The 57,671-nt window shown below is 66.4% G+C and carries 55 protein-coding genes (1 of these 55 running past the window's edge); 15 read left to right on the forward strand and 40 right to left on the reverse strand.

The window, feature by feature from the left end:
* The 3 genes from BJ984_RS00005 to BJ984_RS00015 form a co-directional block, all read right to left on the reverse strand.
* Nucleotides 1-1,077: alpha-amylase family protein (locus tag BJ984_RS00005; RefSeq protein ID WP_476729753.1), on the reverse strand; the 1,077-nt coding region annotated here is incomplete at its 3' end.
* 114 nt (nt 1,078-1,191) lie between these two features.
* Nucleotides 1,192-2,238 (reverse strand): zinc-binding dehydrogenase, encoded by a 1,047-nt coding sequence (locus BJ984_RS00010; RefSeq protein ID WP_179546281.1) that lies wholly within the window; start codon nt 2,236-2,238, stop codon nt 1,192-1,194.
* A gap of 85 nt (nt 2,239-2,323) precedes the next feature.
* A complete protein-coding gene (locus BJ984_RS00015; protein ID WP_179546282.1) occupies nt 2,324-2,890 on the reverse strand; it encodes a TetR/AcrR family transcriptional regulator in 567 nt (188 codons plus the stop codon).
* An 85-nt stretch (nt 2,891-2,975) separates the two neighbouring features.
* Between BJ984_RS00015 and BJ984_RS00020 the strand changes: the two genes are divergently transcribed.
* From BJ984_RS00020 to BJ984_RS00030, 3 genes are all read left to right on the forward strand, one after another.
* The gene (locus tag BJ984_RS00020; protein WP_179546283.1) at nt 2,976-4,379 is read left to right on the forward strand and encodes a sensor histidine kinase; all 1,404 of its coding nucleotides are present in this window, start codon (nt 2,976-2,978) and stop codon (nt 4,377-4,379) included.
* On the forward strand, nt 4,376-5,020 hold the full coding sequence (locus tag BJ984_RS00025) for a response regulator (protein ID WP_179546284.1): 645 nt from the start codon (nt 4,376-4,378) through the stop codon (nt 5,018-5,020). Before BJ984_RS00020 ends, BJ984_RS00025 begins: the two co-directional genes overlap by 4 nt.
* A gap of 96 nt (nt 5,021-5,116) precedes the next feature.
* The gene (locus BJ984_RS00030) at nt 5,117-5,992 is read left to right on the forward strand and encodes a hypothetical protein (RefSeq protein ID WP_179546285.1); all 876 of its coding nucleotides are present in this window, start codon (nt 5,117-5,119) and stop codon (nt 5,990-5,992) included.
* Nucleotides 5,993-6,056: 64 nt separating this feature from the next.
* Here BJ984_RS00030 and BJ984_RS00035 read toward each other — a convergent pair whose 3' ends face one another.
* The 8 genes from BJ984_RS00035 to BJ984_RS00070 all read right to left on the reverse strand — a co-directional run bounded on the left by BJ984_RS00035 (nt 6,057) and on the right by BJ984_RS00070 (nt 14,210).
* Nucleotides 6,057-6,572, reverse strand: coding sequence for a flavin reductase family protein (locus BJ984_RS00035; protein ID WP_271206324.1), 516 nt, complete (start codon nt 6,570-6,572; stop codon nt 6,057-6,059).
* A gap of 196 nt (nt 6,573-6,768) precedes the next feature.
* Nucleotides 6,769-7,590, reverse strand: coding sequence for a GntR family transcriptional regulator (locus tag BJ984_RS00040; RefSeq protein WP_179546287.1), 822 nt, complete (start codon nt 7,588-7,590; stop codon nt 6,769-6,771).
* Between the two features lie 28 nt (nt 7,591-7,618).
* A complete protein-coding gene (locus BJ984_RS00045; protein WP_179546288.1) occupies nt 7,619-9,058 on the reverse strand; it encodes an MFS transporter in 1,440 nt (479 codons plus the stop codon).
* Nucleotides 9,055-10,389, reverse strand: a complete 1,335-nt coding sequence (locus BJ984_RS00050) for an NtaA/DmoA family FMN-dependent monooxygenase (RefSeq protein WP_179546289.1) — start codon at nt 10,387-10,389, stop codon at nt 9,055-9,057. The genes BJ984_RS00045 and BJ984_RS00050 overlap by 4 nt, the downstream gene beginning before the upstream one ends.
* 59 nt (nt 10,390-10,448) lie before the next feature.
* On the reverse strand, nt 10,449-11,297 hold the full coding sequence (locus BJ984_RS00055; RefSeq protein WP_179546290.1) for an ABC transporter permease: 849 nt from the start codon (nt 11,295-11,297) through the stop codon (nt 10,449-10,451).
* Between the two features lie 32 nt (nt 11,298-11,329).
* Entirely contained in the window at nt 11,330-12,130 is an 801-nt protein-coding gene (locus BJ984_RS00060) for an ABC transporter ATP-binding protein (RefSeq protein WP_218869942.1), read from the reverse strand.
* Nucleotides 12,127-13,254 carry an ABC transporter substrate-binding protein gene (locus BJ984_RS00065; RefSeq protein ID WP_179546291.1) on the reverse strand — a complete coding sequence of 376 codons (1,128 nt, stop codon included), beginning with the start codon at nt 13,252-13,254 and terminating at the stop codon, nt 12,127-12,129. Before BJ984_RS00065 ends, BJ984_RS00060 begins: the two co-directional genes overlap by 4 nt.
* Nucleotides 13,255-13,427: 173 nt before the next feature.
* Nucleotides 13,428-14,210: a Pr6Pr family membrane protein gene (locus tag BJ984_RS00070; protein WP_179546292.1), complete on the reverse strand. Its 783-nt coding sequence runs from the start codon at nt 14,208-14,210 to the stop codon at nt 13,428-13,430.
* Between the two features lie 93 nt (nt 14,211-14,303).
* Between BJ984_RS00070 and BJ984_RS00075 the strand changes: the two genes are divergently transcribed.
* The 3 genes from BJ984_RS00075 to BJ984_RS00085 are packed head-to-tail and all read left to right on the forward strand — an operon-like array spanning nt 14,304 to nt 15,383.
* Nucleotides 14,304-14,588 (forward strand): hypothetical protein, encoded by a 285-nt coding sequence (locus BJ984_RS00075; protein WP_179546275.1) that lies wholly within the window; start codon nt 14,304-14,306, stop codon nt 14,586-14,588.
* A 58-nt stretch (nt 14,589-14,646) separates the two neighbouring features.
* Entirely contained in the window at nt 14,647-15,078 is a 432-nt protein-coding gene (locus BJ984_RS00080) for a chemotaxis protein CheY (protein ID WP_179546293.1), read from the forward strand.
* Nucleotides 15,075-15,383 (forward strand): winged helix-turn-helix domain-containing protein, encoded by a 309-nt coding sequence (locus BJ984_RS00085; protein ID WP_179546294.1) that lies wholly within the window; start codon nt 15,075-15,077, stop codon nt 15,381-15,383. The genes BJ984_RS00080 and BJ984_RS00085 overlap by 4 nt, the downstream gene beginning before the upstream one ends.
* Here the strand turns inward: BJ984_RS00085 and BJ984_RS00090 are convergent.
* From BJ984_RS00090 to BJ984_RS00105, 4 genes are all read right to left on the reverse strand, one after another.
* The gene (locus tag BJ984_RS00090; RefSeq protein WP_179546295.1) at nt 15,380-15,640 is read right to left on the reverse strand and encodes a PLDc N-terminal domain-containing protein; all 261 of its coding nucleotides are present in this window, start codon (nt 15,638-15,640) and stop codon (nt 15,380-15,382) included. The two genes, BJ984_RS00085 and BJ984_RS00090, sit on opposite strands and share 4 nt — an antisense overlap.
* On the reverse strand, nt 15,637-16,332 hold the full coding sequence (locus BJ984_RS00095) for a hypothetical protein (protein WP_179546296.1): 696 nt from the start codon (nt 16,330-16,332) through the stop codon (nt 15,637-15,639). Before BJ984_RS00095 ends, BJ984_RS00090 begins: the two co-directional genes overlap by 4 nt.
* Before the next feature lie 255 nt (nt 16,333-16,587).
* A complete protein-coding gene (locus tag BJ984_RS00100) occupies nt 16,588-17,376 on the reverse strand; it encodes a hypothetical protein (protein WP_179546297.1) in 789 nt (262 codons plus the stop codon).
* Nucleotides 17,377-17,386: 10 nt separating this feature from the next.
* Nucleotides 17,387-17,614, reverse strand: coding sequence for a PLDc N-terminal domain-containing protein (locus tag BJ984_RS00105; protein ID WP_179546298.1), 228 nt, complete (start codon nt 17,612-17,614; stop codon nt 17,387-17,389).
* 108 nt (nt 17,615-17,722) lie between these two features.
* Between BJ984_RS00105 and BJ984_RS00110 the strand changes: the two genes are divergently transcribed.
* Complete coding sequence (locus BJ984_RS00110) at nt 17,723-20,395, forward strand: helix-turn-helix transcriptional regulator (RefSeq protein WP_179546299.1); 2,673 nt, start codon at nt 17,723-17,725, stop codon at nt 20,393-20,395.
* Here the strand turns inward: BJ984_RS00110 and BJ984_RS00115 are convergent.
* A complete protein-coding gene (locus tag BJ984_RS00115; RefSeq protein WP_179546300.1) occupies nt 20,346-21,644 on the reverse strand; it encodes an MFS transporter in 1,299 nt (432 codons plus the stop codon). The genes BJ984_RS00110 and BJ984_RS00115 overlap by 50 nt on opposite strands.
* A 196-nt stretch (nt 21,645-21,840) precedes the next feature.
* Complete coding sequence (locus BJ984_RS00120; RefSeq protein ID WP_179546301.1) at nt 21,841-21,987, reverse strand: hypothetical protein; 147 nt, start codon at nt 21,985-21,987, stop codon at nt 21,841-21,843.
* 334 nt (nt 21,988-22,321) lie between these two features.
* Between BJ984_RS00120 and BJ984_RS00125 the strand changes: the two genes are divergently transcribed.
* Nucleotides 22,322-22,894, forward strand: a complete 573-nt coding sequence (locus BJ984_RS00125) for a hypothetical protein (RefSeq protein ID WP_179546302.1) — start codon at nt 22,322-22,324, stop codon at nt 22,892-22,894.
* A complete protein-coding gene (locus BJ984_RS00130) occupies nt 22,891-23,094 on the forward strand; it encodes a hypothetical protein (RefSeq protein WP_179546303.1) in 204 nt (67 codons plus the stop codon). The genes BJ984_RS00125 and BJ984_RS00130 overlap by 4 nt, the downstream gene beginning before the upstream one ends.
* A 27-nt stretch (nt 23,095-23,121) precedes the next feature.
* Here BJ984_RS00130 and BJ984_RS00135 read toward each other — a convergent pair whose 3' ends face one another.
* A complete protein-coding gene (locus BJ984_RS00135; protein WP_179546304.1) occupies nt 23,122-23,355 on the reverse strand; it encodes a hypothetical protein in 234 nt (77 codons plus the stop codon).
* Between the two features lie 95 nt (nt 23,356-23,450).
* The gene (locus tag BJ984_RS00140) at nt 23,451-23,831 is read right to left on the reverse strand and encodes a hypothetical protein (RefSeq protein ID WP_179546305.1); all 381 of its coding nucleotides are present in this window, start codon (nt 23,829-23,831) and stop codon (nt 23,451-23,453) included.
* 60 nt (nt 23,832-23,891) lie between these two features.
* Between BJ984_RS00140 and BJ984_RS00145 the strand changes: the two genes are divergently transcribed.
* Both BJ984_RS00145 and BJ984_RS18990 read left to right on the forward strand, forming a co-directional pair.
* Nucleotides 23,892-25,214 (forward strand): hypothetical protein, encoded by a 1,323-nt coding sequence (locus tag BJ984_RS00145; RefSeq protein ID WP_179546306.1) that lies wholly within the window; start codon nt 23,892-23,894, stop codon nt 25,212-25,214.
* Nucleotides 25,215-25,676: 462 nt separating this feature from the next.
* A complete protein-coding gene (locus BJ984_RS18990; RefSeq protein WP_179546307.1) occupies nt 25,677-26,015 on the forward strand; it encodes a G5 domain-containing protein in 339 nt (112 codons plus the stop codon).
* Nucleotides 26,016-26,035: 20 nt separating this feature from the next.
* Here the strand turns inward: BJ984_RS18990 and BJ984_RS00155 are convergent, their stop codons facing one another.
* From BJ984_RS00155 to BJ984_RS00220, 14 genes are all read right to left on the reverse strand, one after another.
* Entirely contained in the window at nt 26,036-27,508 is a 1,473-nt protein-coding gene (locus tag BJ984_RS00155; RefSeq protein ID WP_179546308.1) for a hypothetical protein, read from the reverse strand.
* Between the two features lie 76 nt (nt 27,509-27,584).
* Nucleotides 27,585-29,744 carry an acyltransferase family protein gene (locus BJ984_RS00160; protein WP_179546309.1) on the reverse strand — a complete coding sequence of 720 codons (2,160 nt, stop codon included), beginning with the start codon at nt 29,742-29,744 and terminating at the stop codon, nt 27,585-27,587.
* A 238-nt stretch (nt 29,745-29,982) separates the two neighbouring features.
* Entirely contained in the window at nt 29,983-31,461 is a 1,479-nt protein-coding gene (locus BJ984_RS00165) for a malate:quinone oxidoreductase (protein WP_271206325.1), read from the reverse strand.
* Nucleotides 31,462-31,510: 49 nt separating this feature from the next.
* Nucleotides 31,511-31,987: a DUF732 domain-containing protein gene (locus tag BJ984_RS00170; RefSeq protein ID WP_179546310.1), complete on the reverse strand. Its 477-nt coding sequence runs from the start codon at nt 31,985-31,987 to the stop codon at nt 31,511-31,513.
* A gap of 24 nt (nt 31,988-32,011) precedes the next feature.
* Nucleotides 32,012-32,776: a glycosyltransferase gene (locus BJ984_RS00175; RefSeq protein ID WP_218869943.1), complete on the reverse strand. Its 765-nt coding sequence runs from the start codon at nt 32,774-32,776 to the stop codon at nt 32,012-32,014.
* A 378-nt stretch (nt 32,777-33,154) separates the two neighbouring features.
* On the reverse strand, nt 33,155-34,267 hold the full coding sequence (locus BJ984_RS00180; protein ID WP_179546312.1) for a glycosyltransferase: 1,113 nt from the start codon (nt 34,265-34,267) through the stop codon (nt 33,155-33,157).
* Nucleotides 34,268-34,429: 162 nt separating this feature from the next.
* The gene (locus BJ984_RS00185) at nt 34,430-36,493 is read right to left on the reverse strand and encodes a hypothetical protein (protein ID WP_179546313.1); all 2,064 of its coding nucleotides are present in this window, start codon (nt 36,491-36,493) and stop codon (nt 34,430-34,432) included.
* Between the two features lie 580 nt (nt 36,494-37,073).
* Nucleotides 37,074-38,621 (reverse strand): right-handed parallel beta-helix repeat-containing protein, encoded by a 1,548-nt coding sequence (locus BJ984_RS00190; protein WP_179546314.1) that lies wholly within the window; start codon nt 38,619-38,621, stop codon nt 37,074-37,076.
* A gap of 177 nt (nt 38,622-38,798) precedes the next feature.
* Nucleotides 38,799-40,100 (reverse strand): O-antigen ligase family protein, encoded by a 1,302-nt coding sequence (locus BJ984_RS18995; RefSeq protein WP_179546315.1) that lies wholly within the window; start codon nt 40,098-40,100, stop codon nt 38,799-38,801.
* A 78-nt stretch (nt 40,101-40,178) separates the two neighbouring features.
* Nucleotides 40,179-40,982 carry a polysaccharide pyruvyl transferase family protein gene (locus BJ984_RS00200; RefSeq protein WP_179546316.1) on the reverse strand — a complete coding sequence of 268 codons (804 nt, stop codon included), beginning with the start codon at nt 40,980-40,982 and terminating at the stop codon, nt 40,179-40,181.
* Nucleotides 40,973-41,890 carry a hypothetical protein gene (locus BJ984_RS00205; protein WP_179546317.1) on the reverse strand — a complete coding sequence of 306 codons (918 nt, stop codon included), beginning with the start codon at nt 41,888-41,890 and terminating at the stop codon, nt 40,973-40,975. The genes BJ984_RS00200 and BJ984_RS00205 overlap by 10 nt, the downstream gene beginning before the upstream one ends.
* A 12-nt stretch (nt 41,891-41,902) precedes the next feature.
* Nucleotides 41,903-43,396, reverse strand: a complete 1,494-nt coding sequence (locus BJ984_RS00210; protein WP_246306411.1) for a lipopolysaccharide biosynthesis protein — start codon at nt 43,394-43,396, stop codon at nt 41,903-41,905.
* Entirely contained in the window at nt 43,393-44,184 is a 792-nt protein-coding gene (locus BJ984_RS00215) for a polysaccharide pyruvyl transferase family protein (RefSeq protein WP_179546319.1), read from the reverse strand. The genes BJ984_RS00210 and BJ984_RS00215 overlap by 4 nt, the downstream gene beginning before the upstream one ends.
* Nucleotides 44,185-45,222 carry a glycosyltransferase gene (locus tag BJ984_RS00220; RefSeq protein ID WP_179546320.1) on the reverse strand — a complete coding sequence of 346 codons (1,038 nt, stop codon included), beginning with the start codon at nt 45,220-45,222 and terminating at the stop codon, nt 44,185-44,187.
* Nucleotides 45,223-45,522: 300 nt separating this feature from the next.
* Between BJ984_RS00220 and BJ984_RS00225 the strand changes: the two genes are divergently transcribed.
* On the forward strand, nt 45,523-46,581 hold the full coding sequence (locus BJ984_RS00225) for a polysaccharide pyruvyl transferase family protein (RefSeq protein WP_246306502.1): 1,059 nt from the start codon (nt 45,523-45,525) through the stop codon (nt 46,579-46,581).
* Between the two features lie 33 nt (nt 46,582-46,614).
* Here the strand turns inward: BJ984_RS00225 and BJ984_RS00230 are convergent, their stop codons facing one another.
* From BJ984_RS00230 to BJ984_RS00240, 3 genes are all read right to left on the reverse strand, one after another.
* Nucleotides 46,615-48,027 (reverse strand): tyrosine-protein kinase domain-containing protein, encoded by a 1,413-nt coding sequence (locus tag BJ984_RS00230; protein ID WP_179546322.1) that lies wholly within the window; start codon nt 48,025-48,027, stop codon nt 46,615-46,617.
* A 210-nt stretch (nt 48,028-48,237) separates the two neighbouring features.
* Nucleotides 48,238-48,843, reverse strand: a complete 606-nt coding sequence (locus BJ984_RS00235; protein ID WP_179546323.1) for an arsenate reductase/protein-tyrosine-phosphatase family protein — start codon at nt 48,841-48,843, stop codon at nt 48,238-48,240.
* Between the two features lie 11 nt (nt 48,844-48,854).
* Nucleotides 48,855-50,468, reverse strand: a complete 1,614-nt coding sequence (locus tag BJ984_RS00240; protein WP_179546324.1) for a tyrosine-protein kinase domain-containing protein — start codon at nt 50,466-50,468, stop codon at nt 48,855-48,857.
* A gap of 100 nt (nt 50,469-50,568) precedes the next feature.
* Here BJ984_RS00240 and BJ984_RS00245 point away from each other — a divergent pair, with 100 nt between their 5' ends.
* The gene (locus BJ984_RS00245) at nt 50,569-51,522 is read left to right on the forward strand and encodes a nucleotidyltransferase family protein (protein WP_179546325.1); all 954 of its coding nucleotides are present in this window, start codon (nt 50,569-50,571) and stop codon (nt 51,520-51,522) included.
* 21 nt (nt 51,523-51,543) lie between these two features.
* On the opposite strand, the gene BJ984_RS00250 is transcribed toward BJ984_RS00245, so the two are convergent.
* Both BJ984_RS00250 and BJ984_RS00255 read right to left on the reverse strand, forming a co-directional pair.
* Nucleotides 51,544-53,370, reverse strand: coding sequence for a DUF4012 domain-containing protein (locus BJ984_RS00250; protein WP_179546326.1), 1,827 nt, complete (start codon nt 53,368-53,370; stop codon nt 51,544-51,546).
* An 80-nt stretch (nt 53,371-53,450) separates the two neighbouring features.
* Nucleotides 53,451-54,767: a UDP-glucose dehydrogenase family protein gene (locus BJ984_RS00255; protein ID WP_179549231.1), complete on the reverse strand. Its 1,317-nt coding sequence runs from the start codon at nt 54,765-54,767 to the stop codon at nt 53,451-53,453.
* A 167-nt stretch (nt 54,768-54,934) separates the two neighbouring features.
* Between BJ984_RS00255 and BJ984_RS19000 the strand changes: the two genes are divergently transcribed.
* Entirely contained in the window at nt 54,935-55,936 is a 1,002-nt protein-coding gene (locus BJ984_RS19000) for a glycosyltransferase (protein ID WP_179546327.1), read from the forward strand.
* 15 nt (nt 55,937-55,951) lie between these two features.
* Here BJ984_RS19000 and BJ984_RS00265 read toward each other — a convergent pair whose 3' ends face one another.
* Both BJ984_RS00265 and BJ984_RS18840 read right to left on the reverse strand, forming a co-directional pair.
* Nucleotides 55,952-56,467: a YdcF family protein gene (locus BJ984_RS00265; protein ID WP_271206498.1), complete on the reverse strand. Its 516-nt coding sequence runs from the start codon at nt 56,465-56,467 to the stop codon at nt 55,952-55,954.
* A gap of 78 nt (nt 56,468-56,545) precedes the next feature.
* Complete coding sequence (locus BJ984_RS18840) at nt 56,546-56,668, reverse strand: hypothetical protein (protein ID WP_256430671.1); 123 nt, start codon at nt 56,666-56,668, stop codon at nt 56,546-56,548.
* Between the two features lie 114 nt (nt 56,669-56,782).
* Here BJ984_RS18840 and BJ984_RS00270 point away from each other — a divergent pair, with 114 nt between their 5' ends.
* Nucleotides 56,783-57,671, forward strand: the 5' portion of a protein-coding gene (locus tag BJ984_RS00270) for a phytoene desaturase family protein (protein ID WP_179546329.1). It continues 554 nt past the right edge of the window; only the first 889 of its 1,443 coding nucleotides appear in the window; it begins with the start codon at nt 56,783-56,785; its stop codon lies off the right edge, out of view.

Consider the following 57,671-nt stretch of genomic DNA (forward strand, 5'->3'; position numbering starts at 1 on the left):
GTGGCGCCACCAGTCGGCCATCCTCGGGAAGAGGCGGCTGATGGTGTCCCAGCTGACGAGGGCCTCGTGAGCGCAGTAGCACTCGACGTCCCAGTCGACACGCCAGCCGTCGGCCTTCTCCTTCCAGAGGTCGGCGTACTGGATGTCGAGCGCCCAGGAGAGCTCGAACCAGATGCCGCGCTCGTGCAGGGCCTTCGACCAGGCGTCGACGTCGTCGCGGGCGTCGACCGAGAGGTCGCTGATGCCCGAGCCCGGGGTGACGCTGTCGAACTTGATGAAGTCGACGCCCCAGCTCTTCAGCTGGTCGGCGATCGAGTCGATGTACGCCTGCGAGCAGGGGTTCGTGAAGTCGATTCGGTTGCCGATGCCCCAGTAGTCGGCCTGCTGGAGGGGCTGCTTGACCACGTCGGCGGTCGTGCATCCGGGAGCCCCCTCGATGGGGTAGGCCGCGTCGGAGACCTCGGCCGAGATGCCGGGGATGAAGTAGAGGCCGAACGTCTGGCCGTTGCCGTGCACGTGGTCGATCACGCTCTGCAGGCCGTCGGGGTAGAGGCTCGTGCTCGGCACGGGGCGGCCGTGCTCGTCGACGCCGCCGTTCCAGCCGGCGTCGACGTTGATGTGGTCGTAGCCGAAGGGCTGCAGCTTCTCGTGCATCGCGTCGGACTGGGCGATGATCTGGTCGGCGGTGATCCACTGGCCGTCGTCGGAGTAGACCTGCATGCTGTAGCTGCTCCAGCCGAGGTACGGCTTCGCGGCCAGGTCGCCCTCGGGGAGGGCGGGGGCCGGGGTGGGGGCGGTCTGCGGCGGCTTCGCGCCGCTCGGCTGCTCGGTGGGGGTGGGGGTCGGAGCCGGGGTCGCGGTGCCGGTCGGGCTCGCTGCCGGGGTGGGCGTGCTCGTCGCGCTGGGCGTGCTCGTCGCGCTGGGCGTGCTCGTCGCGCTGGGCGTGCTCGTCGGGGTGGGGGTGGGGCTCGGGGTCGGGGTGGCCGAGGCGGCGGTGCCGCCGAAGGCGAGTGCTCCTGCGACGGCGAGCGCCGCGGTGGCGAGCGCCGAGCGGGTGATCCGGGACTGCGATCTCATGCGTTCCTCTCCGCGACCGCAGGCGGGAACGCCCTGACGGACCGCGATGTCCGTAATTATTTGACAACGTTAATAAAACACGGATGCCCCGCCCCGCGCAAGAGGGCCAGCCGGTCAGGGCAGCAGCAGGACCTTGCCGTTCAGCGTGCGCGACTCGGCCAGCGCGAGCGCGGCCGCCGCCTCGGTCAGGGGGAAGCGCGCGGCGATGTTGGCGGTCAGCACACCGTTCTCGAGTAGCGCGAAGACCCGCCCCAGGTCCGCCTCCAGGCGCCGGCGGAAGCGAACCGGGCGCAGCCGGTGGCCGGCCCACAGGTCGTAGAACGTCGCGCGCTTCCCGTTCGGCTGGGCACTCCACAGGACTGCCTGCCCGATCGCCCGGCCGAACGCGCCCCAGAGTCCCAGCGATCCCCCCAGGGCGGCGTCGTCGAGCACCCCGACGATGGCGTACAACACCAGCACACCACCACGCGCGAGCAGCCGGAACGACATCCGCGCCGTCTCGTCGCCGACGTTGTCGAACACCGCGTCCACTCCCCCGGGCGCCAGCTCGCGCACCCGCGCCTCGAGCTCGGGGTCGGCGTAGTCGACCGGCTCCACCCCCGCCGCCCGCAGCGCCTCGTGATGCCGCGGCGACGCGGCCCCGATGACCCTGACGCCCTGGTGCAGCGCGAGCTGACTCAGGATGCCCCCGACCCCGCCGTTCGCCCCGAACAGCAGCACCGTCCCTCCGCGACGCACCCGCGCCGAGCGGTTGAGCATCTGCCAGGCCGTGACGCCGTTGACCACGACCGTCTCGGCGTCCTCCGCGGAGACGGCGGCCGGAACGGGCACCGTGTCACGCGCCTCGACGACCGCGCGGGTCGCCCACGCGCCCGTCTTGGTCATGCTCGCGACGCGGCGGCCGAGCATCCGCTCGTCACCGCCCGCGCCGACCTCGACGACGGTGCCGACGAGGTCGTAGCCCGGCGTGAACGGGAATGCGGGCTGACCGAAGTAGCGGCCCTTGCGCATGGACTGCTCGGCGAAGCTGATGCCGGTGGCCTCAACGGCGACGAGCAGCTGGCCCTTCGCGGGGCGGGGCAGCGGGCCGGTGACGACCTCGAGGCCCGCGGGCTCGACGAGGCCGGGGAGGACGATGCGGGTGATCTGGTCGGTGCTCATGGTGTCTTCTTCCTGGTTGTGTGTGACTGAACAGTCACAATTGCGGGCTAAGCTTGGGAGGGCCGGAGTCAGCCTGGTCGGGCCGTCAGTCGTGCCGGATGCCGTGGTCGACGACCCGCGCCCACGCCGTGTCGACGTCGGCGAGGCCGGCCTGCACCACGAGGTGGCAGAGCTGGCCGTAGGCGAGGAAGCGCTGCACCGAGTCGTCGTCGGCACCCGATGTGCCGGAGACCGCCCGCACGACCGCGGCCAGGCCCCGCCGCACGGCATCCCGGATCTCGGGCACGTCGCAGGCGCTCTGCGCGTGCACCTGCAGCGCGATCAGGCTGCGGTCGCGGATGAGCTCGATGTAGGACTGCGTCATCAGCTCCAGGCGCTCGGCCGGCGTCCCCGTGTCGTCGACTCCGGCCACCAGGGCCGACGCGACCTGCGCGTAGCAGTCGTCGACGGCGGCCACGAACAGCCCGAGCTTGCCCTCGAACAGCCGGAACACGTACGCCGGCGACACCTTGGCCGCCGTCGCCACGTCGGCGACCGGGGTCGCCTTGTAGCCCGACACGGCGAACACGTCGACCGCACGGGCGACGATGCGCACCCTCTGATCCTCGGCGGTCGAGCGGATGCCCGCCCCTCGTGATCTCGTCTCGCTCATGTGACTGATCAAACACTAACAACCCGCCCCCGTCAAGAGGCCGGGCCGGATGCCGATGGCGGCGGCACCCGCGCATACTGGGACGATGGGGGCGGAGCAGACGATGGCGCCGTGGCTGACGCTCACCGAGCCGGCTGCGGGGGGCCGGCCGCGCGGGGCCGCGCCGACCCGGCGCGCGCTGGTGGTGCGGCTCGTCGCAGCGGCCGCGCTGGTGGTGTTCGTCGTCGTCGCCGTCGGCGTGCTCGTCGCCCGGCGGCTCGCCGAGGACGAGGCGGTGAACGACGCCGCCCGCTCGGCCGAGCTGCTCGCCGACGTGGTGGTCGAGCCGGCACTCGGCGCGGGCCTCCTCGACGACGAGGCCGAGCGGCGGGCGTTCGACGAGCTGATCCGCGCCCGGGTGATCGGCGACGACGTCGTGCGGGTGAAGATCTGGGACGCCGACGGCACGATCCTCTACTCCGACGAGCCGCGTCTGATCGGCGAGACTTTCGGCCTCGACGACGAGGAGCTCGAGGTGCTCACCGACGGCGGGGTCGACTCGGAGGTCTCCGACCTGAGCGCCCCCGAGAACCGCTTCGAGCGCGGCCGCGGCACCCTGCTCGAGGCCTATCACTCGGTCACCGCGGCCGACGGCGAGAAGCTGCTGTTCGAGGCGTACTTCCCCTACGACCGCGTCTCCGCGCGAACGAGCGAGCTCTGGACCGCCTTCTCCCTGCTCTCCGCCGGCAGCGTGATCGCCCTCATCGTGCTGCTCGCCCCCGTCGGCCGCCGCCTGTTCGTGCTGGTGCGCCGCGCCCAGTCCGAGCGCGAGGCGATGCTGCTGCAGGCCGTCGACGCCTCCGCGAGTGAGCGGATGCGCATCGCCGGCCGCCTGCACGACGGCGCCATCCAGGACCTCACCGCGAGCATCCTGGCCCTCCGCTCGGCCGCCTCCTCCGCTCGCGCGACCGGCGACGCCGCCCTGGCCGGCCGGCTCGACGACGCCACGGCGACGCTCCGGGCGAACCTCGGAGGCCTCCGCACCCTGCTCGTCGACCTCTACCCGCCGAGCCTCACGGCCGCCGGCATCCGCCCGGCGCTCGACGACCTCGCCACCGCGGTGCGCGGGCGGGGCGTCGAGGTGCGGGTCGTCGAGGGGCCGCACCGTGCGCTCGACCCCGACGAGGCGCGGCTGGTCTTCCGCGTCGTGCGCGAGGTGCTGGCGAACGTGGTGAAGCACGCGCGGGCCACCGAGGCGACGGTCGAGCTGTCCGCCTCCCGCGGCCGCTCCCGCTCGGAGTCCGTCGTGGTCGAGATCCGCGACGACGGGCGCGGCTTCGACCCCGAGCTCCTGCACTCCCCCGCCTCGGGTCATGTGGGCATCCCCCTCCTCGTCGACGCCGTGCAGAGCGCCGGGGCCGCCCTCTCGGTCGCCACCGCCCCCGGAGCAGGCACGAGCTGGCGCCTCGAGCTGCCCGGCACGCCACCCGCCCGGGGAGGCGCCGCGTGAGGCCGGTGGGCGTCGCCCTGATCGACGACCACCCGCTCGTGCGCGCGGGCCTCGTCGCCCTGCTCGAGGAGGCGGGCGGGATCGCCGTCGTGGGCGAGGCCTCCGACGGCGGGGACGCCCTCGCGCTGATCGAGCGCACCCGCCCCGACGTGCTGCTGATGGACCTGTCGATGCCCGGCACGGGCGGCATCGAGGCCACGGGGATCGTGCGGCGCGAGCATCCTGAACTCGCCGTCGTCATCCTGACGTCGTCGCACACGGGTGACGACCTGCGGGCCGCCCTCGCCGCCGGTGCCACCGGCTACGTGGTGAAGGATGCGGAGCCGGCCGAGATCGCCGCCGCCGTGCAGGCCGCCGCGCGGGGACATCGCCCGATCGACCCGCGCGTGACGCACGCCCTGCTGCCCGAGGCGGGCACCGCATCCGCTCGCCCGGGCGACGCCGACGAGCCGCAGCCCATCCGGGGCCGGGAGGCCGAGGTGCTGACCCTGCTCGCCCGGGGCCTGGCGAACAAGCAGATCGCGCACGAGCTGGGCATCGCCGAGCGCACGGTGAAGGTGCACGTGGGCAGCATCTTCCGCCGGCTCGGCGTCGGCGACCGCGTCAGCGCGGCGCTGTGGGCGCGCGAGAACGGGTACTAGTACCTACGTCGTATCGACGCCGGGGCGCGCGTCACCGAGGCTGAAGGCAGACGGCACCCGCCGTCGCCTCTCTCGCTCACGACCGAAGGACCAGCGATGAACACGCACCGCATCCGCCGAGCCTCCCGGGCGGCACTCGCCGCCACCGCCATCGCCGCCGCCGCTTTCACGGGCGCCTTCGCGGCGGCCTCCCCCGCTTCGGCCAAGCCCTCGGCGGGCGGCGGCGACTACGCCGTCACCGTCAACGGCACCACCTACAACCCGGCCCCCGGCAAGGACGTCAAGCTGAAGGACCTGGCGGCGTCCGGCATCGTCACCGTGAAGGGCCTGAACAACACCTTCCGCATCGACACCACGACCCTCGGCGTCTACGACTACACGCTGACGGGGGCTCCGGATGCGCTGCGAATGGTCACCCAGCCCACCGTCGTCTTCGCGTCGAAGGTGCCGACCCTCACGCCCGCCCAGATCGGCACCGTGAAGATCAAGCAGCTCGAGGTGAAGGACGACACTCTCGTCGTGATCTTCACGGCCGCGGCCGGCAAGTTCAAGATTCAGGCGAAGGACGGCGCCCAGGGCGGCATCTTCCAGATGGAGCCCGAGTTCGCCCAGCCGGTCGAGCTCGTGCACACCCTCGGCCCGGGCCTGTTCTACTTCGTGAACCAGTACACGGGCAAGATCAACTTCGGCAACGGCGTCGACGCCGTCACCCCCGCGCAGAGCGCCACCGGTTTCCACCAGATGCTGCTCGGCAAGGACAGCCCCCAGGTCGCCACGAAGACCTTCCAGAGCGGCACGGTCACCAAGTGGCTCGTGACCTCGGGCGGCCGCCTCGGCGGGGTGCTCGGCGAGGACGCGATCGAGCTCTCGCAGGGAGCCACCAACTGCACCAGCCAGTGCCAGGCGCAGAACCAGATCAAGGGCTCGCTGCCCGTGCCGCCCGATCCGACGAACCCCACCCCGATCGGCTGACGCCGCTCCGCCCCACCGCACCCCGGCCCCGGTCGCGCTCCCCGCGCGCCGGGGCCTCCCGCGTTCAGGCGACGTCGCGGTGCGGGGTGGCGGCGAGGAGCTCGCGGAAGCCGCGGCGGTGGTAGACGAGGGGTTCGGTGTTGGCGGTGGCGTCGAGGCGGTCGACGTCGAGGACCACGAGGACGTGGTCGCCGGTGTCGTGCTCGGCGCTGATTCGGCACTCGAGCCGCAGCGCCGAACCGCCCACGAAGAGGGCGCCGCCCTCCCCCTCGGTCACGTCGAGGCCGGCGAAGCGGTCGCGCGACCGCGAGGCCAGCTGCAGGCAGGCCGCCTCGTGCCCTCGGGCGAGCACCGAGACGCCGATGCGTTCGGCCCGGCGCAGCACGGGCCAGGTGCGCGAGCTCTTCTGCACCGAGAAGAGCACCTGCGGGGGCTCGAAGGAGATGCCGACGGTGAAGGAGGTCGAGACCATCCCCGTCGGGGCGCCGTCGACCATGGCGGTCAGCGCGGCCACGCCGGACGGGAAGTCCGCGAAGGCCGTTTCGATGTCGAGCCGGTCGCCCAGGGTGATGGTCCGCACGAGTTCCTCCTCTGCACCGCCCGCGGGTCGGGGGCACGTCATCAGTGAACACGGCCGCGGTTTCGTCGGCGTTAGGTCGCCGTTTCCGCACCGTTGCGCCGATGCGCCGACGCGCGGCATCACGGGGGAACGGCCGCCTCACCAGCACTTCTGATCACCGCCGCGCGCGGTTACGCCGTGCCACGCCACCGCCGGGTCAGCGAGGTGGAATCACCTGCGCCACGGCGTCGTGCTGGAGCTCCCCGTCGGTCACGACGGCGAGGAGGGATGCCCGCCGGCTGTCCAGGTAGGTGGAGTGCAGCTCGACGGGGTCGTGGTTCTGGTCGAAGTAGAGCGTCTCCCGCACGAGGAGCGGCGAGCCCTCCTCGACTCCGAGGAGCCGTGCCGTGCGGGCATCCGCCCCCGTCGCCTCGATGACGACCCGGATGTCCCCCGGAGCCGACCCGTGGATGCGCCGGTACCAGCTCAGGTCGCCGGGTTTCAGGAAGGGGCGGTCCTGCTCGAGCGCCTCGGCGCGCTCATGCCCGTAGCGGGAGAACACCCCGACGGTCTGCCCGCCGACCCGCACGAGGAACTCCGACATGTGCAGCGGCTCCGAGCCACCGCCGATGCGCGACGAGAGATAGGGCGTCGGCGGGATGCGCTGGTTCTCCAGCAGGAGCAGTGCGCCGGTGACCCCGATCGCCGGCCCGACGCACTCGAAGACGGGGAACGACTGGATCTGCGAGACGACGACCGTGCCGAGGCCCGGCCGGCGGTCGACGAGGCCGTCGGCGTCCAGCTGCTGCAGGGCGAGGCGCACGGCGTTGCGGCTGGTCTTCAGCTCGACGACGAGATCGGCCTCGTCCAGGCGGGTGTGCGCCGGCAGCTCCCCGGTGCGGATGGCCGAGCGGAGCAGGGAGTAGACACGGCGCGGTGACTGCTGCAGGGCATGGCCTTTGCGCAGCCGCTCGCTGAGCAGCGCCGCCACCGCCTCGTCGTCGACCGCCCTCAGTCGCCCTGCATTCGCTCGTGTCATCGAATCCCTCGCCGTGAGAACCGAGTAGTCACTCGGTAGTAGTTGACCACACCGCCGTTTCGGGCTCATTACGGGGTGGGGTCAGGTCCTCCCCGGCCGACGCCTCGCGTCTGGACGGCAGCGCCAGCACCGCGGCGAAGCCGACGGCCCCCACGGCGAGGCAGGCGACGAAGACGAGACGCACCCCGTCCAGCACCGCCGAGGAGGCGGGAGTCCCCGAAGCGACGAACGCCAGCAGCGCCCCGAAGCCCGACAGGCAGAGCACCGTGGCGAGGCTCCGCAGGAACAGGATCAGCGACGACCCCACGGCGAGCTGGTCCCGTCGCAGGAACCGCTGCCCGGTCGCCACCAGCTGCTGACCGACCGCCCCCACCCCGAGACTCACGGCGGCGCCGGCGATCACCGCGAAGACCATCGGGGTGTCGCGGCCGAGGAAGGCGAGCATCCCGTACCCGACGACGATGCTGGACATGCCCGCGACGAGCACCGCTCGATCGCGGCCCGTGCGGGTGACGACGTATCCGGCGAGCAGCGACGCGACGAGCGTGGCCACGGACAGCGGGATGAGCAGGAGCCCGGATTCTCCGGCGGTCGCCCCGCGGACGGTCTGGAAGTACATGGCGAGGTAGACCGACGTTCCGAACGCGGCCACGCCGCCCACCCCCGACGCGATGAGCACGAGCACGAGGTGCCGGTTCCGCACCAGGGCCCCGGGCACGAGCGGTTGAGCCGCCCGGTGCTCGACGTAGACCGCCAGGCCCAGCAGCATGAGTGACAGCACCCCGACGGCGAGCGCCAGCACGGGCATCCGCTGCAGCAGGGAAAGTGCGACCATGGCCGCCGTCACGGTCGCCGCGATGGTGAGGGTGCCGGCCATGTCGAAGCGGCCCCGGCCCGAGTACTGCGGCACGACGGACGGGGCGAACCGCCAGACCATCACCAGAGCGATGAGCGCGACCGGTGCGGTCGACCAGAACACCCACCGCCAGCCGCCGAGGTCGACGATCACACCGCCGAGCGCCGGCGCGAGGATGGCAGCGACCGAGGTGATGGAGCCGAGCGCCCCGAAGAAGGCCGGTCGCTCCTTCGGAGTGGTCAGGTCGGTCACGATCAGCTGCACCAGCGTCACGATGCCGCCGGCGCCGGCGCCGATCAGCACCCGGCACGCGACGATCGTCCACGGGTCGAGCGCCGACCCGGCTCCGATCGAGCCGACGAGGTACAGGCCGAGCGCGAGCATCAGCAGCCGGGTCCCCGGGATCCGCTCCGACAGCCGACCCCACACCGGTGTCGTGAGGGCGAGCACCAGCAGGGAGGTCGTGACGATCCAGGTGTACTGGAGCGGGCTGCCGTCGAGGTCGCCGATGATCTGCGGCAGCCCCGTGAGCACCATCGTGTTGGACGCGACGGCGAAGAAGAGCGCGATGAACAGGGCCGCCAGGGCGGGTCCGCGCCGGCGCGCGCTCACCGGCCCTTGAAGTTCTCGCGGAGCGTCGCCCCGGAGTACTCGGTGCGGAAGAGCCCCCGCCGCTGCAGCACCGGGATCACCTCGTCGACGAAGCGCTCGATGCCCGCGGGAACACCCGATCGCGGGGCGATCATGAAGCCGCCGTTGGCGCCGCTCGCGTGGAAGGCCTCCTCCATGTAGTCGGCGATCTGCTCGGGTGTGCCGATGTACTCGGCGCCGTAGACGAGCCACTCGCGGGCATAGTCCCGGATGCTCGTGGTCGGCGTCGTGGCGGTCATGGCCATGTCGAGGTAGCCCCAGTTCGGCGCGATCCCGGCGCCGCGCACCTCGGCGATCACGTCGTGCACGTACGCGTCGGGGTCGATCTCGTACCCGTCGAGGCCCCACCACTGGCTGAGGAACACGTGCAGCAGGCGATCGGAGTACTGCTCGCGGAGCTTCCGCCGGATCTCGTCCTCCTCGGCCGGCCCGGACACGACGTCGAACGATCCCGCCCAGACGATGCCGACGTCGTCGGGATCGCGTCCGACCGACCGGCACATCTCGTCCAGGCGCGCCCGGTGCTTGCCCTTGCCCGCGTGGCCGTTGGCCCCCGCGAACTGCAGGTCGGCGTACGTCGCGGCGAGGCGCATCCCCGAGTCCGACTGTCCGGCCATCACCTGCATCGGCCGCCCCTGCGGCGAGGGCGCGACGGGCAGCGGCCCCATGACCTTGAAGTGCTCGCCCTCGTGATCGATGCGGTGCACCTTCGAGGCATCCGCGACGATGCCGGTCTCCTGGTCCCAGAGCATCGCGTCGGGCTCGATCGACGCGAACAGCTTCGTCAGCACCTGCTGGAACTCGGCCGCCCGGTCGTAGCGCCACTCGTGGTCGGGGATGGTGTCGTAGCCGTAGTTCTGGCCCTCCTGCGGGAACCCGCTGACGACGGCGTTGAAGGCGACCCGGCCCCGGGTGACGTGGTCGAGACTCGCCATCATGCGGGCCGCGTGGAAGGGGTGGTTGTAGGTCATCGACATCGTGGTGACGAAGCCGAGGCGCTCGGTGACGACCGACATGGCCGAGACCATCGGGATCGGGTCGTGGCGGGGCCACGCGACACCGAGCTCCACCGTGTCCTTCATCGAGCCGTTCACCATCGGCGTGCCGGCGACGTCGGCGAAGAAGGCGCCGTCGAACTTGCCCCGCTCGAGCATCCGCGCGATGTCGAGGTAGAGCGCGGGGTCACCGTACTTGGGGTAGTTCTCCCACGACCCGGGGTAGCGCCACTTCGCATTCGAGTGGATGAGCGAGAGGTCGCAGATGAGCTTGATGTGCTGCTGGTTCGAGGCCACGAGGGGGTCCGTTCTGGGCTGGATCAGTGGTCGGGGCTGGATCAGTGGTCGGAGCTGGATCAGTGGTCGGAGCTGCGGTTCCACCGCAGGACGACGCGGGCGGTGCCCTTCACGACGAGGTCGAAGACCACACCGAAGAGGGAGAGCAGGGTGATGATGCCGAACAGGCCGGCCATGTTGTAGGTCGAGGTGTACATCTGCACGAGTGTGCCGAGCCCGACGCTCGTGCCCGAGCCGAGCAGCTCGGCCAGCACCGCCCCTGTCAGGCAGAGCACGAAGCTCGCCTCGAAGGCCGCGAACAGGTACGGCAGCGAGCGGTACAGGCGGAGGTGCCGGAAGCGCTGCCAGCGGGTGGCGTGCGACACGCGCATCAGCTCCTCCTCCTCGCTCGTCGTGCTGCGGAGGCCCTGGTACATGTTCACCATCACCGGGAAGAAGGTGAAGGTGGCTATCAGCACGACCTTCGACCAGATGCCGAACCCGAACCACACGATGAACAGCGGCGTCAGGGCCACCTTGGGGATGGCCTGGAAGGCGACGATGTAGGGGTTGATCAGGCGGTAGAGGGTACGGCTCTCGGCGAGGGCGATCGCGATGACCATGCCGACGGCCGCCCCGATGCCGAAGCCGAAGATCGCCTCCTGGAAGGTCACCCAGGCGGCCGACCAGATCACCGGGGAGGTGAGCTGGGTGGCGAGCGCCTGCAGCACCGGGATCGGTCCGGGCACGAGGAGCGGGTCGACGTCGAAGACGCTGATGAACACCTGCCAGAGCAGCAGGGCGACCAGGATGTACGCCAGCACCGTCAGGATCCGGCGGAGCACGAACCTGGAGGTGCGCGCGGCCGATCGGGGCGGGGCGGACACGCGACGCGGCGCCGTCGTGGCGGGCTGGAGGACCTCGGTCATGGCAGAGCCTTTCGACGTCAGGGGGTTAAGGGTCAGTGGTTGATGTGCACGCGCAGCTCGCTGGCGAGCCGGGTGAACTCGGGCAGGGCCCGGGTCGACGAGTTCCGTGGTCGCGGCAGCTCGTTCACGATGTCGGCGACGATGCGGCCGGGCCGCGGTGACATCACGACGATCCGGTCGGAGAGGTAGACCGCCTCGGCGATGTCATGGGTGATGAACAGCACCGTCGCCCCCGACTCGCGCCAGATCGACAGCAGCTCGTCGTGCATGTGCTCGCGGGTGATGGCGTCGAGCGCCCCGAAGGGCTCGTCCATCAGGATGACCGCGGGGTCGGTGATGAGCGAGCGGGCGATCGCGACCCGCTGCCTCATCCCGCCCGACAGCTCACTCGGGTACTTCCCCCCGAGCGAAGCCAGCTTCACCGTGGCGAGCAGCTCCTCGACCCGTCGCTCGACCGACCGCTTGTCGGCCGGATGACGGCCCATCCGTGCCGGGAGCGCGATGTTCTCGGCGACCGTGTACCACTCGAGCAGCGACGGCGTCTGGAACGCGATGCCGACCTTCCGGCTCGGCCCGCGCACCGGCTCGCCGCCGATCGAGACCGACCCGGAGGTCGGGGCCATCAGGCCGGCGATCATCCGGAGGAGCGTCGACTTGCCGCAGCCGGAGGGCCCGAGCACCGAGACGAACTGCCCGCTGGGGATCGTGAGCGACGTCGTGTCGACGGCGAGGAGCGAGTTGCGGTCCCGTGACGTGAACTCCATCGTCACGTCCTGGAGGGAGATCGACCCCTCGAAGGTGTCGACGCGGGGCTCCGGCTCGGTGAGGGTCACTTCTGCTCCACGATCGCGTCGTGGTCGAAGTCGTTCGCGGCGGCGATGTGGTCGGCGCTGAAGAACGTGTCGGGCAGCACCTCACCGGTCGGGGCGATCATGCCCGTGTCGACGAAGTAGTCGATCTGGTTCTGCCAGCGGTCGGCGGTCTGATCGCCCCAGAGGGTGTCGTCCGGGCGGTCGTCGACGCCCATCGAGACGAGGGTCGAGTCGAGGATGGCGAGGTCGGCCTCCAGCGCGGCGGTCTCGTCCTCGCCGGGGAGCGGTGCCCGCTCGGGGTAGCCGGCCCAGAACGCCCGAACGGCGCTCTCGGGGAAACGCTTGAGGTAGACGGTCGACTTGGCGATGGCCCGCGAGACGCCCTCGACCAGCTCGGGGTCGTCGGCGACGATCGTGTCGGTCGTCAGGATGCCGATGCCGTCCATGGTGGACGACCACTCGGTGCCCTCGAGAACCCGCGTCGGGTAGCCGGCGAGCTCCCACGACGTGTACAGACCGGGCCAGTACAGCACCGCATCCACCTCGCCCGTGTCGAGCGCCTGCATCGGCGTCGTGCCGTAGCCGGTCTCGATGATGGTCACGTCAGCCAGGGTCAGACCGTAGGGTTCGAGAGAGCGCGAGACGTAGGCGTCGGCATAGGGGCCGAGACCCCAGGTGCCGATGACGGCGCCCTTCAGGTCGCCGACCGAGGTGAGGGTCGAGTCGTCCAGCACCGCGAGGCTGATGTTGAGATCGGGGATGAGGTTGTAGATCATCTCGGCACCCATGGGCGCACCGTTGCCGGCGAACAGCGATTCCGAGGGCGAGGACATGACGAAGTCGGCCTGTCCGCTCGTCAGCGACTGGAGCAGGCCGTCGGCCGCCGCGTCGATCGTCATGTCGATGCACTCCTCGGCGAAGTAGCCCAGCTCGTTCGCGAGGATGCCGTAGGGGATGTACGACACGTCCAGGTCGGCGGTGCCGATCACCAGGTGCGCGGGAGTCGTCTCCGCGCAGTCGGCACCGGCCGCCGCGGCGTCATCCGACGCGCTCGCCCCGTTCGCGCATCCGGCCAGTGCGACCGCAGCCGCGATCGCGCCGACGGCTGCGACGCCGGCCCTCAGACCCTTCGTGAGACCACTCATGTTTGCCCCGTTCCTCCGTGGATGACCACCCGGCTCGAGGGGTCATGTCGATGGAGAGGACGCTATCCACGGCGGACAGCGGGGGTGTTGCGCGGTCGGTCACCCGACGTTACGCCGTGGCCACGGGGCCTCGCAGCCCGCGATTCCGGGCGGTCGCCGCGCCACGTGCCGGGTTACGCCGTGTCGCGCCGGCCCGGATTCGGGGTTCCGCCGAGTGCGTCGCGGCCCGCGCGGTCCCGCGGCCGCTCCGGCCCACCCCGCACGAGCGACGGCAGCCGCCGGTCGATGAGCGTCAGCACCACCGCGATCACCACCGCGATCGCCAGCACCACCGCCGAGTTCCGCACCGAGTCCGCGAACCCGATCGTGTCGACGTCGAGGAACGGATACGGGTACCACCCCGTCACCGCCCCGTGCACGAAGGTGTACACGAGCCACGCCAGCGGCCACACGAACGCGAGCGCCGCGGTGGCCCACGACATCCGCGGCCGGGGCCCGAACACGAGCCAGCCCAGAACGGTGGCCCACGGCGAGATGTAGTGGAACCCGATCGTCGCCGCGAGGGCCCAGCCTTCAGGATGCACGAGCCGGGCCAGCACCGTCTCGTAGACCAGCCCCGTGATGATGATGCCGATCAGCGCGTCGAAGCGCAGCACGCGCCAGAGGCGCCCGTCCTTGTGCACGTTCAGCGCGAGAACGACGGACGTGCCGAGCACGAACAGGTTGCTCTGGATCGTGAAGAAGCTGAACAGCCGCACGAACCGCGTCGCGAGCGATTCGTCGGCGGTGTTCTCGCTCGAGTTCACGTCCTGCCCGCCCGTGAAGATCAGCACGATCTGGATGACCAACGCCACCCCGACGACCACCGCGATGGCCCCGTACCAGACCCGGGCCGCGCGGGCCCGCGCATCCGCCCCTGTCGCCGTCGTCGCCGCTGCCGTCGCCGAACCCACCATGCCGCACTCCCCCGAGCCCCCGGCAGCCACCCCGCCGCGTCGCCCCAGGCTAGCGCCCCCGCGCCCGCCGGTGCCAGGGCGTAGCGTCAGAGCATGGACAACATCGTCGTGGGCGCGCTCGTCGCGATCGCCATCCTCATAATCGTCGTGCTGGTCGTGGTGCAGACGGCCCGCGGTCGAGGGCGCGGTGACGACGGCGGAGGCTCCACGGTCGTCTACGGCGACTCGGGCAGCGCCCCCGGCCATGGCCACGACCATGACCACAGCACCGGCGGTGACGGCTGGTCCGACGGCGGCGGTGGCGACAGCGGTGGGGGCGACAGCGGAGGCGGCGGCGGCGACGGAGGAGGAGGAGGAGGAGGAGGAGGCGGCGACTGACGACTTGCCAAGGTGGAAAGTACTTGCCATACTGAACCCACGAGACAAGGAGCCCACCATGGACATCACCCCCACCGTCACCCCGCACGAGGCCCGCGAACTCCTGCACCGCGCCGAGACCCTCAGCCGCGACGCCCACAACGCCACCCGCTGGCCGTACATCGCGTTCATCCTCGCCCTCGGCGTGGCGACGTCGATGGGCACCTTCGCCATGGCCGTCACCACCGGCGACACCTTCGGCCTGGCCTACTTCGCCACCCTCACGGTCGTCTTCGCGCTGCTGGTGTTCTTCATGTTCTCGATCCGCGGCCGCTCGGCCTTCTCCCGCGGCCGCCGCTGGACCGCCTACATCGCCGCCTGGTTCGTCAGCTACGCCGCCGCCCTCGCGGTGGTCATCTGGGCCCATGGCTCGGTGCCGCTGGCCGCCGCCGCCTCGGGCCTCGTGCTCGTCGTGAGCATCGTCTGCGCCGCCCGCGAGGCCCGCGCGTGACCGCCACCGAACAGCACCCCCGCCACCGCCTCGACGACGTCTTCACCAATCCGGTGCGCTTCTCGATCGTGGCCGCGCTAGACCGCGCAGGCACCCTGAGCTTCAAAGAGGTGAGGGATGCCGTCGAGATCACCGACTCCGCCCTCAGCAAGCAGGCCTCCGCCCTCGAGGCGGCCGGCTACCTCGCCATCGGCAAGTCCTTCGCGGGCAAGATGCCCCGCACCTCCCTCACCCTCACCCGCGCGGGCCGCGCCGCCTGGCGCGCCCACCTCGACGCCCTCCGCGCCATCGCGGGCGACGCCTAGCCCCGGCCCCGAGCTGCACTCCTCCCGACCAGACACAGCACCCACCAGGCGAGCGCACCGACGAGCGGCAGCAGGAGAACCGCCGCCATCCAGAGCACCCGCTGAGCACCAGAGAGGGTCTGCGAGCGTACGACTCCGATAAGCGCTCCGACCAACAACGTCAACCAGACGACGGCGACGAGTGCGCCACCGATCTCGAAGCCCAGCGGTACGACCGGTTCGACGGAATCGTCGAGGACCGCAGATCCGATGCTCATGAGTTCGACTGGTAGGCGCGGTCGCCACCGACGTTGAGCTGGAACCACACGTTCCAGCTGCCCCAGGCCGCCGTAACATCCGACTGCCACCGCGCGAACGCCGGCCCGTCATCCTCGACGTCGTCGAACTCGACCAGGCCGGGAGACGAACAGGTCGTCGGCGCGTAGCACTTCTGGTAGCCGTAGCCGGTATCCGTGATCCGATCGGGCAGCCCGTCGACGATCGTGTAGTCCACGTTCACGGCGCCGAGCAGAACACTGCCCCAGACTCCGTCGATCTGGCAGTTGTCGGCGTTCGAGTAGCCCGACCCCGTCGTGACGGTGCACTGCGTCACCGCTCCCGGGCTCGCCGGTTGCGGATCCTCGATCCCGACCGCCCGGAACGATCCGTCCGCGAACCGGTCGACGGTGTATGTGAAGCCGTCGGCACTCCACGCCTCACGAGCCGAGGGGCCAGGCGTGTACACATCCCACGGGGTCCCGCTCTCCGCCTCGCGCAGGAGAACCTGCTGCTGCGCCTCGGGCACGCCGAACTTCTCGAACAGCTCCTCCAGCGCGTCAGTATCGACAGGGGATGCAGACACACCGGAGGGAGCCGCAATCGACACCGCCGGAGCACTCACCACAGTCATGACGAGACCGGGTGCCACCGACAAAGCGGCAACGATCTTCCTGTTGGGCAGGATGCACATGATTCTCTCCTCTCCTACCCCACCCACCAGAACCTTGCCCCCTATTCGGGGGGTGACACAAGCTTCCACCATGGGCCTGGATGTGATAAAAGCGAGATTTCATCGCTTTCTCGGCAAGGGTGAAGGGACGGGTGAAAAGTGCCGTTCACTGCCCGGGCGGCACCGCCTGGGCGCGACCATGAAGACATGCGGGGGCGCCGGGTGATCCCCATTTCACGGCTCCCCCGCACATCCCACCCAGGCCCCGAGAAGCCCTCAGAGCGGCGCACTCCACCCCCGCACCGCGTGCACCACCGCCGACTTCGGGTACGCCGACGCCCCCGACCGCGGCCCGATCTCGAACAGATCGACCATCAACTGCAGCGGGTACGCCGGCGAAGCCGAAGACGAGAACACCACCCGCCCCTCGCACCCGATCACCGTGCCCGCCGGCCCCCACTCCACCGACCACGTGTGGGCCCCGGCCGCATCCACCGGCACCGTCACCGAGCGCATGTCGGTCGCGAGCCGATCATCCCCGTGCGCCTTGAGCCCGCACCGAGCGACCACCGACCCGGCGCCTACCCCCGCCGCGTCGATCTCGAACACGCAGATCTCCCCGCAGTCCCGCGCCGACCCCTGCTCGACCCCCACGAGCCACACCGCCAGCATGCACCCCTCATCCACGCTCGCGCTGACGGTCACGTCCACCCGTCCCGACGACGGCGCCCACAGCAACCGCGTCGGCACCGCCGTGCGAACCCGCAGCTCGGGCCGATGCCGATGCGTCCCCCGCGCCGACCCCACCGGCCCCGAGAACACCGCTGTCTGCAGGTTCGACACGCGCAGCGGCGCATCCTCCTCGCGCCAGTCGAGCTGATCCTCCTCGATCAGCAGGCGAACTCCGGATGCTCCCGCCGCTGCCACCCGCGCCGCCGACCTCGAGGGCACCGTCCACTGCGGCAGATACTCGGCCACCCACAGGTCATCCCGCACCCGCCCGTCGGCGAACACGTCGTCGATGTCAGGCGCGCGTCCCGGCGCCCGAGGGAAGAGGCCATCCATGGCGAAGCGCTCAGACCGCCGGCGGGTCGCCCGCCGTGGCGAACCGCTTGCCGACGACGAACCACACGATCGGCCCCAGCAGCGGCAGGATCAGCACCACCAGCACCCAGATCACCTTCTCCGCCGTCGACGCCCGCGCCGCCTTGATGATGCTCACCAGCGCCGCGATGAAGAGGATGAAGGCCGCGAGGCCGAGGAGCAGGATCAGGGCGTGCCCGCCGTTGAGATTCGAGACCATTCCTCCATCCTGGGACACGTCCGGCCGGAACACGAGCCTCCCGCGCACAGGCACCGCGGGCACGTCCGCACCGCCCTCTAGACTTCTGCTACCGACCAGGGAGCTCGTATGGCGTTGTGGGGAGTGCCGCGCACACCCGTCGACTCGCTCCGTCGCCCCCGACTGAGCGAGCCGCTCGAGAGCGCGACTGCGGCCGTGACGCTGCTCGCCCCCGCCGGGCTCGGCAAGACGGTGGCCCTAGCCGAGTGGGCGCGCGACACGGCGGCGACCGGCCTCTGGGTGCGGGTGCGCGATCGCGACGTCGACGGGCGGGCCTTCGTGCAGCACCTGGCCGACGAGCTGATCGCCTCGGGCCTCTCCCCCGCCGACGGACCGCTCCGGCACCTCGGCGAGGCGGTCAGCGCGGGCACCGACCCCTGGGAGCTCCTGCGGCGAGCGCTCCGCGACCTCGGCGAGTGCGTGCTGGTCGTCGACGACGTCGACCGGCTGACCCCGCCCGCCGTCGAGGGCTTGATCGCCCAGTTGCACGAGCTGCCGGCCCTCCGCCTCCGGGCGACGGCCCGCAGCCGCACCGCCCTCACCGAGCCCGGCCTCGCCGTGACGCTCGACGCGCTGGTGCTCGGGGCCGACGAGCTCGCCCTCACCCGTGACGAGGCGCAAAGCATCCTCGGCGCGCAGGCCGACGAGGCGACCCTCGACGAGGTCCTGGCGTCGGGCGGCTCCCCGCTGATCGCCCGCGCGCTGGCCCAGCCTCCCGTGAGCGCACCGCCCGCAGCCGCGAGTGCGGCGGCGGCCGCCACGACCGCTCCCGCCCGCAGCCGCGGCCGCGCATCCGACGCCTTCGCCGGACTGCTCGCCCGCCGCATCGCGACCGAGCAGTGGGAATCACGACTGGTCACCTTCCTGGCCCGCACCTCGGTGGCCGACGAGCTCACCCTCGAGCTGGCGACCACGCTGTCGGGCGAGAACGCCGACGAGGCCGAACGGATGCTCGACCGAGCCGAGCGCGAAGGCCTGGGCCTGCGCACCGGCTCCCCGGCCACGGGTGCGCGCTTCCGCTACGCGCCCCTGATGCGCGAGGCGTTCGAACAGCTGCTGCGCGCCGAGCATCCCCGCGAGGTGCGCGCACTCGAGCTGGCGACCGCCCGCTGGGAGGCCGGGAACGGCTACTTCTACCGCGCCCTCGTGCGTGCCCGCGAGCAGGAGGACTGGGCGCTCGCCACCGCGATCGTGCGCGAGGGCTGGCACGTGCTGCTGCGCAACCACGGCAGCCAGGTGCGCGAGCTCTTCGCGCACGTCTCGGTGCTGACCCTGCGCAAGCTGCCGCTGGTGACGATGATGCTCGCCATCGTCTACAACGCCCGCCGCTCGAACCGGTTGCGTGCGCTCGAGTTCTTCGCTCTCGCGAGCTACGGCGCGAGCCGTCAGGCCTCGAGCGCGAGCCCGCCCGATCGCGCGCTGCTGGCCGGCGTGCAGGCCGCCGCCCTGCGGGTGAGCGGCCGGATGCCCCAGGCCCTCGTCGCGGCCGACCGCTGCTACGACACCCTCCGTTCCATGTCCGCCGCCGATCACGAGCTGCTGGGGCCGAACGAGCCCTCGCTCTGGAACCAGGCCGGCACCACTTTCCTCTACAACGGACGCACCGAGCTCGCCCTCGACTCGTTCGCCCGCTCGACGGCGGTCGGCGACGCGCGGGGTCTCACCGCGGGCATCCTGGCGCTGGGCATGACGGCCGGCGTGCACGCCATCGCGGGCGACCTCCCTGAGGCCGCGGCCACCGTCGACGAGGCGTCGCAGCGGGACTGGCCGGAGGGCTGGCTCGACGGCTACTCGGGCAGCTTCTACCAGATCGCCCGCGCGTTCATCGCTCTGGAGGCGTTCGATCTCGACGAGGCGGACCGGCGGGTGCGCATCCTCGACCCGCACCGCGAGACGATCGAGCACTGGAGCCTGCTGGCCCACCTGGACACGGTGATCGAGCTGCTGCGGGGCAACGCGGGCGAGGCGCTGCACCGGCTGCAGAGCACGGTGCGCGCGCAGCACCGCCGCCGCAACGCCTCGGGCTTCTCGACCGAGCGCCTGCGCCACACCTTCGTGCTGGCGCACCTGGCGAACGAGGACGCTCCCGCAGCGGCACGCGCGCTGGGCCCGGCGCACTCGGGCTCGGGTCGGGGCGCGGCGGTCGCCGACCAGCAACTGGCCGTCAGTCGCGCGCGCATCGCCCTCGCCCGCGGCCTGCCGGACGAGGCCCTCGCGCTCCTCGGCCCGGAGGCCGGATCGGGTGGTTCGAGCCGGAGCCGCGCCGAGTCGCTTCTGCTCGCCACGGCCGCGCTGGCGCAGGCGGGCGACGACGAGCAGACCGTGCGGGCCGCCCGCTCGGCACTCGCGTTCGCCGCGGATAGGCGCCAGCAGCTGGCGCTCGCGTTCGTTCCGCGTCCGGCTCTCACCGAGCTGGCCGCGGTGCTGCGGCGCACCGATGCTCCCGACCTGGCCGCGACGGTGAGCGCGGTGCTCGGGCACGCGTTCATCGAGGGGGCGCAGTCGGACATCCGGTTGACGCCGCGCGAGCTGGAGGTGGCCCAGCGCCTCGGGTCGGGCGCACCCCTGACGGAGATCGCCGCCCAGCTGTCGGTGTCGCCGAACACCGTGAAGTCGCAGCTGCGCTCGCTCTACCGCAAGCTCGAGGTCGGCAGCCGCGCCGAGGCCGTGACCCGTCTGACCGTGCTCGGCATCACGAGTGCGACGGAATGGACGTCTCGACCGGCACCGCGCGACGAGTGAGCACGCCTCGGAGGGCGGGCAACGGCAGCAGGGCGGTCAGGGCGACGACTGCGGCCACGAGGTAGAGAGCGAGGTAGTCGTCGGAGCGCCCGGAGATCGGGTCGGAGCCGCCGACGAGCAGGAGCGCCGTGGCGATCGCGGGTGAGACCGTGGACGGCAGCGTCTCGGCGGTGTTGAAGACACCGAGGTAGGCGCCGTGCTTCTCGGCCGGGATGGTGCGCAGCGCCAGCGCGAGGTCGACCGCGTAGTACGCGCCGAGCGCGAGCCCGCCGATCACGGCGCCGGCCACGAGTGGTGGCACGTCGGAGCTCACCGCCCGGAGTGCGGCGGCGACGGCGAGGCCGATGGCGGCGGCCACGATCCAGTTGCGGTACGCACCGCGCTTCCCGGCGAGGGACCCGGTGACGAGGGCCGAGACGACGATGGCCGAGCCTCCGGCGAGCGTGACCAGCGCCACGACGGGGCCGGCCGCTTCAGGGCTGAGGCGCATCCGGTCGCTGACGAAGAAGAGGGTGAACGACGTCGCCAGCCCGAACGCGAGGTGCATGAGGAGCCGCTGCAGCGTCACCAGGGCGAAGGGGCGGGCGGCACGGAGCTCGGCGCGGGAGGGCATCGCCGGTCGGAGTCGGACTCGGCCTTGACCAGCCGTCTCGCTCAGCGGTGGATCGCGGAGCAGCAGGCAGGCCACCAGCACCACCGCGACCGCGGCGGTGGGCATGGCCAGCACGACGATGTCGATGCGCCCCGGCAGGATGCCCGCCAGCACCAGGGGCGGGAGCGTGCCGAGGAAGGCGGCCGCCCCGAACACGCCGGACGCCATCGCGCGGCTGCGCTCGCGCACCTGGTCGCCGAGCAGAGCGGCCACCGCGGCGAGCGAGGCGTTGTACGCGGTCTGCGCGAGCACCCACGCCAGCGTCAGCCCGGCGACGGACTGCGCATTCACCACCAACAGCGACGCGACCCACCCGCCGGCCACCCCGGCCAGCAGCCACGGCCGCCGTCGCCCCCACCGCCCCCGCGTGCGATCGGACAGGAACCCGAACACAGGGTTGGCGACCAGGGAGGCGATGGCCCCGCACACGGTTACGAACGCGAGGGTCTCGGTGCGCTGATCCTCGCCCACCAGCCCGGCGATGCGCAGCGGCAGCCCGGTGATGACCGGCGCCGTGAGCGACCCGAGCAGCACGAGGTTGATGAGCGCGAAGAGCGCGATCTGCCGCTTGTCGCCCCTGCCGCCCCTGCCGCTCACTCGCGACAGGCTACCGGTTCGGGCTCGACTGAGTCGTACTCCTCACTGCGCTGATCAGAGGTGCGAATCCACAGGTCATCGGCGCAGTCGTCCGAGCAGGCGAGGAAGTTGTAGACCATCTCCTCTCGCCGCACTCGGATGCCGCAGTTGCGGCACCGTCGGAGTCGACCGCTGTACCTCAAGGCGGGTTCGCGACTCATGCCGCATGTCCCGTCAGGTATTGCTGGAGGAAGGTGATCACCATGTCGTCAAGGTCTTCGCCTCGTGCCGCGGCAATAAGACGAGCCTCGACCTCGAGCGCCTCGGGGATCCCCACTAGGCGCTCGATCTGCTGAGCTGTCATGCGGCGATCCTACTCGGTGTTACAACACCAAACAAGAGGGATGCTCACAGTCCCCGTGCCATCATGAAGCATGCCGAATCAGCCCAAGACACCCATTCGCGGCTTCCGAATTCCCGACGAGCTCTATCGGGCCGCGCAGGCGAAGGCTGCCGACGAGGGCCGCACGCTCACTGATGTCATCCGCGAGTTCCTGGAGAATTACATACACGGCGGTGCTGTAGCGGACCCTGGACAGCGGACGGCCGGTTAAACGAACACCCACCAGGCAGCTCAGACGTGAATTGGGAGCTGATCGACATTCCTGGTTCACATACCAGGGTCTCGGGCATCATCAGTGACCAGCACCGTCACTACTTCCCAGTTCCTGGAGCATCACGAGGCGCCCGGCAGCATTATTGTCGGGCCCATGGGGGAGAACGCGAAGTACGACCATGACGGCGCATGGCGGTCGTTCATCGGTCCGGCGGTTGTGTTCGGGCTGATCGCGACGGGATCGATCGTCGCTGCACTCAGCGGCGGCTCCTCGATCCGTTGGCTCTTCGCGGTGATCGCTGCGGCTGTCTCAGCCACCCTCGGAGTGATCGCCATTCGACTCTTCCGCCGCGAGGTCGCACGCCGTGGCACCGACGACACGGCAAAGCCACAGACCTTGCCCGGGGTAGCAAGTGAACGAGACTGGCTGGACCGCGTCGCTCCCATTAGCAATGGCGCCTACCGCGAGTCGGGCGGCGGCCTGATTCTGTTCGGCGTGATTGCGGTCGCCGGAGGAACCTGGATGCTCATTGCATTGCCCTTCTGGAGACAGTTGCGCCCGATGCCCGCGGGCCCTCTGGGAATCCTCTGCCTCCTCGCAGGGGTTCATTTTCTTCTCCTGGCCGTCAATGTCTTCCGAAGGACGCCCAAGTGACCGACAGCGAGGCGAAGAAGGCGAGATACGCCACTCTGCTTGTCGTAGCGCTTCTCGGGTTCGGAACCGGCGGCCTCTTCGTCGTAACGGCGTTGGATGCCCCGGAAGTCCTCGGTGGGTGGCTGCTCGCGACCGGATGGCTGCTCATCTTCGTCATCTGCTTCGTGGTGGCCTGGCGGCGGTATCAAAGAATGCCGTAAGGCGAGGTTGTTCCTGATCAGATCCGATCAGCTGATGTACTGGCTGTTGATTTCGCCGATCAGTGCTCGTGCGATCTCAGCCCTGGCGCGGAACCAACTTTCCACGACGGTGTTGGCTGTATTCGAGCCGTCCGGATTCGCGTTGGCAGCGTTGGCCGCGGCATCGTCGAACCGCTCGGCCTGTTCCTCGAGCGCTCCGACCAGCACCGAGTACCTGGCGCGGTCGTTCGAAGTCAGGTCGAGTTCCACTCGATTTGTCACGGCACCATGCTTTCAGCCATCGGAGGTCTCGCGGAAGAAGGCTGATCATGGCCGCCTCATTCTTGACGTTTAGTGGATAACTCTGATCGCTGACGTCAGTGAGTTTGACCGGGCGCGGGTACCTCCGCGCGGATCTCCTGACCGTCAACCACGGCGGTCACGCGGAAGATGCTGAAGACGTTTCCGGTTATCCGAATACCCGTCTCGGACGGATCCGCTTGAAAGATCTTGACGAAGTGACCGTCCGCAGGAAGGAAGCCCGACAGGGTGTACCCGAGCAGCACCCGTTGCCCGTAGAAGTCCTGGAATTCAACAGTGACCAGCACGCCGTCGGAGATGATCGCTGCTGCAACATCGACAGTCGGCGTAGACAACCCCGATGCGGCGAGGGCCGGCGTCGTGACGCCCGCAAGTATGACCGGCTCAACCCAGCTGGTGTTCAGTGGTGTATGGCGGATCAGAGCATCGTTGCGCATGCATGGAACTGTACGTCTCATCTCCCGGCGTAGGTCGAGGATTGAACGAAGACACAGGAAGTGCTAGTCAGCGCAAACTTCTCCCGTCATCTCGCATTACGGCTCAGGCCCTTTCGAGCAGGAGTCGATCTGTTACCGTTGCGGAAATGGGGGTGGGGGCCACATCGATACCCGGTGTGCACGGCTTTCGTCCGTCGAATCACAGACAAGGATGCAATGAAGGACATGATGATGTGGCGGAAGGTCCTGGCAGTGCCGGCCGTCGTCGCCCTGGCACTCGGTGGGGCATTGTTGACCACCGGCGCAGCCCACGCTGCAGAAGACACCCTGACGGTCACGAGCCCCACGCCGGACGCTGCCCTGACGTCCCGTACCGTGCTCTTCTCGGGTACCGGATCGGACGGATCGACCGTCAACGTCCTCGATGACGACGGCGACCGCGTGCCGGGAACGGAAGCCGCGGTCGTCGTCGACGGCACGTGGGAGACCACCGGTATCTACGAGGAGTCCGCTGACGTCTCGCAGACCGTGATGATCAATCAGGTCACCGGAGGCTCAGGTGCGGGCGAGGAGACGGTCACGTTCACCCTCCCCCCGGCGTACAACTTCGCCGTGCTGACTCCTGCAGAGGGCCAGACCGTGCTCGCGCGCACCGTGGTGTTCGGGGGTACGGGAACCGACGGTTCGACGGTCAACGTCCTCGACGAAGACGGCAACCGCGTTCCCGGTACGGAAGCGGCCGTCGTCACCGATGGCGTGTGGGCGACCACCGGCACCTACACCGAGGACGACGAGATCGATCAGACCGTCTCCGTCAACCAGGTCACCGGCGGCGCCGGCCGGGGTGAGCAGACCGTCAGCTTCAAGCTGCCTCCGACGCTCCTCCCCGCCCCTGTGATCCTGGCGCCGAAAGCAGGACAGGCTCTCACCGGCCCTGCGGTCACCTTCTCCGGCACCGGCACCCCGGGTGAGAACGTCGTGCTCGCCGTCGCACCGACCGCTCTCGTCAACCAGCCGCAGTCGCTCACTCAGGAGATGCCCGCAGACCCGGAGGACCCGATCCTCGTCGGCAGCGACGGCACCTGGACCGTGACTCTGGCGCTTGACCCGGAGGACTACACCGCCGTCGCCGTGCTCGTCGAGCTCTCCGAAGACGGTTCACTGATCACGGTGCGGTCCGACGTCTCCGACCCCGTCCAGTTCACTCTGGCCGCCGCACCGGCACCCGCTCCGACTCCCGTGACCCCTGCCAAGCCGGCAGCCAGCGGTGGCGACAAGCTCGCGGAAACCGGTCTGGAACTGAATGCACTCGGCCTTGGCGGCGTTCTGGCGCTCGCCGGAGTCGTGCTGCTGGTGGTGCGTCGGAAGGCACGACTCAGCTGACCGCCTTCCTGGAGAAGCCCCTGTCACGTCCAGACCGGACGTGACAGGGGCTTCTCTTTGGTCGGGATCGGAGGTGTCCGTGCGGTGGCGTGGAGGTGGGATGCTCGTCTCGATCGAGCGCCGACTATCATTGGGTAGACGCAAGGGGGAATGATGGGCTCACGCAGCCTGACCGGATGGTCGAGACCGGGCACGAAGAAGATCATGGTCGGAAGCGCGTTGGTCTTCGTCGTCATCGCCACCGTCGCGCTCGTCGTGGTCGCGCTGACCACGCACTCGCGGAGCGACCTCGCGGGAACAGTCCCCGCCGGTGGGCAGGCGTCGGCGTCTCCCACTCCGACTCGGACACCCACTCCGACTCCCACGGCCGCGCCCACGACGACTCCCGCGGTGCCTGCTCCATCACCCACGCCCGGCCCTCTCCCGGTGGTCGAGGGGTCGCCGGAACAGAGCACGGGCTACGTGCAGTTCTCCGACGCCATCCCGTTCGGGAATGTGACCCAAGAAGACCCTTCGCAGCCTGTGGGCGTCTCGTACGTGAGCGTCGCGGGCTCTGAAGGGGTTCTGCTCACCACGGTCGAAGTGATCTACGTCGACGGAGTCGAGACATCCCGTTCCATCATCTCGCGTGAGGTGACAGCGGCGCCGGTCGATCAGGTGACGGTTATCGGCACCGGTGTCGCCGCACCAGAGGTTCCGAGCGATCCCCCGCCCACCGACCCAACCCCGGTCGACCCGGCACCCGAGGAGCCCCCGGTCGACGCTCCGACGACGCCCCCCGTTCCAGCACCCGGGGGGTAGCAGGCCCGAAAGCGGCGCCGCTACCGGCTCTTGGTTCTGGTGATGCGGCGGAAGAGTCGACCGCCATCCCGCCGCAGGATGAACGCCGCGTATTCCAGGCGCCCCTGCCAGCCGGGTTGCCGGTCGTAGGGCAGCTCCGCCAGGTCAGGCCACCCCACGCGAGCGATGTCCCTCGGCATCTGTCCGCTCTTCACGTAGGCGATCGGCAGTCGGAGCATGTTCTCGATGTTCCGCCGGGTGTTGAGCGGGATGATGCTGAACACGAAGGGGGCCGCCCCGTACAGCTGGGTGCTCGCCCAAGCGCCCTGTCGCTGCTCCTGATAGAGCAGGTCAAGCATCTGAGGCACGTCGGCGAAGACAGCCGTCTCAAGCCACTGCTCCACGGCTTGCGTGTTCTCCGGCGTATGGTCCAGGCGCATCCGCTCGAGGAGATCATCGGTGGCCGGAATAGCATCCGAGTCCGTCTCCCGCCAGAAGTATCCGCGACCCACCTCTCCGACATACCCGGTGACCCACCCACGGTCGCTGGGCAGCTCGCCCGCGGCGAGGTAGAAGTCCCTGGCCTTGCCCTCGTTCGCGTCGTATCCGATGGCTTCCAAGTAGGTTCTGCGGTCGTCGTCATCGGGAGTCGGGATCGTCAGCAGGCGGTGACGCAAGCCATAACGGCCGACGACCGCGCGAGCATAGGCGGTGTCCGCCTTCCGAAAATCGTGGTACTCGAAAGTCACGAACTCGCAGTTCGCCAACCGGTCACGGACCGCTGACATGATGATCCGGCTGTCGCGGCCACTCGTCAGCGGCAGGATGGTGGTCGTGTGCGAAGTGAGCGCGGCCATCACGGCCGATGTGCTCGTCGCGATCTCCGTAGTCGCCGCGTCGACCTCGGACTGCTTCGTGAAGCGAGCCAGCGGCGCAGCCGGCCAGTGCCGATCCACCGCCCACGTCGATGTGTCGAGGCGATGATCAGGGAGGACACGGCCGATCGCCGGGTCGCTCGTGGCACCGGATGGGAAGAACTGGTTCTTCTTCAGCACTCTCCGGCTGTACCGGCCTTCCCCGAAGCTGTCGTCGCGGCCCCAGTTGACGATCGACGTGGTCGATGCGATCACGCTCTCCTCCTCCGAGAAGACCACTCCGAGCGAAGCGGATGGGTCGACGTACACCCGGAGGCCGCCCGCGACGACGAGGAAACAGGCCCATCGACCAGCTAGGGCGTAGAGCGTCTCCTCCACGCCGTCAGGATCACCCGGGGCCGGCTCTGAGATCTCGAACGACCCCGTCTCGTGGGCGAAGCGCCCATCCTCGAGGATCACCCATCCGAGAATCCACCCGACGGCTATCTCACCCCGTCTAACCTCCGTCACTGGGAGGCTGGGACTCACGCCACAGCGCCACCCGAAGTGCTGCGTCGTCACGAACCCTTCGGGCATCGGCCGGGGCACCCGGGTGATGATGAACTGATCGTGCATGGGCGGGCGGGCGGTGCTGTGCATGTGGTTCCTAGTCTCGTCCACCGATCGCAGAGCGACGGTGATCTCCGACCACCTTACAGTCGACGGTTGTCGAACCTCACCCCGTCAGAGCGGTCACGATATCGCCCACGACGTATGGGCTCAGAGTGCCTGCATAGGTCGCCGTGATGTGAGCGCCGCTGTCTCGGTAGACGGGAACATTGCCCACCACTGCAGGACAGAAATCGTCAGCACAGAAGAGCGAAGTCAGATCGAACAGCTGAGTGCCAGGGGCGAGAGGAGCCGCATCTGAAATGGCATCGGGTCGCGACTCGCTGAGCGGAGTTCCGCAGTCGTTGTTCCTCACGTCGAATCCGACTCTCTGATAGCAGAGGATCGACTCCTCGGATGCTCCGGGAACGTCAGCGAAGACGATGAGCCGCGTACCCGACGCGAGCACCTGACGATAAGCCTCGGCGGCCGCTTCGGGGTCATAGGTCTTGGCTCGAGAAGACGTGGTGATCACCACGTCGTAATCCCCCGACGCCACCTTCTCGAGGATCTTGGGCTGCATGTCACCGCACGTCGACGTCGCCCTGGTCGAGAGGATGCAGCCATCACCGGTGTAGGCGTTCAACGACCAGTTGTTCTTCCCGGACTCCGGGATGATGGCCGCCATCAGCGACTGCGCATGGCTGTCCCCGACGATCGCGATCTTGGTCGCGTCCTCGGGAGCATTCCCGTAGTGGCAACTCGTCAGCGAACCGGTGAGGTTGATCCAGCACAGCTCCTTGCCTCGGATCTGCAGCTTGTCGGTTGCGGCATAGGCGGGAGCGGGATCGAGCTGGTCCCCGAGGTCGACCCCTGAGCAGCCGGATTGCGGATCCATGATCGCTGCTCCGCGACACCGCACAGCATCGCTGACGATCGGGCCGTCCTCGCCTGCCGGGATGACCGGACTGCCGTCTTCCGCAACCTGAGCCTGCTGCTGCCCGCCGGGGTTCAGGGCGACCACGACGACAGCCGTCGTCGCACCGACCAGCACCGCGGCCAGGGCGATCTTCGGAAGAGTCGAGCGGAGGAACTTCTGGCGCTTCTTGCGGCGGCGGCGACGCTCCCTCGATGACAGAGTCTTCGAGGACAGCCATCCCGACCGCCGGATGGGATCCTCCACCAGGTGGTACGAGAGCACGCTGAGAGCCACGATGAGCCCAGCGGCTACGGCGTAATAAAGCACGCTGTCTCCCGGCATGACCGCGAGCAGCAGGATGAGCACGGGGAAGTGCCAGAGATAGAGCGAGTAGGAGATGTCGCCGACGTAGCGAGTCGCCGGGTTGGTCAGGGGCCACAGGTAAGGCTGGGTGCCGTGCTCGCCCGCCAGCAGCACCATCGCGGTCGCGAGGACGGGAAGCGCTGCGAGCGGAGCAGGGAATCCCGCAGCGGGATCGACGACGAAGCAGGCGGCGACGATCGTCAGGAAGCCCAGCCAGCTGAGTACGGTCCTGAGAGCGACGCTCTTCGTTCGGAAGTACGTGCCGAACACGGCGACGAGGGCTCCGACCCCGAGCTCCCACGCTCGGTCGACGGAGCTGAAGTATGCCAGGTTGACGTCGGTCGCGGTCAGGAAGAGCGCGTATCCGAACGAGGCGGCGGAGACGACTCCGATCGTCAGGCCCACCGCGAGCCGACGGCGGCCCGTACTCCATGAGAAGAGCTTGACGCCGAGCGCCAACACCCCGAGCATCAGCCACGGCCAGACCAGGTAGAACTGCTCCTCGACGGCCAGTGACCAGTAGTGCTGCACCGGCGAAGGGATCAGGTCCTGCTGGAAGTAGTCCGCGCCCTGGAGGGCGAGATTCCAGTTCGAGACGAAGAGCAGCGACCAGAACGAGTCCGTGAGGGTCTGCAGGAAACGCACGCCTGGCGTCAGGACCCAGGATGCGAGCACGGTGGCGAGCAGCACGAGAACCGCTGCCGGCATGATCCGTTTGATACGTCGTTTGTAGAATCCCGAGAAGGAGATGGTGCCCGACCGCTCGTGCTCCCGGAGCAGCAACCCGGTGATGAGGTAGCCGCTCAGCACGAAGAAGACGTCCACACCGATGAAACCACCCACGGGCCAACCGGTGAGGTGGTTCAGGATGACAGCGACGACCGCGAGAGCGCGCAATCCTTGCACATCTCGTCTGACGGGGTGGCGCGGCGGCGCCTCCGGCGTCAATTCGCGGTTCTCGCTGTTCCGTACGACGGGCTCGGGAAAGCCGTAGTGGCGTCTCATCCGCGTCTTGCTGGACGACGAGTCATGTGGACGATGGGTTCGTCGCGACGATCTGGGCATCGGGGTCGACCTTCAGGGCTCATTGCGGACGTCACCGCCCGACGCTGGGATCGTCGAACGCAAGCGGGTCGTTACGGCGTCGATTCAGCTAGTGGGATCGTACCCGACAGGTGTGCAACCACGTCAATCCTGGGATCAACCGGTCGTTCTTCGTGCCGAACGACCCATGGGTCGGCCCTCAGCGGGTCAGGACGAGAACTTTGGCTGTCGCGCTCAGCGTCTTGTCGGCTGCACGTGGGTCGGAGTTCAAGGACGCTCCGAACGACGGGATCATCTTCTTGAGCGTCCTCTCCCACCCGCCGTACTGTTCGGGGAAGCAGCGCTTGAGCAGATCGACCATGATCGGCACCGCGGTCGACGCACCCGGCGACGCTCCCAGGAGTCCCGCGATCGAGCCGTCGGCGGAGGTGACGATCTCGGTGCCGAACTGGAGCACCCCGCCGCGTTTGGAGTCCTTCTTCATCACCTGCACCCGCTGACCGGCCGTGATGAGGTACCAGTCCTCGGCTCGGGCTGTGGGCATGAACTCACGCAGCGCGTCGAGCTTCTTCTTCTTGCTGGCGAGGAGTTCGCCGATCAGATACTTCATCAGATCGAAGTTGTCTCGAGCCACTGCGAGCATCGGTCCGAGATTGTGCAGCCTGATCGAGGCCGGCAGGTCGAGCCACGATCCCTGCTTCAAGAATTTCGGGCTGAAACCCGCGTAGGGCCCGAACAGCAGAGACGACTGGCCGTCGACCACCCGGGTGTCCAGATGGGGAACCGACATGGGTGGGGCGCCCACCGCCGCCTTCCCGTACACCTTGGCCTGATGCTGGGCCACGACCTCCGGGTTGTCGGTGCGGAAGAACTGTCCGCTGATGGGGAATCCGCCGAAACCCTCGATTTCAGGAATCCCTGACTTCTGCAGCAGGGGAAGTGCATGCCCACCCGCGCCCACGAAGACGAAGCGGGCATTCATGCCGTACGGCGTCGTGCCGACACGCTCACGCAACGAGATGTCCCAGCTGCCGTCCTTCTTGACCTTCTTCAAGTTCGTCACCTGGGTCTCCAGGCGCAGGTCCGCCCCCTGGGACACCAGGTAGTCGAAGAGCTGCTGCGTGAGTGCACCGAAATCGACATCGGTGCCCGAGTCGATCCGGGTCGCAGCGATCTTCTCGTCCTTCTGCCGATCGCGCACGAGAAGAGGAGCCCACGAGTAGATGACCTTCGGGTCGTCGCTGAACTCGATGCCCTTGAACAGAGGCTCATCGCGCAGCAGCTCGTAGCGGCGGCGAAGGTAGTCCACGTTGTCGGCGCCGCGCACGAAGGTCATGTGCGGGGTGGGGTTGATGAAGGTTTCCGGATGGGGAAGAACTCCGTCGGCGACGAGGGACGCCCAGAACTGCCGGCTCACCTGGAACTGCTCATTGATCTTGACCGCGCGCGACGTCTCGAGTGATCCGTCGGACGCCTCGGGCATGTAGTTCAGCTCGGCCAGCGCGGCATGGCCGGTACCGGCGTTGTTCCACGGGTTCGAGCTCTCTTGCGCGACCGCGCTCAGCTGCTCGAAGATGACGATGGACCAATCCGGCTGCAGCCGCTTGATCATCGTTCCGAGCGTGGCACTCATGATGCCACCACCGATCAGGACGACATCCACGCTCTTTGTGCTCACGAACCCGATTCTACGCCGCTTGTATACAACCAGGGAACGAGGTTGACGATCACTGCGGGCAGTACACACTCATCGCGGCGATGACGACGTCATTGTTGTGGACATCGTCGATGACGACGATCTCATCGACAGGCGCGCCCGCGCCCGCTGCCTCGCATACGCGTTGGGCTGCCCCGACCAGATCACCGTCAGGTGGACGCCCTTCGGGCCAGCTCTGCTGCATGATTGCCAGGAACGCCTCGTCCGACGTCGCTTGGGGCTTCTCGGCCTCCGTCATCGAAGTCTCGTCGGGTGCCGGCACCGCCTCCGGTTGGGGAGGTTCGGAAGATGCAGGGGGCGCCGGGTTCGAGGTGCTGCTGGTCGGCCCAGGGATTCCCGTCGCGGCGATCGAAGAGTCGGGAGTCGGAGCGGTCGCGGATTCAGCAGTCGCACCGTCGGGCGTCGAGACGAACCCGGGTAGCGGCGAACAACCACCCAGAATCATGCCACTGGCGATCAACCCGATCGCGACCCATCTTCTCTTCATGTCCGGAGCCTATTCGTCAAGCCCTTATTTGACGATGAGACCGAGCTTCTGCAAGATCAAGCGGCTCTTGACCTGCCAGGTGGCGTCAGCCGGCACGTCTCCCGGCGCCCGCGCCACTCGTTCTCCCTGTCGGTCTAGGGCATGAATCCAGTCGACCTGGTGGTCGCGGTCGATCACAGCGACGCTCGTCAAGCCCCGACTGTTGGCGCCCTCGATCGGTGTCGTCAAGACCGGAAGGCCTGCGGCACGGTACTCGTACGTCTTGATGACGTCTCCACCCACCTCGCCGACCCCCACGTTGTGTGGCACCCAGCCGATGTCGAACCTGGTGAGCAGGCTGGGCACGTCTTCGTAGTGCACGTCGCCCAGCAACTCGACGTTGGGCATCGATTCGAGCGGCTTACGGTACTCGGCATCGAGGATCGGGCCGGCAAAGATGAATTGCATACCGGGGAACGCCGCGGCGACCTTGAGGATCAGGTCGAGGTCAAGACGTTTGCCGATTTTGCCGACATAACCGATCGTCGTGGGTCCAGCAGCTTGGGAATGAGTGTCGAAACGCTGCGGATCGACGCCGTTGGGAAGCAAGATCACGTCGTCCCTGCCGAACCGGCGCGCCAGCTCAACAGTTCCCTCAGCGTTGGCAGTGACGACCGAGGCCGCATCGAACGACGCCGCATACGCTCGTTCTACCTCAGGCTTGATCGATTGGAAAGCGAAATGAACAGTCCAGTCGTCGAGAAGATCGATTACGGTCGGCTGCCCCGAGGTGAAGGGGTTGGCACCCACGGCCGCTTGGGAGACGAACGGGTTCCAAACGACTGCGGGTGCCGCCGAGTCTTCGAGGTAAAGAGAAGGGTAGCTCTGAGCGGACCCGACCCACCACCGTCGGCGATCCCGAATCGAGGGAAGCCGCCACGTCTGAGTTTCGATTGGGCGGGTGTTCTGCGCCACGGCGCGACCGGCCGGTTGCCGGTACGGCAGAAAGGCGGGTTCCGGCCTAGACACGACACCCACCTCGCCGCGATCCTCGAGGTGCCTACCGAACCACTCGATCATGTGGCCGTCACGTGTTCGATACCCCTCGCTCAGCAGCTTGCGCTGACCATGCATGGGATAGGCGAAAAGTGCCGGAGGGCGTGATCGCGAGGACACATTCACCTAGTCCTACTTCCGTCGGGACGTGTCGATCAAGCGAAGAAGTGCCTGCTCATAGCCCTCGCACACTGCTTCCCAGCTGTAGATCTCCCGGGAGCGCACAAACGCCCCTTCACGGAGGACCTCCTGTTGGGCCGAGTCGGAGAGCAGAGCCAATACCGCGTCACGGATCGCCTCGGGGGTAGGGTCGACGAAACGTCCGAAGTCTCCGAGTACCTCGCGGTTATAGACTGTGTCGCGCGCCACGACGGGGGCTTTGCACGCCATCGCCTGCACCAGTGCCGGGTTCGTTCCACCCACGCTATGGCCGTGGAAGTACACGCCCGCATGCTGCCAGAGAGCGAACAACCTGCGGTCGTCATTGACATGACCGAGCCATCTGACGTTCTGGCGCCTCTCACTCAACGCGCGAGCACGCTCATCGAACTCGCCTCCATAACCCGAGGAACCCACGATCACGACATCCGTGTCAGATGGCATGAGTTCTACCGCGCGCAGGAACTCCTCGATCGTGTTCTCGGGCACGAACCGCGCGACCACCAAAACGTAACCCCTGCTGGTCAATCCGGGCTCGACGGGCAGGCCGCCGGGAACGTCGCCGCCGTACGGGATGAAGGTTCCCTCGACACGGAAATCGTTCCGCCAACGGCGCACTATCTCGTGAGAGTCGCAGACAAGCTCGTCAGCCCATAGCGCCGACGCGCGGGCACCCACCCTGAAGACGAATTTGGCCGCCCTTCCCCACTTTTGGCGGTCCCACTCGATCCCGTCCACGTTGAGCAGGGTAGGTATGCGTCGCACCTTGAAGAACGGAAGCCAGAAACCGTTCGCCACGTTCATGACCAGAACGACATCCGGCTTGTCCACCGCAGCCTTAAAACTCGAGGTAAGTCCGTACGACAGAGTGCTCGCCGATTTGGAGTCGATCCCACGACTGAGCGAGGTCGTGACTCTCGGGTCGCGGTCTGGATCGTCCACTCTGGTGGAGCCGACCCGGCCGAAGACCTCGACATCCCATCCGCGGTCGGCGAGGTAGGGGGCCAGTTTGCGGACCGCAGTTTCGAACCCGCCATAATAACTCGGGTACCCGCGGGTACCGACGATTGCGACCGAATTCCCCAATGTGCCTCCAAGATCAACGACTTCTTCTGGAGAAGCGTCGTTGGTCCCCGTCGTGCGCCCCAGGGCTGGCCTGGCGACTGTCCGTATAGTGTGGCATAGCTACGCCGAGGAGTTGTGCCCGTATGGACTACTGCGACGCCTAGGAACCTGCATTGAGGCGGGTCACGGAAGCTGCCGCCAGAGGCTTCCCTCCCAGAAGTAGGACACCACCTTGTCCTGTGTGAGCAAGACCGGCTGCGAACCGATGTTTCTCGTCCGTGTTGCCGTCCCGTGGGCGATTGTGGACGATCCCGTCCCGACTGCAAAAATATTCAACCGTTGTGCCCGACGCCGCCCCGGCAGGAACGGCGCCAATACTTGCGCACCTGTCGGTTTGAGTTGAATAGTGATGTTGTCGTCTTCCGAAGCCCAGACAGAAGTCAGCGCCCCGTTGACGGTGCCCTCGAAGTAATGGAAAGCCGAAGATAGATCGCTCCGGGCGATCGTAGGATCGTAGCGACACCTCCACTTCAGCGAACTGTTGCCTTCGTAGGTTCCCGGCATGATGCGGAAGGGGTAGTCGAACACGACGTCGTCCAGTGTGACTTCCTGCCCCCCACCTGTTATGAATCGATCGGCGCGGACCGCAGCGCTCTGGCTCTGCTTGAGGCCGACGTTCCGAAGAGTGAGGCGGTTCATCGATGGCTGCCCACCCGTCAACTGACTGCTGTAGCAGTACTGGATCGAACCCGCCTCATTGAGCGTGAAGTCGAAGACGGCATCGCTGACAGTGACGTCGGAGTTCTTGTTCCTCACGACGGCGTAGGTGACCCCGGTTACACCGGCCGACGAGGTGAAACGCATGTTCCGGACGTCGAGCATCGCGTTGGTGCAATCGATACCCCAGCGGGAGTTGGTCACGACCAGCCCATCGACGTAGGCATTCGGCGATGTGTATCGCTTACCGACGTCCGTGTGGCCCGTCGGGTTGACGGTCACGAAGAGCGCAGTCTTAACGATGTTGACCAGGGTCACGTTCGTGATGACATGACCCCAGGACCGGCCACCCTTCTCGCCTTCGGTGTGGACCATCACACCGATATCCATCCAGTCGGCCCTGCAGTCGGAGACCATGTGAGCCTTGCCGCGGAGGGCAAATCCGGCCGCTCCCGCCCCGCCGCTACTGGCAGAGCAGTTCGCGAAGCGGATGCTCTCGCTCGCATGGTGCGTGTCGAATGCAGATCCGGAAGTTCCAGTGGAGTGGCAGTTGATGATCTTGTTCGCGTAGCTCCGCCCGTGGTTCACGTACTCCTTGGTATTGGCCGCGATCCGAGGCGTGTCATCCGTGTATGCGTGACGGACGAAGCGCATTGAACTATTCTGGACTATTCCGCCCGTGCCGCATTGATCGATCACTCCGTACCCCAGCTGGTTCGGGGTCGTGCCCGTGTTGTTCACCGCATAGCCGATGTCGACGCTGTCGACGAGATAGTTGTAGCAGCCTTGGAGGGAGATGACCGGCCCGCCGGCTCTCGGACACTTGACGTCTGCCACGATCGGCCGGAAAAGACCCGCCAATTGGATCAGCACACCATAGCCGCCGCTCGTCGAGAGGCCGACATCGGAGGTTTGAACAGTGAAACCTCGGAACTCGAACGAATCCTTCGGCACCGCGACCAATCGGATATTGGTCGCGTACGACTCGCGCAACCGGCCGACTGTGTAGAGCGTCGTACCCGAGATGCGTTTCACGACGGCATACTCGCCAATCCGAGAGGCGACGTCACCAGACTGGCTTCGAGCGTCGTCAATCACATCGTCAGCAACGATTTTGAAAACGTCACCTTCCCTGAGATCGCTGTTCCCGGCCGTCGTGATCCGATGGACCTGAGTAGTCGCGGGTTCGCCAGGATTGCTGCTCGGCTCGTCGACCAGAGCGATGGCGGTGACACCAACCGCGGTGGCCCAGCTCGGTGAGACGGCCACCACCGGCGCTTTTGCATTCTGGACGAGCGTCGCACCGTAACCCACGAGGCGGATGTTCCCGCGACCCGCATTCAGCGGACCGCTGAGGTTGTAGGTACCTGGAGCCAGAATGGCTGTGCCATTTTCCGGCACCGTCGCAATGGCCGCAGAAATTCCCGCCGTCGAGTCCCCCGAACCGTCAGGAAAGATATTCGGAAAGTTCGCCGACGAGACGTAGAGGCCCACCTCCTCGATTCGCCGGGCGATAGCTTCGCTGTCCATCGTGACAGGAGCCGCGTGTGCTGGGCTCGCATTCGATATCGCGGTCGCACCTACGGCAGCGGAGGCCAGACCCCACCCCAATAGAGAACGACGGGTGTGCTTAAACTGCGTTTCGTTCGACATTTGCTTCCCCAAAAAGTGAATGTCTGGTTGAGGCGGTTACGCCCCGTGCCTGAACCATACATCCACTTCCGGCTCTTTGGATGCCGTCGCGGTGAGCGCGCGACTGCCGCCTCGTAAACCGGAGGGAGGTTGATGCGTCCGCAGTGGCCGCACCGCGATCACACGCCACTGACCTGTCGCGGTGATCCTGCGCTTTCGACGAGCACTGCACCGCGACCTCCGCAGAGAAGGTCCATACCGCCTGCGAGCACGATGAACGGGCCGCTCCGCCCCGTTCCGTACTGAAAAATCGGATAGCACGGGATCGTGTGCCCGAACGACAACGAGGTCGATCTTTGGGACTGCTTCGGGACAGAACGGGAGAGTGAAAGCCTCCTGATCTTCGCTCCTGCCGCGATGCGTGATCATACGCACGGCCGAGGACGGACGATGTCGCAGCCGCTCCCCGGGCCACCTATCAACTGATCAGAAGATTACCGGTGGCTGTAGCGAAGAACACGAAACCGATGCCCTTCGTCGCCCCTACGCTGGATGCCACTAACACATCGTTCACCAAAGCCCAGGTAAAGGACGGATCCTCGGTCGATTCACCTTTGATCCAACCACCGCTGCTGATCAGCACTACGGTCTCGACCGGACCTGAGTCCGAAGATGCCTTCGAAACCATCAGGATATACGTGGACGACCGCGCGTCTGTGACGGCCCTCCGTTTTGCCGTGATCACGACCAGCGCACCGTACTCCTTGCCCGCCCGCTCCACATCGCGGCAGGTGAATGTCGGTGCGGATCCGCCGGGCGAGAAACTCGCGGTGGACTGGGCCGTGGACGAACCTGCGAATTTCTCCAACCGCGAGAACGTGGCGAGACCGACGCCCGCCGTCGACGGGTAGCGGTCGCCTTCTCCGGCGCGCGGGCTGAAGCCGTCATCGACGATGGGCATGATTCCCACGGAGTCCGCGAAATGGTACCGATTGTGGGCGGTTCCGACGCCCAGTGGCTCCGCCCCCAGGTAAGTCGGCGGATGATCGTCGTAGATTACTGAGTTGAGCCCGACACTGCAGGCTTGAGCTGCGCCCTCCACGTAGATCGCATGGCGCGTGTAGTAGGTGATCTGGTTGGAGGTCGCGACGAGCCTGAGGCTCTCGCCCGTCTCATGCCCACTTATGTGGATGCCATCCGATGGGACCACCTGTCCGGGCCACGCGATATTATTTCCCGTGATGTTCGCGGTCCTCGCCGCCGAGAGCTTTATAGCCTCCGTCCCGGCCTCGAAGCAGTTGTTGTTGTGGATGTGGACCCAGTTCGATTCGCCGATGTAGATGTTGTTCTTCTTTTCCAGCACGCGAGGGCTCCCTCCCTCGCGGTTCTGGTTATGGGTTAGGAAGAAGAACGTGTTGTCCGTCACTGTCACGCCGTCGATCGAATCGCAATGAACGTGAGATTCGTAGGCGCGGTTCACGATGTTCCCGCTGAAGACGCAGTCGCTGTTCACTCCCCACGGTGCATCCTCGTGGCGGCTCGCCTTCCAGGCGTAGTCGACCTCCCCGAAGTGGTTGTTCGAGATGACGATCATGGCATTCGAGTGATCAGGCAGCGCTGAGTTCGCGGGGTGCGAGATGGCGACCTCTGCGCCATAGAAGAAGCAGTCATTGATCAGCAACTCGCGACACCCATCGATCTCGATGAAAGAGGAGCCCCGGGGTATGGCCGCGCCGTTCGCGGAGGCAAGAGTGCGGAGAAACCGGATGCCTTGGACCTGTGATTTGAACGCCCTGCGGTCGCGGCCGTTGCCGAATACCCACTTCGATGTCGGCGAGAACGAGATCGCCCCGCCCCCTCTAGCGCTGACGAAGGGTGGAAATCTGAGCACGCCGTCGAAGCGCAAGGGCAGATCGGAGAAGTCCACCGTTCCTCGTCCAAAATCTGCTACTGCCGATACGGCGGCCTGGAAAGCGGCTGCATTTTCGACGCCGGTTTTCTCCCGCCCCGCCCCGAAATCGAGCACAGAGGTGGTTTCGACTCCGGAGGGTGGCACGGCCGCCTGAGCCGGTTGAGCACCTCCGAGAACTCCGGCAGCGACGAGTGGGCTCGCGATCAGGCCCGCCCGCAAGATGTCTCGACGCTCAATGCCATGGTCTGTGACGTCGCGAGACGCCCCGGAGTTCCTCACCTTCGGAGCCGATCAGCGTGCGAGGTGATCGCGTGTCCGAAGGACCGCTGACGTAGTGATGACTTCCGGGTTCGACGTATCGGCTTTCCCGAATGCTCGACGCGCCAGATACCCCAATGTGAAGAACCACAGATAGAGCAGCGACCCTCCCAGCATGCCCCAGCTCGTGAGCCCCACAACGGAAACTGCCAGTGTCATGAGGACCAGCGCCCGAGAATAACTACCCCGCTCGTCTGTGCGGCGGAAGGCTGGAATCGCGCGCACGGAGAAGACGATCGATGGAAAAAAGAGGAGCACCGCACCCGCGAGGCCCAGCTCAGCCAGGGCCAGCAGGAACATGTTGTGCACCGGCCAGCCACTGCCGGTGAGAGCGTCGAACTGGCCGAAGTAGGGAATGTAATTGCCGGGTCCCACGCCGATGAGCAAGTTGTCGGGGATGTGCTTCAGCGCCACTGCAGCAAGGTGATCTCGAGCGCCTCCCGCCGGGTCCTCCGTGAGGCGCACGATGAACTGATCGAGGAACAAGAAACCCACTACACCAACGATTCCCAGGATCGCGAGTCGCCCTCCGAGCTTGCTGGATCGCGGCAGAAGTAGCGCCCACAGCACCAACACCATCGCCATGACGACGAAATTGGTACGACTGACGGAGAGACCCACTGGAATGAGGCAAACGATGATCGTCAGGATCGCCAGACGGCGCGCGATCGCGTCCACCGATCTCGTGACCGGCAACGCGAGGACGACTACGAAGATCATCGCTTTGCCGAGATTACCGGGGTGACCGAACGAGCCTGAAGCTCTGCCCACAGTGAATTCGGTGGTGGTCGACTCGCTAGGAAATAGCATCACGCCTTGCGTCTGCAGCACAGCCACCAGAGTCTGAAATACGGCGGCGGCGAAGCAGAAGAAGATGAACCACCGATCGAAACGCGGGCTCTCCTGATGCCGATTAGCGAGGTAGAGTCCGACGCCGAACGCCAGAGCGGCGACGACGTAACCGTTGAAGCTGCTCCAAGTCGAATCTGTGACGTTCGTCCAGCCCAAGATCATCAGAACGAGGAGGTAGGCGATCAGCGGAACGAAGGCGAATGGGAAACTCTTCCCCTTGCGCCCGAAGAGAGCCACGATCCCGACGATGACCATCGCGCTCATCGCGATCGGCGCATTGAGCCCGGCGAAACCGAGCAGATTCGACCGAGGGAGCCCGAAGAGGGCGATGACGATGATAGCGCTCAGGGTGATGGTTACACCGATCGCACTGAAGGAGAGCGCGCCAAGGAAGGCTACGACGATGGCGATGATGGTCGACACGTCTCCCCTTTTCTCAGGTCACACCCGGCTTCTTCCGACCCGGTGGCGTTGGTGTGAACTTACCAGATCGAAGGTCGGCTACTGACTGGTGAGCAGACCGCCAGCTTCGAGCTCCTGGGCCGAGGGAAAGTCGAACGCGGCGAGCCGGGTCCCGAGGTCGATCGCACCGGGCTTCGGCAGCTGCTGAACGGCGTGAAGGTCACCAGGAGTCGTCCACTCGACCCCGACTGACGCGTAGTAGTCGCGGTACTTAACCTCCGGCTCAGGATTGCTTGGCTGAACGAGCAGGCACGGACGACCCAGCGCATGAGCGAAGATGATCCCATGTAGTGATGAGGAGTAGACGAACTCCGACTTCAGGATCTCCGTCACGAGGTCTCCTGCGGTGCTGTCGATGTCGATGACCCTGAGCTTCCGCGAGCTGCGGAATCGATTGCGGTCCCGATAGTGCGGAATGAAAGAGACACGGCCCGGGACGACTGCAGTGGTGAGCCTGTCCTTGAAGACCTCACCGACCAGAAGCCCGGGGTCGAGCTCGAAGCGTACGTCCGAGATGTCGAAGCCCGCATCACGGAGCGCTGAAAGAGTGAATGGTCCACGTACGCCTCGGATGCGCACCCCATCGGTGGGCGGAATGGGCGTTCCTTTGGTGCCCACGCCGCAAATGATGTCTTCGGCGAGCATCCGGTGCACGATCGACCCGACCAGCAGGAGTCGGCGCCCCTCGTCCGACACATTCTCGGTGTCGGTCGAGTACAGGTAGCGGATCAGGTCGGTGTTGTAGATGTCCCCAGCGTTGCCAATGCGGAGCGCGCTCTTCCTCGACCGGAGTAGCCTCCTCGATCGATCTGCGCCGTCCCAGTAGAAGCTCCTCAGCGCCAAAGCGATTCCTCCGATGTCGTAGCGATTCCGAATGCGACGTCGTTGACGCCGTAACTCAACAGGATGTCGCCCCCGTGTTGACTGATGCCCGCGAAATAGGTTGCTGAGAGCAAGTTCGGGTTGTGGGCACCGCGTCTGGGCAACATGGAGCGGAGCGAATGCACGAGACGTTTTCGAGACACTCTGGCCGACACCACCCCTGCACCGTCATCCCTGATCTCCACTAACCGGCCGAAGTAGGTCCGCTTCGGCCCGATTGAGAGCTTCTCGTGGGCAATCAAGAGCATCCGGTCAGGCAATACCAGTGGCTGGGTGCCGATCGACCAGGCGCCGAGGGTATCGCCCGCGACCGGAGCGATGGGATCCCTCGTGAACACGAGCTCATCCTCGGTCCCAAGACGTCCCGATATCGCCCGGAGGAGCGTGTATGGGTGGAGCGAATAGATTGCCCTGAGTCCTTCGTCGGCTGCTTCGAAGAACGCCCAGTTCTTTTCGACGCGGCTGCGGCCCCCCTCTACCCGGCACCGCTGAAGGGGACCTGGTTCAGGGGTCAGCCGGAACAGGTAGATGTCGTTGTCCGCGTTCGACCTGTAGCCAGTATTGAAGGTGACGTACATATCGCCCTGCAGGATGAGCAACTTGGGATCCGCGACGGGCGCGACTCCGGATCGGCCGGCCAGGTTCGTGAGGTCGAGAGGGACACTCCACGTCCCGCCTCCATCGGCTGCTTTGGATGATGCGTATGCCCGAAAAGCCTTCTCGCCGTTGACTCGTGCTCGGTACGCCGCGTAGTACCTCGAGCCGTTCAGCCTCACGCTCACATTGAAAATGTTCTGCTGATCGTTCGACGCGGAGAGCGCTCGCAGTTCGTCGACCAGCCCCGACTCATTTAATTTGTGCAGCTGCACGATGCACTCCCTTCACGTCGATTTGGGCCGGCGTCGTACGAAGTCGCCCAGGACGCTCCCTACGGCTGCACGATTCTCGTCACCAGCGAAGAGCCACGCGAGAGGGAGATACAGAACAGCCGAGACTAGGGCGACAGGAACGGCGAAAGCCCAGAACGGCTGACTCACTTCAGCCCACGGAGTGAACTGCATGCCGACGATGAACGCGGCCGACGGAAGGAAGGCTGCCAGGCTCCGAAGCACCTGGCCGGAATACTTCAAAGCGGGCATCTCCACGTATCGCCTCAGAACGATCAACCGAACCGGCCAGAAAAGCAGCACTCTCACCGATCTGCTGAGGGCAACAGCCAGCACGCCGAACGGTGCTGCTGCGAGGAGCAGAAGAATGCCGAAGATGTTCTGACTGAGGGACAGAAGGAAGGACTGCCGCACGGCCCCCAGGGCAAGCAGCGCTGGACCGTCGAACGAGGTGACGGCAAGAAGCGCGGCCGAGGGAGCCAGGAGTTGGAAGATGGGGGTTGACGGGCCCCAGTCGCCCCCGACCAGGAATGGGAGGATCTGTTCCGCCAGCAGCGCGATCGTTCCGAAGACCATGATCGCAATCCCGGCCGTGACGAAGGTCATTCGCATCATCGCACGCCGGAGGCGTGGAAGGTCGTCCTGCACGCGTGAGAACGTAGTCAGGGATATCCGGCCGATCACCGAAGTAATGAGCTCACTCAGGAGGATTAACGCTCTCTGAGCGACGTAGTAGTAACCCAACGTCGTCGGTCCGAAGAGCGCGCCCACCAGGAGCTTGTCGATGTTCGCCTGCGCATAGGTCATCAGATCGATGCCCAGAGATCCAGCGCCGAACCCGACCATCGATCGGAGCGATTCCCGGGAAAACCGGAAAGCAGGCCGCCAGGTCCCACGAAGCCACAGCACGACCGCCGCGACAGCCACCGACACCAGGGTCTGCACCACGAGGGCCCATACCCCCGCACCTGCGAGCGCCAGGGGCACTGCGACGGCGGCTCCCGCGAGGGTGCCGGAGAGCTGACGCACCGACAACGCCTTGAACTTCAGTTCCCGCTCCAGCATCGCCGCAGGCACGCTCGAGACGGCGGCGATCGGGAGCGATAGCCCCATGATCTGAAGGACGAGCCCGAGCCGTGGTTCACCCAACAAGGCCCCGAGGAGGGGAGCCGTGGCTGCCAATAGTGCGTAAAGCAGGACCGAGAGGCCCACGGAGGTCCAGAAGGCTGTCGAGGAGTCCACGAGAGTCACCGTCTTCCGCTGAACCAGCACTCGGCTGATACTCGAATCGACAAAGACGAGGAGCACCCCAGTGAAGATGGTGGCAAGTGACAGCAGCCCGAAATCCTCGACGGCGATCAAGCGGGTGAGAATCGCGAAGACTAGAAAGCTCGTCACGCGAGCGCCCCATTTCTCCAACGCGACCCAGAACACCGCGTGCGATGTGCGACGCCGGAGGTCATCGGCACCGTCACCAGCGATACTCATTCACCACCGACCCAGAGGTCACTCGGGAACGCAGCCATCAGAGGAGCTGGGTCCCAATCAGGAAGCGACTCGCCACCCATCGACAGCGCTTCGTCAACCGACTCGGCTACCCCGAAGGTCTCACGTCCCGTTCCCCGGTAGTAATCCTCATACTTGAAGAGCGGCTCCGTCGACGAGCGAACCAGGCGCGCCCTGATACCGAAGCTCTCCGCGACGATGACACCGTGCAGAGAGCTTCCGACGACGAAATCGGCCGCTGCGATGCGCTTCACGACCTCCCAGAGCGGCGCGGTGGGGTCGATCACGTCACTGCGATGCTGCACCCGCGCATGGTCGTGAAGGTTGGGTATGACCACATGATCGACTTCGGCCACCCCGCGAGCCACCTCACGACGATCCCAGAGGTGCCCGACCAACAGCCCGGGATCTCCGTATACCGCCGGCGACTTGATCCCCTGTTCCGCAAGGAAGGCACGGGTCAGAGGGCCTCGAACCGCTCGTACGTCGAGCTTCGTGGCCGTGAATGGCTCTGACATCGTCTTGCCGTTGACCCCGGTGCCCCACACCACATCGCCATCGCGGGCCATCCGCATAATCGAGCCGACCGATACCAGCCGGCGATCTCTAGCTGGTGGGGTGAGAGATTGCCGCGCGACCATCTCGTCGACGATGACGGGACCCAGCAGGTCACCAAAATTATTGACGGGCCGACGGATCGGGATGAGCTTACCGACGAGCCCGGGTAGGACTCGTCGCGAGGGATTCCAGTGCACCACCTCGACTGCCATCTACCGCCCCTTGGCCATGTCGCGCGCTTTGCGGTAGACGTCACCGTGCTTCCGGCCCACACTCGCCCAATCGCGCGAGTCGAATGTCGGATGCGCGTCACCCGGTCTGTCGAGTGCCGCTACCTCCTCCAACGTCCCCTCGATGATCTCGCTCGAGAGCTCGCCAGTATAGAACCAGATCCATCCCGGGCCCACCTCCTGACTGATCGATCGGTTGACCGGGGTATCGAGGGTGAGCACCGGACGACCGAGAGAGAGAGCCACGAGCAAAATCCCGGAATTGTGCATCTCCCGGTACGGGAGCACGATCAGCTGGGCAGCTGTGACCTCCGCCACCATCTCCTTGTCCGCCACGAACTCGAGCCGAGCGCTCACGCGTGGGTCATCGGCCTCCGCCTGCAGGACGAGCCGCCGCATTGCATCTGAATTAGGTCGCCCCACGATCCGGAGGCTGAGACCGGGTGTGTCGATCTCCGCGAAGCGATCGATGAGGGTGTCGATACCTTTATATGGGCGCACTAGCCCGAAGTAGAGGACGCGCCCGGGTTGCTGAACCGCTCGCGGATGAACCGAGAAGCGTTCGACGTAATCACCGTGGAGGATCAGCTCGGGGCTTTCTCCGTTGATTGTCGTTACCGGGTTGAGCGCAATGTACTTATGCACACGACCGTCGAGCGCAGCGGTCAATCTCGCCTCCAGTGGATGACCGGATTCGTGCGGAGTGAGGTTGTGCAGCGTGCGAACCACACCAATCCGATCCCGCTTGAGCTTGCGCAGCAACCGCGGGAGACGCACCAGGGAGAGCAGAGCGTCTCGCTTGCTTACCCCTCGCACGAGGAACTCCGGCCAATGGATGTGCAACACGTCGTAGTGGCCGTGTAACGCGTTCTTCCAGTCGAAGAACGTCACGGTGACGCCCGGAGGGGCGCTGTGAAGCATCTGGGTCGCGAATGTCGTGTCGGGGCCTGGCGGCTTGATGGCATGAAGAACGGTGAGATCCTCGTCGATCGTCACGCCCATTTCGTCGGTTCCGGGCACGGTGGGATCCCCTCGAATTGACCGTTGAGATTGGCCCGGACACGCAAGCGAACGGGCACCAACTCGTTCATAGTAACGGAACGGTACATCGCCCAGGACAGCCATTACATGTGCGGGCGGAATGACCGAACAGCTAGAATGTGTCCCGTCGACAAGGAGTTAGCCGCGGCCGCATACGATTGCGGATTCCGATTGTCGACGACAGGGCCCATCGCTGCCGCCCGAACTGATCTCATCTGGATGCCCTTCGCAGGGCGGGCCGTACCCAGTGCAACCAGCTCCTACGGAAGGGCCGTGACAATGCGAGGAAAACCGGCAACCGAGGGCACTGTCTACGCGTGGCTACTCGGTCAAGACGATAACGTCGGCGACACCGTCCTCAGGCGGGAGTACGCGAATGTGTTGCGCCAACGCGGACCCGTCGTTGCGCATGTCGGAGACGCCTCGGATAGCTACATCAGCGGTCTCGGCCTGAAAGCCGGTGAGCATGTCCACCGACGCTTCCTGCCCTGGGTGAGGGAGTTGCGCCGCGCGTCGAAAGAAGGCCCGGTCACGGTAGCCATCAATTCTGGTGAGTTCGCTTTGTCACGTCTCTATGCCCTGATGGCCCTGCCTCTGCTCCCGACGCTTCGGACTGTGCACAGGCGCGGCGGTAAGGTCGTGTGGCTCGGTGCCGCCGTGCCATACAAAGGCCGATGGTGGCTCGACTGGGTGTTCACCGACCTCTTCGCCAATGTCGATCTGGTCAAGTGGCGCGACAATGCGAGCGCTCAGGTGTTCGAGGTAGCACCGTGGATGCCGGATTGGGCCTTCGCAGCCGTCCCCGGCGGGCAGGACAGGGAGCGAACCACACTCGGCGTCTCCCTCCGCTTCGATCGTCCCTATCCTTCGGCGGAGTGGCTGACAGCGGTGCGCGATCTTTCGCAACGTCTAGGACTGGATGTGGTCGCGGTCGCCCAGGTGCAGCGTGATTCGGACTGTGCGCGGCAACTCGCTGCTGACCTTGGAGGCCGTGCGGTGGTGTTCGACGGCGGAAGTCACGTGGAGCAGGAGCGGATCGTGCGAGACGAGTACCGATCCATGCAGGTCATGCTGAGTGACCGGCTGCACGGCCTGATCATGTCTGCGACGGAGGGCGTGGTCCCGCTTGCCTGGTGCGAGGCGGCTACGGAGAAGATAGACCGTCATCTTTCGCCCGTCGGGCTGGGCTTCGCCACGGTTCCACCCGGCGAGCTTCTCACCTCGATGTCCGGTCTCGACAGAGCGACCGTCGCTACGCTGGCGGAAACGACCAGATCTTCGATCTCAGCGGCCTCCGCCGAACTCTCCCTCGTCCGCTCAGAAGTAGCGACGCTCTAGCCGAGAGTGAGCTGACGGGACACTTGCGTGCCGTTACTTTCGGCCCCGCCGACGGCGCTGCTTCGACATCAATTCCCCCGCAGTACTTCCACCGTAGTAGCTGTACTCGCTTGCTCCGTAGGAATCCGGGCCTTGGCTGGGAAGCATCGTCAGCACGATCCCAATCACTCGACTCGACGTCTGGGTGAGGTTCCTCAACGCCGCAGTCAGTTCGGACTTCTTAACCTTTCCAGCAGCTGCGACGACGATCGCACCCGCGGTGATACTGCTCAAGACGACCGCGTCCGTCACCGGAAGAAGCGGGGGCGTGTCAAGGAGAACGTAATCGGCGCGGTCGTTCAGCGCTGCGAGGAGCTCCACCATGGCGTCAGACCCCAGGAGTTCGCTCGGGTTCGGCGGCAGCTGACCCGCTGGTAACACCAGCAAGTTTTTCGTTCCCCAATGCTGCAAGACGTCTTCGAGAGCGGCCTGCCCGATGAGTACGTCGGTGAGCCCCGCGGCACCTTCGATCCCCATGTAACTCGCGAGAGCGGGCAACCGGAGATCGGCATCGATGAGCACGACGCGGGCGCCCGTCTCTGCCAGCGCAAGAGCCAGGTTCGCCGTCGTCGTACTCTTACCCTCGCCCGGAATGGCAGACGTCACGACGAAGGCTCGGTTGTCTTTATTCATATTCACGAAGCGCAGGTTGGTTCGAAGGCCTCTGAATGACTCCGCACGCGGATTCCGAGGATCCGTGTGAACGATCAGCGGATGTCGGTTCGACTCCGCATCGAAAGTCGTCGCACCCAGAATCGGCACCTGAGTGAGACCCTCGACATCTTGACGTCCGTGCACGCGCGTGTCCAGGGTCGACCGAAGGACCGCTCCCGCCACACCGACCACCAACCCCACCATTCCGCCGAGGGCGATGTTGAAGGGCAGATTCGGGCTCGCAGGGGAGATTGACTGCTCCGCAGGTTGGACGGTCTGGATTTTCACCAGACTCGGGCCCCCACCGGATGGCTGCTCCAACTCGACCACCACATTCTGCAAACTGCTCGCAGTTGCGTTTGCAATCTCTGCTGCCAGCCTCGGGTCACGATCGGTCGCGGCGATCTCTATGATGACGGTGCCTACTGGTGAGGACGCCGAAATTCGTTGAGCGAGCTCTGCTGGCGTCGTGTCCAGTTGGAGCTCCTCGATGACGGGACTGAGTACCGAGCGGCTCCCGACGATCGCGAGATAGGACTGGACCTTCTGCTGCGCGTAACTGTTCCCCTGCACCAATTCGCCCGCGCTGGAAGCACCGGTGCTCTGCACGGAGACGAAGATGTTCGTCACCGACTTGAACATCGGAGTAGCAAGAATGCCTGACGCAGCCCCGACCGCGACACCAAGAAGGGCGGTCATCGCTATGATCAACCAACCTTTGCGAAGCACGCGGATATAATCCTCAAGAGTCATGCGGAACACCTCTCACCGTCAGCCAATGCGGCCAGACCGATCAGTCCACAGTTCAGACCGTGCCTGCACTTTCGCTGTCATTGTTCCACAGCAGGCCTGATCTAACCCAACGCTCGGCCCCGACCATGTCAGGCCGACCGGGGTATCGATCCGGAGGCCGCCATAGGTCATTCACGAGGCCTATAAGCACGTGCGAGGGCTTCATTGCCGTTAGGACGCAGAACGAATCTGAAGTGCCATCTGGTCGACGAGCCCGATGATCCGCGAGCCCACACGTTCGTGAGTCTCATCCGACCGTCGATAGGGGTCCTCGATGTCGTCGGAATCGGAGAGCGTTACCATGCTCCGGAACCGGGATGCATCCAGCACCGTCTCGAACAAACTGCGGCCTGCAACCTGATCGGGAAGAGCTACCTCAACCGGGTGCTCGTCCAGGATTCGGACGAACTCCGACAAAGTGAAGGTCCGCTTGAGTGCGAAAGGGAACTCTCGAGCGATCTCGGATCTCTGTTCACGCGTCATTGTGATGACGAGAGTCGACGCACGGAGAATGCTCGGGGTGATCTGGCGCGCCGCGTGGTCGGGGATCGCTCCGGCTCGTTCCGCTATCTTCTTGGGGAGAGTATCCATCGGCGCTCCGACTACCCCTTGGAGCCCGGCACTCGCGATATCGAGTCCGTCACCCGCAGTTGCCGCCAAACGGGCACGAAGCACTTTTTCAGCTAGCGGAGAACGACATATGTTGCCGGTACAGACGAAGAGAATCGCTGGGGGGCCGGGGGGAGGCGTGGGTTTTCCGAAAAGATCGTCGATCATGGCTCAAAATCCTAGAGACTTGGTTGCCTGCGGAGTTCGCGGCGGGTGAGGGGTGGCGCCGCCTCCGGGAAGGTCGATGACGCTGCAGGGACGTCGCCAGACACACCCGGGGTGGGAAGGACGGCTACCTGCGGCTCGATCGCATCCACCGGAGGATCGGCGCGCGCGTAATCGCCTCGGTACCCGTACCCGTAGATCGACCCGGCGCCTCGGCGGGGCACCCGGTTGAGGATGATTCCGAGCGGGCGACCATTGGCCCGTTTCAGGTTTTGCAGGGCCTTATTCATACCCTCGTACGAGGTCTTGCCCATGCTGGCGACTATAAGAGCACCGTCGGTGTTGTGCGAGAGGATCGCCGCGTCGGTCACGGGGATCAATGGCGGGGCATCGATCAGAACGATCGCGTGCTGCGCTAGCTCGGCGAGGAGGGTGTGCATCCTCTCGGACCCAAGGAGTTCACTCGGGTTGGGTGGAGTCTTTCCAGCAGTCAGGATCGCGAGGCGGCCTGAGGTACCCCATGACTGGAGAACATCGGAGATTCCCGAGCGACCGGACAGTACGTCTGTGAGGCCTGCGCCATCCACCAGGTTGAAAGTCTTCGAGACGGTCGGCCGGCGGAGATCGGCGTCGACGAGTACCACTCTCTGACCTCCCGCCGCGAGGGCGATGGCCAGGTTGGCGATGGTCGTCGACTTACCGTCGCCTGGGAGCGGGCTCGTTACGACAATGACTCGCGGCGGGTTGTCGACGTCCATGAACTGCAGGTTGGTCCGAACCTCGCGTAAGGCTTCGGCCACGGCCACGTCGTCGTCGGCCTTGTTCGAGTAGTCCGTCGCCCCGTCCATAGAAACGAGGCGGTCGACATCGGTGAAACGCTTGTCTATTGGAATGGAACCGATGACCGCGAGTCCGGTCTCCCGTTCCACCGCCTCCGCCGAGCGGATCCGACGGTCGAAGGTGTGACGGACAGCCGCGTATCCGATTGCCAGCGAGAGTCCAAGGAGGAGACCTATCGCGATCGCGAGCTTGGTGTTCGGCGAGGTGGGCGAGGAGGGCAGCACCGCGGAATCCAATGGCACGAGCTGCACGACGCCGTCCCCGGCGGCGGGATCCTGGTTGGGGTTCTCCAGCACCTGGATCTGCTGCGCAATGCCCCGGAGCCACGCCTCGGCCAGGTCACGCGCTTCCGTCGGAGTAGACCCTTCCGCGCTGACCTTCAGGAGCACCGTGTCGATTGGATTCGCTACGTCGATTCTGCCCACGAGCTGCTCCGGGCGAGTGTCAGTCAGACCCAGGTCATCGATGGCGAACTGAGCGACCGCACGCGAAGTACCGATATCTATGTACGACTTCACCTTCGACTGAGCGAGGTTGTCTCCGACGAGTGCGTTGCCCGTATCTGCGTTGCTCCCCGCAGAGACGAAACCGCTCGCATCGGCGGTGTAAACCTTGGGCTGCAGGAGGGCCCAGCCGAAGCCGGCAGCGCCTCCCAGGAGGATTAGCAGCGTCATCGCCACCCAATGGGCACGCAGAATCGGCAGGTACGACCGAAGCTCCATCAGTTCCTCTATCTCCGCGAGGAGCGAATCGAGCGCCCCGTGTTTCCCCACCGCTAATGGCCTCATCGGCCCAACTCGACCAGTGTACCTTTCGAGGCGCCTGAGGATCGGCGGCCTCCTGAATAACCCGATCACCAGGCCCACCCGGGTGGGATATCGTGACGCTATGACCGAAATGGGCGAGGTCGCACGAGTCGGTCAAACGGCCACCCTCACCGGCACCCACGCCATTCCTCTTGCGTGTGCGTCGGTGTCATACATCGCGCGGTCAGCAGGAGTCAGAGCGGTCGTCATTAAGGGTCTCATCGCGGAGGAGCACCGGCTGCGGCCCTCCCGCACGTCCGCCGATGTCGACGTGCTCGTCGATCCCGCGGGTTTTGAGGAGCTCATCGACGCCCTGGGCCGCCGGGGGTGGCACGAACGCGTTCATCTCTGGCTGTTCGATCGCCTCGAGGAACACTCGATGACGCTGATAAACGATCAATGGCCCGTCGACATCGACGTGCATCGCTACTTCCCCGGGTTCCTACTCCCCGCCCAAAGGGTGTTCGACGAGTTGTGGGCGCATCGCCGGGAGTTCACGGTCGCCGGCCAGCCGGTTGTCGGCACCGACGCCGCGGCTGCGTCAGCCATTGTCGCCTTGCACGCCTTGCGATGGATGCACAGCGATCGGAACGTCACGGAGTTTGACTTTCTGGCTGAGCACCTCCGTGCGCATCCGGCGGTCACGGCCGCGCTGGTACAGCTGGCCGCCCGCACGGGCAGCTCGGAAACGCTCGCGCCGCTCTTCGCGCGTCTCCGGGTCGAACAGGTCGAGGGCCCACGCACGCCGACGGGTGCTCTTGCTGCCTGGAACCGCCGGGTCGCGCATCCGTCTCGAACCGGCGAATGGTTCAGTTACTTCTTGCGCACGCCTAAGCGGGCCTGGCCGAGAGAGCTGGCGCAGGTGCTGTGGCCGGCCCGCGAGCTCTATCGACAGGATCATCCCGGCGTGCCAGACACCACCCGCGCTCTCTTCTTAGCGCGAGTCACCCGTCTGCGGAACGGAACGGGCGGGCTGCTCCGAATCGCCGTCAGCGACCTGGGCCGGCGAGCCGGGATATCTCGCCGCAAGCGATGACGCGGGGACCAGCCCCCATGATCAGCAGGTGAAGGCCAGTTCCTTCACCTCAGGCTGAGCTAGCATCGGCCCGACCAGCGTCTGGATGCTCTTCTCGGGCAGCGCCGACACATCGATGTCGATTGTGGAGGTCTGACTCTCGCCTGGTGCCGCCAGAATGACGCCTCGCGCCACCGGATACTCCTTGTCGACGCCGGTGAACGCCGCCTCCTGATCGGAGGAACCAGTGATGCTCGCGATGGTCGACCCCACGGGTGCGTAGACGTAGGTGAACACCCGCAGGTCACCCTGCGTGATCTTGAACCCGTTTCCGCCGGCGCCGGTGATGAACGGAGACAGGCCCTCGACCGCGGCAGGATCGAGGATGTTCGTGGCCGTCACGTGCACCCGGACGATTCGGTTGCCCGCCGCGCACTGCGCTTGGCCGACCTCGATCGTCGAGCGGAGGTAGTAGTCCATCTTCGATCCCAGGTAATCGCTGTAGTAGACGCCGATCTCATGGGCAGTGTCGGTGCTCTGGGGCAGACGGCCTGCGAGACCCGCGTCGCCGATCAGGCCCTGCACGGTCTCGTCGAGACTCGACGCGAGGATGCGCCGTTCCTGGCCGGCACGCTGCACGGCGGAGACGAACTTTGGCACGTCGACGTTTCCGCTCATCACTGAACTGAACATTTCGCCCGCAGCGCTGGCGAAGAAGGCATCCTGAGCGTCCGGGTCGTCAGAATAGGTCTGATAGACAGAATTCAGCAGCAAGTCAATGGCGTTCTCGGAGGTGAGCTTCGAGCCGTCGGCGAGATCGATCGAGCCGGTCGCCTCGAGAATGTAGGTCAGCGCGGTCGGGTCGATGAAGATGACCGTGTCAGGGGTCACGCCGCGCTGACTTCCCCACATCGAGCGGGTGAGGTCTGCGGCTACCTCCACACGAGGGGTCAAGGTGTTGTTCTGGCTCTGCAGGCCGAACGGCACGAGGAATAGCGCTCGGTCCTCTTTCGAGACGTGGCTGTTCGCGAACTCCTCCGACTCGAAGTCGAATTCACGACCCGACGTCTGTTGAGTGATGCTGACACGCCCCTGGTCGGCTGTCACCAGGATCTGCGCGCCGGCGATGCCCCCCAGCGGCCGCACCTCAGCGGAATTCTCGAAGATGAGCAGGTAGTTGCGAGGTCCGTCGGCACCGAGGAGGCCGGGAAGAACCGGTGCGAGCTCCTTCGCGGTGGCTATCGCGGGTTCGACGTCTCCGACGAGTGAATCGATCTGCGTGACGGCGTTTTTCACCGGCCCGATCAGTGCATCGGAGTCGATCGTCGAGATGTCGCTCTTCGCCTGCGTCAGAGCCGAACCGGCGCTGTCGATCACCGGGAGCACGTCCCGAATGGCCTGGAGATTCACCGCACCGTCGACCGGCTTGAACACTGCCGGCGACAGGCTGTCACCCAGAGCCACCGCCGGAACGACCGCGTCGTCGACGACGGCTGACACGCTGGTGGCCACGATCCGCACCGCCGACAGGTTCTGGCCGAAACCGGGCACAGCCTCGGCGATCGCCCAAGCCGGGTTCGCGGTGGCGTCTTTCGCCGCGGTCGTGTGCTCGGCAAGCTCGTCGACCTCGGATTGCGCCGACCCCGCCTCGCCGGCAAGCACCTTCTCCTTCACCGACGACAGGAGCGGTTGGGCCGCTTCGAGTTCGCTCTTGACCGTGAGCGCGCTCGAGGCCACCCAGGCCGCCGCGCCACCGACAACCACGAGCAGCAGCACCACACCCCCGACCACCCACGGCCAACGTCGACGCCGCTTCCGTCGCGATGGGGCGGTGCGGTCAGATCGGCGTCGGTAGGTTTCGTCGGTCACCTCGACAGTGTATTGCGCCGGGCCCGGGCGATCCTGAGCGAACCGCGAGACCCACGAGGCGAAGGGGCGACCCGTGACTCTTACGGGCGGCCCATGGCCTTGTAGTCCCATCCCGCTTCTCGCCAGACCCGGGAATCGAGCACGTTGCGGCCGTCGACGATCTTCTTGTCCGCCACGAGATCGGCAAGGTCCTCGGGGACCAGATCACGGTACTCGCGCCACTCGGTGAGCAGCAGCACGATGTCGGCATCGCGCACGGCCTCGGTGGCGTCGGCAACGAAGTGCAGCTGCGGATGCTTGCCTTGAGCGTTCTGGATGGCCTCGGGGTCAGTGGCGCTCACGATCGCACCGAGACCGTGCAGCTGCACCGTGATGTCGAGGGCGGGCGAATCGCGGATGTCGTCGGAGTCGGGCTTGAACGCCAATCCCAGCACGGCCACCTTCTTGTCGAAGGCCTGTCCGTCGAGCATCTCCACGACGAGGTCGACGACTCTCTGACGACGACGGAGGTTGATGGCGTCGATCTCCTTGAGGAAGGCGAGCGATTCGCCGCGGCCCAGCTCCTCGGCGCGAGCTCCGAAAGCGCGAATGTCCTTCGGAAGACAACCGCCCCCGAATCCGATGCCCGCGTTGAGGAATCGCCGGCCGATGCGCGCATCGAAGCCGATGGCGTCGGCCAGCTCAGTGATGTTCGCTCCGGTGACCTCCGCGATCTCGGCGATCGCGTTGATGAACGAGATCTTCGTTGCTAGAAAAGCATTCGCCGAGACCTTGACGAGCTCGGCCGTCGCGTAGTCCGTGACGACCAGCGGAGTGTCCTCGCTCAAAGCCGTCGCGTAGACCTCGTCGAGAACCGCCTGGCTCCATTGCGCCGTCTTGGGGTCGTCGGAGACGCCGTAGACGAGGCGGTCGGGTGAGATCGTGTCCTTGACGGCGAACCCCTCCCGCAAGAACTCGGGGTTCCACGCCAGGTCGGCACCCGGGACCGCTGCGCGCACCTTGGCCGCTAGGCGCGCGGCCGTGCCCACGGGAACCGTGGACTTGCCGACGACCAGGTCGCCCGCCTTCAAATACGGGAGCAGTGCGTCCAGAGCCGCATCGACGAAAGTCATGTCGGCGCTGTAGGAACCCGGCTTCTGCGGGGTTCCCACGGCGATGAAGTGCACGGTCGCCTCAGCCGCTGCCGACATCGAGGTCGAGAACGTCAGCCGGCCCGACGAGCTGGCGGATGTGAGGATCTCCGGTAGACCGGGCTCGAAGAATGGGGCCTCGCCGACCGCCAGAGCTGCGATCTTCCGCTCATCGACATCGATGCCGATGACCTCGTGCCCCAATTCCGCCATCGCAGCCGCGTGCACGGCCCCCAGGTAGCCGCAGCCGACAACGGACATCTTCATAGAGTCGTTCTCCTCATAAATGGACGGGCTTCGCAGATGCTGCCCCATCCATTCTTAGCAGGTGCACGCACGATGTCCGAAGCGACGACCAGTGGCCGGGCCAGTGCATCGGGGTAGTCTGCTCTATTGACACGACTGACATCGTGTCTATTGACACGACTGACATCGTGGAATTCTTCGCCGAGGCGCTTCACCCGAGCAGCCCGGGCGATCCGACTTGGGGAGACCGTTTGTCACAGGCGCTAGACAGTCTGCGCGGGAAGAAGCTACTGCTTGCCGCGTCGACCGGAGGCCATCTTTCGCAGCTGCACCGTTTGGCGGAGCTGATGGAACCCGCCGACGACTCATTGTGGGTCACGTTCGACAAGCCTCAGAGCAGGTCCATGCTGGCCGATCAGAGGCATCGCTTCATTCCGTACATCGCACCGCGCGATGCACGCCGCGTTCTCGGTGGAGCGAAGACCTTTCGCGAGATCCTGGCAGAGGAGGAATTCGACGCGGTCGTGAGCACCGGAGCGGCGATCGCCCTTTCCTCTCACCTCGTCGCTCAGCACCGCGGGCTGCGCACGATCTACATCGAGAGCGTCTCCCGCTTCGACGGCCCTTCGCTCACAGGACGCATCCTCCAGCGCGTCCCGCGAATCGAGCGCTACTGCCAGCACCCCGGGTACGACGCCCGGAAGTGGAAGCAGGAGTTCTCCGTTCTGGATGCCTACGCCTCGGATCCGACGTGGAAGCCGACGCAACCGCCGCGTTCCATTTTCGTCACCCTGGGGACGATCCATCCCTATCGCTTCGATCGCCTGGTCGACAGGCTGGTGTCCGTGGCCCCTCCCGAGACCAGGTTCACCTGGCAGCTCGGTTCCACGGCCCGTACTGACCTCCCGGGCGATGTCCACATCGAGATGTCGTCCACGGCGTTCGAGGCGGCCGCCACAGAGAGTGATCTCGTGATCACCCACGCTGGCGTCGGCACGATCATGGGATTGCTCGACATGCGGCGCCCGACCCTGGTGGTACCTCGCCGGCGAGGCTACCGCGAGCACGTCGACGATCATCAGCTGCAGATCACGCGGGAGGTCTCTCAGCGCGGACTGGCCGTCGCTGCTGAGGTCGACCAGATCGGAACCGGCACTCTCACTGCCGCCCTCGCGAAGAAGGTCCTCTGACACTCGCGTCGAGTGTCAGCAGTCCGGCGAGATGATCGCCTTGATCCAGGCGCCGGTCTGATACACGTATTCCGAGACCCAGCGTCCGAGGTCGTAGTCCCGGTGATCTGAGACGAATGCGACTCGATGGCCTTCATCCGAGCCCGGGATGCAGCGGTCGAAGAGCATGCGAGCTCGGCTGATGTGCGTGATGGATGTCACGACGATCATCGAGCGCCAGTCCTCTTCGGTGAGGAGCTCAGAGGCGAGCCGAGCCTCCCCCTGGGTTGTGAACGGGTCAGGTGTGATGCACTCCACGGGGTAGTCGGTGTCGCCTCGGCAGAGATCGCGCACGAGGGTGTGCTCGTCGTCATCCCGAACGTCCGCCGGCACCGAGATCACGATCTGATTCACTACGCCGTCGTCCACCAATTGCAGCGCGACACGCAGCCGCTGCACGGTCGGTGGGCCCAGGACCAGCACGGCGTCCGACCTGGTCGGTTGGTCGATGCGCGGAAACGCGTACGCCCAGGTGGTCACCGCGCCGAGCACGATCGTCAAGACGGCCGCCGCGGCGGCCACGATCAGGCCAAGACGCCGACTGGAGCGGGTGGAGGCGGTCAGGACGCGTCAGCCGTTGCTCGAGATGTCGCCGAGGCCCTCATCGTCGTAGAGCTCCTCCTCGAGGATCAGCTCTTCGATCTCGGGGTCTTCCGAGCTGTAGGCGTTCTCTTCGGGCGATTCTCTCTTCACGGGCTGCACTCCCTTTATGAGCGATCGAATGATGCCGCCGAGGTGACGGCTCGTGCGTCGAGACTATCGTCTGGCCAATGCGAGCCTGGCCTGAGCCGATGACATACTGGGGAGATGCCTGACGTCTCCGTGGTCGGCGGCGGACCGAATGGTCTCGCCGCGGCCGTGACGATGGCGCGAGCCGGGCTCTCGGTCGAACTCTACGAGCGATCCCCGACCCTGGGTGGCGGTGCCCGCACGATGGAGCTCACGCTCCCGGGCTTTCTCCACGATGTCGGTTCGGCCGTACATCCGATGGGCCTGGCATCGCCGTTCTTCAGGGCCTTCCAGCTCTCGCGCCGGATCCCGTTCCTCGTGCCAGAGGTCTCGTACGTGCATCCGCTCGCCGGTACGACTGCCGGCGTCGCCTATCGCGACCTCGACCAGACCGTCGACGAACTCGGCATAGACGGCGGCGCGTGGCGGCACCTCATGCGACCGCTGGTCGAGCACATCGACGGCGTCACGGATTTCACAGGCTCGCAGCTGCTCCGACTGCCGCGCGACCCGGTGACCGCCCTCCGTTTCGGCCTGCGAACCCTCGAGCAGGGCTCCCCCGCCTGGAACCTGCGATTCCGGGGCGACACGGCACCGGCCATGATCAGCGGCGTCTCTGCACACACGATCGGCCGGATGCCCTCGCTCGCGTCGTCCGGAGCAGGACTCGTGCTCGCCGCTCACGCCCACGCCCGGGGCTGGGCCATCCCGGTGGGCGGCAGCCAGTCGATCATCGACAGTATGCGACAGGATCTCGAAGCCCACGGTGGCGTCGTGCACACGGGCGTCGAGATCGACGACCTGCGATCCCTGCCGGAGAGCACTGCGACACTGCTCGACGTGTCGGCGGCCTCTCTGAAGAGGATCGCTGGCCCTGCCCTGCCCGACTCGTACCGGTCGCGCCTCGACCGGTTCCGGTTCGGCGACGGCATCGCGAAGGTCGACTTCGCTCTGTCCGCTCCCGTTC

It is taken from the genome of Herbiconiux flava (assembly GCF_013409865.1).
Lineage (GTDB): Bacteria > Actinomycetota > Actinomycetes > Actinomycetales > Microbacteriaceae > Herbiconiux > Herbiconiux flava.

Bases quoted from the DNA above. Each gene is read 5' to 3' on its own strand.
- BJ984_RS00210 (WP_246306411.1), bottom strand. From the start codon at position 43,396: ATGAGTATCGCTGGTGACGGTGCCGATGACCTCCGGCGTCGCACATCG.
- BJ984_RS00240 (WP_179546324.1), bottom strand. From the start codon at position 50,468: ATGAGGCCATTAGCGGTGGGGAAACACGGGGCGCTCGATTCGCTCCTC.
- BJ984_RS00140 (WP_179546305.1), bottom strand. From the start codon at position 23,831: ATGCGCAACGATGCTCTGATCCGCCATACACCACTGAACACCAGCTGG.
- BJ984_RS00120 (WP_179546301.1), bottom strand. From the start codon at position 21,987: ATGACAGCTCAGCAGATCGAGCGCCTAGTGGGGATCCCCGAGGCGCTC.
- BJ984_RS00040 (WP_179546287.1), bottom strand. From the start codon at position 7,590: ATGACACGAGCGAATGCAGGGCGACTGAGGGCGGTCGACGACGAGGCG.
- BJ984_RS00070 (WP_179546292.1), bottom strand. From the start codon at position 14,210: ATGGTGGGTTCGGCGACGGCAGCGGCGACGACGGCGACAGGGGCGGAT.
- BJ984_RS00075 (WP_179546275.1), top strand. From the start codon at position 14,304: ATGGACAACATCGTCGTGGGCGCGCTCGTCGCGATCGCCATCCTCATA.
- BJ984_RS00030 (WP_179546285.1), top strand. From the start codon at position 5,117: ATGAACACGCACCGCATCCGCCGAGCCTCCCGGGCGGCACTCGCCGCC.
- BJ984_RS00255 (WP_179549231.1), bottom strand. From the start codon at position 54,767: ATGAAGATGTCCGTTGTCGGCTGCGGCTACCTGGGGGCCGTGCACGCG.
- BJ984_RS00100 (WP_179546297.1), bottom strand. From the start codon at position 17,376: ATGGATGGCCTCTTCCCTCGGGCGCCGGGACGCGCGCCTGACATCGAC.
- BJ984_RS00015 (WP_179546282.1), bottom strand. From the start codon at position 2,890: ATGAGCGAGACGAGATCACGAGGGGCGGGCATCCGCTCGACCGCCGAG.
- BJ984_RS00065 (WP_179546291.1), bottom strand. From the start codon at position 13,254: ATGAGTGGTCTCACGAAGGGTCTGAGGGCCGGCGTCGCAGCCGTCGGC.
- BJ984_RS00110 (WP_179546299.1), top strand. From the start codon at position 17,723: ATGGCGTTGTGGGGAGTGCCGCGCACACCCGTCGACTCGCTCCGTCGC.
- BJ984_RS00105 (WP_179546298.1), bottom strand. From the start codon at position 17,614: ATGGTCTCGAATCTCAACGGCGGGCACGCCCTGATCCTGCTCCTCGGC.
- BJ984_RS00230 (WP_179546322.1), bottom strand. From the start codon at position 48,027: ATGACTCTTGAGGATTATATCCGCGTGCTTCGCAAAGGTTGGTTGATC.
- BJ984_RS00160 (WP_179546309.1), bottom strand. From the start codon at position 29,744: ATGAGACGCCACTACGGCTTTCCCGAGCCCGTCGTACGGAACAGCGAG.
- BJ984_RS00155 (WP_179546308.1), bottom strand. From the start codon at position 27,508: ATGCACAGCACCGCCCGCCCGCCCATGCACGATCAGTTCATCATCACC.
- BJ984_RS00055 (WP_179546290.1), bottom strand. From the start codon at position 11,297: ATGACCGAGGTCCTCCAGCCCGCCACGACGGCGCCGCGTCGCGTGTCC.
- BJ984_RS00170 (WP_179546310.1), bottom strand. From the start codon at position 31,987: ATGAAGAGAAGATGGGTCGCGATCGGGTTGATCGCCAGTGGCATGATT.
- BJ984_RS00080 (WP_179546293.1), top strand. From the start codon at position 14,647: ATGGACATCACCCCCACCGTCACCCCGCACGAGGCCCGCGAACTCCTG.
- BJ984_RS00225 (WP_246306502.1), top strand. From the start codon at position 45,523: ATGCGAGGAAAACCGGCAACCGAGGGCACTGTCTACGCGTGGCTACTC.
- BJ984_RS00090 (WP_179546295.1), bottom strand. From the start codon at position 15,640: ATGAGCATCGGATCTGCGGTCCTCGACGATTCCGTCGAACCGGTCGTA.
- BJ984_RS00245 (WP_179546325.1), top strand. From the start codon at position 50,569: ATGACCGAAATGGGCGAGGTCGCACGAGTCGGTCAAACGGCCACCCTC.
- BJ984_RS00010 (WP_179546281.1), bottom strand. From the start codon at position 2,238: ATGAGCACCGACCAGATCACCCGCATCGTCCTCCCCGGCCTCGTCGAG.
- BJ984_RS00235 (WP_179546323.1), bottom strand. From the start codon at position 48,843: ATGATCGACGATCTTTTCGGAAAACCCACGCCTCCCCCCGGCCCCCCA.
- BJ984_RS00185 (WP_179546313.1), bottom strand. From the start codon at position 36,493: ATGGACAGCGAAGCTATCGCCCGGCGAATCGAGGAGGTGGGCCTCTAC.
- BJ984_RS00215 (WP_179546319.1), bottom strand. From the start codon at position 44,184: ATGGCAGTCGAGGTGGTGCACTGGAATCCCTCGCGACGAGTCCTACCC.
- BJ984_RS00020 (WP_179546283.1), top strand. From the start codon at position 2,976: ATGGGGGCGGAGCAGACGATGGCGCCGTGGCTGACGCTCACCGAGCCG.
- BJ984_RS00095 (WP_179546296.1), bottom strand. From the start codon at position 16,332: ATGTGCATCCTGCCCAACAGGAAGATCGTTGCCGCTTTGTCGGTGGCA.